General features: G+C 60.7%; 62 protein-coding genes (1 of these 62 running past the window's edge). 43 read left to right on the top strand and 19 right to left on the bottom strand.

The genetic code is table 11. The annotated features are described in order from the left end of the window. The first annotated feature begins 186 nt into the window (after nt 1–186). The 7 genes from tnpA (at nt 187) to AC2TZ7_RS06800 (ending at nt 5887) form a co-directional block, all read left to right on the top strand. Complete coding sequence (gene tnpA, locus AC2TZ7_RS06830; protein WP_489864689.1) at nt 187–612, top strand: IS66-like element accessory protein TnpA; 426 nt, start codon at nt 187–189, stop codon at nt 610–612. Then, the gene (tnpB, locus tag AC2TZ7_RS06825) at nt 609–959 is read left to right on the top strand and encodes an IS66 family insertion sequence element accessory protein TnpB (RefSeq protein ID WP_009803441.1); all 351 of its coding nucleotides are present in this window, start codon (nt 609–611) and stop codon (nt 957–959) included. The genes tnpA and tnpB overlap by 4 nt, the downstream gene beginning before the upstream one ends. A gap of 60 nt (nt 960–1019) precedes the next feature. Then, entirely contained in the window at nt 1020–2645 is a 1626-nt protein-coding gene (gene tnpC, locus AC2TZ7_RS06820) for an IS66 family transposase (RefSeq protein ID WP_489864353.1), read from the top strand. Continuing rightward, entirely contained in the window at nt 2642–3100 is a 459-nt protein-coding gene (locus AC2TZ7_RS06815; protein WP_489866344.1) for a plasmid pRiA4b ORF-3 family protein, read from the top strand. The genes tnpC and AC2TZ7_RS06815 overlap by 4 nt, the downstream gene beginning before the upstream one ends. Before the next feature lie 9 nt (nt 3101–3109). Next, nucleotides 3110–3244 carry a hypothetical protein gene (locus tag AC2TZ7_RS06810; RefSeq protein WP_489866343.1) on the top strand — a complete coding sequence of 45 codons (135 nt, stop codon included), beginning with the start codon at nt 3110–3112 and terminating at the stop codon, nt 3242–3244. Between the two features lie 79 nt (nt 3245–3323). Continuing rightward, nucleotides 3324–4118: an ion transporter gene (locus AC2TZ7_RS06805; RefSeq protein WP_489866342.1), complete on the top strand. Its 795-nt coding sequence runs from the start codon at nt 3324–3326 to the stop codon at nt 4116–4118. Nucleotides 4119–4471: 353 nt separating this feature from the next. Beyond that, on the top strand, nt 4472–5887 hold the full coding sequence (locus AC2TZ7_RS06800; RefSeq protein WP_489866341.1) for a tyrosine-type recombinase/integrase: 1416 nt from the start codon (nt 4472–4474) through the stop codon (nt 5885–5887). Nucleotides 5888–6162: 275 nt separating this feature from the next. Here AC2TZ7_RS06800 and AC2TZ7_RS06795 read toward each other — a convergent pair whose 3' ends face one another. Together AC2TZ7_RS06795 and AC2TZ7_RS06790 are read right to left on the bottom strand one after the other, a co-directional pair. Further along, entirely contained in the window at nt 6163–6675 is a 513-nt protein-coding gene (locus tag AC2TZ7_RS06795; protein ID WP_489866340.1) for a hypothetical protein, read from the bottom strand. Nucleotides 6676–7678: 1003 nt separating this feature from the next. Then, entirely contained in the window at nt 7679–7963 is a 285-nt protein-coding gene (locus AC2TZ7_RS06790; protein ID WP_489866339.1) for a hypothetical protein, read from the bottom strand. Nucleotides 7964–8259: 296 nt separating this feature from the next. On the opposite strand from AC2TZ7_RS06790, the gene AC2TZ7_RS06785 reads away from it, so the two are divergent. Further along, complete coding sequence (locus AC2TZ7_RS06785; RefSeq protein ID WP_489866338.1) at nt 8260–8454, top strand: hypothetical protein; 195 nt, start codon at nt 8260–8262, stop codon at nt 8452–8454. Nucleotides 8455–8591: 137 nt separating this feature from the next. Here AC2TZ7_RS06785 and AC2TZ7_RS06780 read toward each other — a convergent pair whose 3' ends face one another. Further along, nucleotides 8592–8819: a hypothetical protein gene (locus tag AC2TZ7_RS06780; protein WP_098410082.1), complete on the bottom strand. Its 228-nt coding sequence runs from the start codon at nt 8817–8819 to the stop codon at nt 8592–8594. A gap of 301 nt (nt 8820–9120) precedes the next feature. Between AC2TZ7_RS06780 and AC2TZ7_RS06775 the strand changes: the two genes are divergently transcribed. Both AC2TZ7_RS06775 and AC2TZ7_RS06770 read left to right on the top strand, forming a co-directional pair. Then, nucleotides 9121–9315 carry a hypothetical protein gene (locus tag AC2TZ7_RS06775; RefSeq protein ID WP_098410081.1) on the top strand — a complete coding sequence of 65 codons (195 nt, stop codon included), beginning with the start codon at nt 9121–9123 and terminating at the stop codon, nt 9313–9315. 7 nt (nt 9316–9322) lie between these two features. Next, the gene (locus AC2TZ7_RS06770) at nt 9323–9667 is read left to right on the top strand and encodes a hypothetical protein (protein WP_489866337.1); all 345 of its coding nucleotides are present in this window, start codon (nt 9323–9325) and stop codon (nt 9665–9667) included. Nucleotides 9668–9768: 101 nt separating this feature from the next. Here AC2TZ7_RS06770 and AC2TZ7_RS06765 read toward each other — a convergent pair whose 3' ends face one another. Further along, the gene (locus AC2TZ7_RS06765; RefSeq protein ID WP_489866336.1) at nt 9769–10737 is read right to left on the bottom strand and encodes a helix-turn-helix domain-containing protein; all 969 of its coding nucleotides are present in this window, start codon (nt 10735–10737) and stop codon (nt 9769–9771) included. Here AC2TZ7_RS06765 and AC2TZ7_RS06760 point away from each other — a divergent pair. The 4 genes from AC2TZ7_RS06760 (at nt 10673) to AC2TZ7_RS06745 (ending at nt 13089) form a co-directional block, all read left to right on the top strand. Next, nucleotides 10673–11832 (top strand): IS3 family transposase gene (locus tag AC2TZ7_RS06760; protein ID WP_489866335.1). Its coding sequence is split into 2 segments (ribosomal slippage): nt 10673–10922 and nt 10922–11832, totalling 1161 coding nucleotides; the frame shifts between segments, so codons are not numbered across the junction. The genes AC2TZ7_RS06765 and AC2TZ7_RS06760 overlap by 65 nt on opposite strands. Before the next feature lie 296 nt (nt 11833–12128). Beyond that, on the top strand, nt 12129–12425 hold the full coding sequence (locus tag AC2TZ7_RS06755) for a hypothetical protein (RefSeq protein WP_489866334.1): 297 nt from the start codon (nt 12129–12131) through the stop codon (nt 12423–12425). A gap of 390 nt (nt 12426–12815) precedes the next feature. Next, on the top strand, nt 12816–12926 hold the full coding sequence (locus AC2TZ7_RS06750) for an MAPEG family protein (protein WP_489866792.1): 111 nt from the start codon (nt 12816–12818) through the stop codon (nt 12924–12926). Nucleotides 12927–12978: 52 nt separating this feature from the next. Continuing rightward, on the top strand, nt 12979–13089 hold the full coding sequence (locus tag AC2TZ7_RS06745; RefSeq protein WP_489866333.1) for a hypothetical protein: 111 nt from the start codon (nt 12979–12981) through the stop codon (nt 13087–13089). A 180-nt stretch (nt 13090–13269) separates the two neighbouring features. Here the strand turns inward: AC2TZ7_RS06745 and AC2TZ7_RS06740 are convergent, their stop codons facing one another. Continuing rightward, the gene (locus AC2TZ7_RS06740; RefSeq protein ID WP_489866332.1) at nt 13270–14076 is read right to left on the bottom strand and encodes a metallophosphoesterase; all 807 of its coding nucleotides are present in this window, start codon (nt 14074–14076) and stop codon (nt 13270–13272) included. Nucleotides 14077–14113: 37 nt separating this feature from the next. Continuing rightward, nucleotides 14114–15220 carry an AAA family ATPase gene (locus AC2TZ7_RS06735; protein WP_489866331.1) on the bottom strand — a complete coding sequence of 369 codons (1107 nt, stop codon included), beginning with the start codon at nt 15218–15220 and terminating at the stop codon, nt 14114–14116. A gap of 491 nt (nt 15221–15711) precedes the next feature. Between AC2TZ7_RS06735 and AC2TZ7_RS06730 the strand changes: the two genes are divergently transcribed. The 4 genes from AC2TZ7_RS06730 (at nt 15712) to AC2TZ7_RS06715 (ending at nt 18776) form a co-directional block, all read left to right on the top strand. After that, a complete protein-coding gene (locus AC2TZ7_RS06730; RefSeq protein WP_489866330.1) occupies nt 15712–16098 on the top strand; it encodes an SLC13 family permease in 387 nt (128 codons plus the stop codon). Between the two features lie 634 nt (nt 16099–16732). Continuing rightward, nucleotides 16733–17272, top strand: a complete 540-nt coding sequence (locus AC2TZ7_RS06725; RefSeq protein ID WP_489866329.1) for a DUF6634 family protein — start codon at nt 16733–16735, stop codon at nt 17270–17272. A gap of 2 nt (nt 17273–17274) precedes the next feature. Then, nucleotides 17275–18012 carry a metallophosphoesterase family protein gene (locus tag AC2TZ7_RS06720; RefSeq protein WP_489866328.1) on the top strand — a complete coding sequence of 246 codons (738 nt, stop codon included), beginning with the start codon at nt 17275–17277 and terminating at the stop codon, nt 18010–18012. Then, nucleotides 18009–18776, top strand: a complete 768-nt coding sequence (locus AC2TZ7_RS06715; RefSeq protein ID WP_489866327.1) for a GIY-YIG nuclease family protein — start codon at nt 18009–18011, stop codon at nt 18774–18776. Before AC2TZ7_RS06720 ends, AC2TZ7_RS06715 begins: the two co-directional genes overlap by 4 nt. 440 nt (nt 18777–19216) lie before the next feature. Here AC2TZ7_RS06715 and hmpA read toward each other — a convergent pair whose 3' ends face one another. After that, nucleotides 19217–20398: an NO-inducible flavohemoprotein gene (gene hmpA / locus AC2TZ7_RS06710; RefSeq protein ID WP_489866326.1), complete on the bottom strand. Its 1182-nt coding sequence runs from the start codon at nt 20396–20398 to the stop codon at nt 19217–19219. A gap of 156 nt (nt 20399–20554) precedes the next feature. Between hmpA and AC2TZ7_RS06705 the strand changes: the two genes are divergently transcribed. Next, nucleotides 20555–20980 carry an RrF2 family transcriptional regulator gene (locus tag AC2TZ7_RS06705; RefSeq protein WP_489866325.1) on the top strand — a complete coding sequence of 142 codons (426 nt, stop codon included), beginning with the start codon at nt 20555–20557 and terminating at the stop codon, nt 20978–20980. 443 nt (nt 20981–21423) lie between these two features. On the opposite strand, the gene AC2TZ7_RS06700 is transcribed toward AC2TZ7_RS06705, so the two are convergent. From AC2TZ7_RS06700 to AC2TZ7_RS06685, 4 genes are read right to left on the bottom strand one after another with little or no spacing between them, the layout of a single operon-like run. After that, on the bottom strand, nt 21424–22626 hold the full coding sequence (locus AC2TZ7_RS06700) for a Wadjet anti-phage system protein JetD domain-containing protein (RefSeq protein ID WP_489866324.1): 1203 nt from the start codon (nt 22624–22626) through the stop codon (nt 21424–21426). Then, nucleotides 22626–26162: an ATP-binding protein gene (locus tag AC2TZ7_RS06695; protein WP_489866323.1), complete on the bottom strand. Its 3537-nt coding sequence runs from the start codon at nt 26160–26162 to the stop codon at nt 22626–22628. The genes AC2TZ7_RS06700 and AC2TZ7_RS06695 overlap by 1 nt, the downstream gene beginning before the upstream one ends. Further along, a complete protein-coding gene (locus AC2TZ7_RS06690) occupies nt 26159–26920 on the bottom strand; it encodes a DUF4194 domain-containing protein (RefSeq protein WP_489866322.1) in 762 nt (253 codons plus the stop codon). Before AC2TZ7_RS06690 ends, AC2TZ7_RS06695 begins: the two co-directional genes overlap by 4 nt. Beyond that, on the bottom strand, nt 26917–28593 hold the full coding sequence (locus tag AC2TZ7_RS06685) for a DUF3375 family protein (RefSeq protein ID WP_489866321.1): 1677 nt from the start codon (nt 28591–28593) through the stop codon (nt 26917–26919). The genes AC2TZ7_RS06690 and AC2TZ7_RS06685 overlap by 4 nt, the downstream gene beginning before the upstream one ends. 571 nt (nt 28594–29164) lie before the next feature. On the opposite strand from AC2TZ7_RS06685, the gene AC2TZ7_RS06680 reads away from it, so the two are divergent. From AC2TZ7_RS06680 to AC2TZ7_RS06660, 5 genes are all read left to right on the top strand, one after another. Beyond that, on the top strand, nt 29165–29593 hold the full coding sequence (locus AC2TZ7_RS06680) for a PACE efflux transporter (protein WP_489866320.1): 429 nt from the start codon (nt 29165–29167) through the stop codon (nt 29591–29593). Between the two features lie 2 nt (nt 29594–29595). After that, nucleotides 29596–30243, top strand: coding sequence for a 5-formyltetrahydrofolate cyclo-ligase (locus AC2TZ7_RS06675; protein WP_489866319.1), 648 nt, complete (start codon nt 29596–29598; stop codon nt 30241–30243). 217 nt (nt 30244–30460) lie between these two features. After that, on the top strand, nt 30461–31228 hold the full coding sequence (locus tag AC2TZ7_RS06670) for an SLC13 family permease (RefSeq protein ID WP_489866318.1): 768 nt from the start codon (nt 30461–30463) through the stop codon (nt 31226–31228). An 84-nt stretch (nt 31229–31312) separates the two neighbouring features. Beyond that, the gene (locus AC2TZ7_RS06665; RefSeq protein WP_489866317.1) at nt 31313–31687 is read left to right on the top strand and encodes an ArsB/NhaD family transporter; all 375 of its coding nucleotides are present in this window, start codon (nt 31313–31315) and stop codon (nt 31685–31687) included. A 212-nt stretch (nt 31688–31899) separates the two neighbouring features. Further along, the gene (locus AC2TZ7_RS06660; RefSeq protein ID WP_098410053.1) at nt 31900–32256 is read left to right on the top strand and encodes a response regulator; all 357 of its coding nucleotides are present in this window, start codon (nt 31900–31902) and stop codon (nt 32254–32256) included. A 260-nt stretch (nt 32257–32516) separates the two neighbouring features. Here the strand turns inward: AC2TZ7_RS06660 and AC2TZ7_RS06655 are convergent, their stop codons facing one another. The 3 genes from AC2TZ7_RS06655 to AC2TZ7_RS06645 all read right to left on the bottom strand — a co-directional run bounded on the left by AC2TZ7_RS06655 (nt 32517) and on the right by AC2TZ7_RS06645 (nt 33227). Further along, nucleotides 32517–32678: a hypothetical protein gene (locus AC2TZ7_RS06655; RefSeq protein ID WP_489866316.1), complete on the bottom strand. Its 162-nt coding sequence runs from the start codon at nt 32676–32678 to the stop codon at nt 32517–32519. Between the two features lie 67 nt (nt 32679–32745). Beyond that, nucleotides 32746–32964: a hypothetical protein gene (locus tag AC2TZ7_RS06650; protein ID WP_489866315.1), complete on the bottom strand. Its 219-nt coding sequence runs from the start codon at nt 32962–32964 to the stop codon at nt 32746–32748. A gap of 56 nt (nt 32965–33020) precedes the next feature. Continuing rightward, a complete protein-coding gene (locus AC2TZ7_RS06645; protein ID WP_489866314.1) occupies nt 33021–33227 on the bottom strand; it encodes a cold-shock protein in 207 nt (68 codons plus the stop codon). 710 nt (nt 33228–33937) lie between these two features. On the opposite strand from AC2TZ7_RS06645, the gene AC2TZ7_RS06640 reads away from it, so the two are divergent. The 7 genes from AC2TZ7_RS06640 (at nt 33938) to AC2TZ7_RS06610 (ending at nt 37544) form a co-directional block, all read left to right on the top strand. Further along, nucleotides 33938–34207: a DUF982 domain-containing protein gene (locus AC2TZ7_RS06640; RefSeq protein WP_098410050.1), complete on the top strand. Its 270-nt coding sequence runs from the start codon at nt 33938–33940 to the stop codon at nt 34205–34207. Between the two features lie 95 nt (nt 34208–34302). Beyond that, the gene (locus AC2TZ7_RS06635; RefSeq protein ID WP_098410049.1) at nt 34303–34491 is read left to right on the top strand and encodes a hypothetical protein; all 189 of its coding nucleotides are present in this window, start codon (nt 34303–34305) and stop codon (nt 34489–34491) included. Between the two features lie 183 nt (nt 34492–34674). Next, entirely contained in the window at nt 34675–34881 is a 207-nt protein-coding gene (locus AC2TZ7_RS06630; RefSeq protein ID WP_098410048.1) for a cold-shock protein, read from the top strand. A gap of 181 nt (nt 34882–35062) precedes the next feature. Then, complete coding sequence (locus tag AC2TZ7_RS06625) at nt 35063–35215, top strand: hypothetical protein (RefSeq protein ID WP_157771556.1); 153 nt, start codon at nt 35063–35065, stop codon at nt 35213–35215. A gap of 708 nt (nt 35216–35923) precedes the next feature. Continuing rightward, nucleotides 35924–36868, top strand: a complete 945-nt coding sequence (locus AC2TZ7_RS06620; protein ID WP_489866313.1) for a DnaJ C-terminal domain-containing protein — start codon at nt 35924–35926, stop codon at nt 36866–36868. Continuing rightward, nucleotides 36865–37194, top strand: coding sequence for a chaperone modulator CbpM (locus tag AC2TZ7_RS06615; protein WP_489866312.1), 330 nt, complete (start codon nt 36865–36867; stop codon nt 37192–37194). The genes AC2TZ7_RS06620 and AC2TZ7_RS06615 overlap by 4 nt, the downstream gene beginning before the upstream one ends. A gap of 143 nt (nt 37195–37337) precedes the next feature. Further along, complete coding sequence (locus tag AC2TZ7_RS06610; protein ID WP_078530865.1) at nt 37338–37544, top strand: hypothetical protein; 207 nt, start codon at nt 37338–37340, stop codon at nt 37542–37544. Nucleotides 37545–37654: 110 nt separating this feature from the next. On the opposite strand, the gene AC2TZ7_RS06605 is transcribed toward AC2TZ7_RS06610, so the two are convergent. From AC2TZ7_RS06605 to AC2TZ7_RS06595, 3 genes are all read right to left on the bottom strand, one after another. Then, nucleotides 37655–38566: a transglutaminase family protein gene (locus AC2TZ7_RS06605; RefSeq protein ID WP_489866311.1), complete on the bottom strand. Its 912-nt coding sequence runs from the start codon at nt 38564–38566 to the stop codon at nt 37655–37657. Between the two features lie 145 nt (nt 38567–38711). Beyond that, complete coding sequence (locus tag AC2TZ7_RS06600; RefSeq protein WP_489866310.1) at nt 38712–39224, bottom strand: hypothetical protein; 513 nt, start codon at nt 39222–39224, stop codon at nt 38712–38714. Between the two features lie 75 nt (nt 39225–39299). Next, complete coding sequence (locus AC2TZ7_RS06595; protein ID WP_168172818.1) at nt 39300–39437, bottom strand: hypothetical protein; 138 nt, start codon at nt 39435–39437, stop codon at nt 39300–39302. Nucleotides 39438–39836: 399 nt separating this feature from the next. Here AC2TZ7_RS06595 and AC2TZ7_RS06590 point away from each other — a divergent pair, with 399 nt between their 5' ends. After that, nucleotides 39837–40586, top strand: coding sequence for an endonuclease/exonuclease/phosphatase family protein (locus tag AC2TZ7_RS06590; protein WP_489866309.1), 750 nt, complete (start codon nt 39837–39839; stop codon nt 40584–40586). Here AC2TZ7_RS06590 and AC2TZ7_RS06585 read toward each other — a convergent pair. Then, nucleotides 40575–41138 carry a cytochrome b gene (locus AC2TZ7_RS06585; protein ID WP_078540097.1) on the bottom strand — a complete coding sequence of 188 codons (564 nt, stop codon included), beginning with the start codon at nt 41136–41138 and terminating at the stop codon, nt 40575–40577. The two genes, AC2TZ7_RS06590 and AC2TZ7_RS06585, sit on opposite strands and share 12 nt — an antisense overlap. A gap of 106 nt (nt 41139–41244) precedes the next feature. On the opposite strand from AC2TZ7_RS06585, the gene AC2TZ7_RS06580 reads away from it, so the two are divergent. The 10 genes from AC2TZ7_RS06580 to AC2TZ7_RS06535 all read left to right on the top strand — a co-directional run bounded on the left by AC2TZ7_RS06580 (nt 41245) and on the right by AC2TZ7_RS06535 (nt 52730). Further along, a complete protein-coding gene (locus tag AC2TZ7_RS06580) occupies nt 41245–42006 on the top strand; it encodes a CDP-alcohol phosphatidyltransferase family protein (protein ID WP_168173789.1) in 762 nt (253 codons plus the stop codon). Further along, nucleotides 42006–43625, top strand: coding sequence for a sulfatase-like hydrolase/transferase (locus tag AC2TZ7_RS06575; RefSeq protein ID WP_489866308.1), 1620 nt, complete (start codon nt 42006–42008; stop codon nt 43623–43625). The genes AC2TZ7_RS06580 and AC2TZ7_RS06575 overlap by 1 nt, the downstream gene beginning before the upstream one ends. Beyond that, complete coding sequence (locus tag AC2TZ7_RS06570; RefSeq protein ID WP_489866307.1) at nt 43622–44497, top strand: lysylphosphatidylglycerol synthase transmembrane domain-containing protein; 876 nt, start codon at nt 43622–43624, stop codon at nt 44495–44497. The genes AC2TZ7_RS06575 and AC2TZ7_RS06570 overlap by 4 nt, the downstream gene beginning before the upstream one ends. Before the next feature lie 52 nt (nt 44498–44549). Next, on the top strand, nt 44550–45542 hold the full coding sequence (locus tag AC2TZ7_RS06565) for an ABC transporter substrate-binding protein (protein WP_489866306.1): 993 nt from the start codon (nt 44550–44552) through the stop codon (nt 45540–45542). Then, nucleotides 45532–46335, top strand: coding sequence for an ABC transporter ATP-binding protein (locus AC2TZ7_RS06560; protein WP_489866305.1), 804 nt, complete (start codon nt 45532–45534; stop codon nt 46333–46335). Before AC2TZ7_RS06565 ends, AC2TZ7_RS06560 begins: the two co-directional genes overlap by 11 nt. Before the next feature lie 10 nt (nt 46336–46345). Next, nucleotides 46346–47929: an ABC transporter permease gene (locus AC2TZ7_RS06555; RefSeq protein WP_489866304.1), complete on the top strand. Its 1584-nt coding sequence runs from the start codon at nt 46346–46348 to the stop codon at nt 47927–47929. A 19-nt stretch (nt 47930–47948) separates the two neighbouring features. Then, nucleotides 47949–48458, top strand: a complete 510-nt coding sequence (locus tag AC2TZ7_RS06550; RefSeq protein WP_489866303.1) for a glycosyltransferase — start codon at nt 47949–47951, stop codon at nt 48456–48458. Between the two features lie 14 nt (nt 48459–48472). Then, on the top strand, nt 48473–48673 hold the full coding sequence (locus AC2TZ7_RS06545) for a hypothetical protein (RefSeq protein WP_489866302.1): 201 nt from the start codon (nt 48473–48475) through the stop codon (nt 48671–48673). A gap of 134 nt (nt 48674–48807) precedes the next feature. Further along, nucleotides 48808–51585, top strand: a complete 2778-nt coding sequence (locus AC2TZ7_RS06540; protein WP_489866301.1) for a cation-transporting P-type ATPase — start codon at nt 48808–48810, stop codon at nt 51583–51585. A 116-nt stretch (nt 51586–51701) separates the two neighbouring features. Next, the gene (locus AC2TZ7_RS06535; RefSeq protein ID WP_489866300.1) at nt 51702–52730 is read left to right on the top strand and encodes an IS110 family RNA-guided transposase; all 1029 of its coding nucleotides are present in this window, start codon (nt 51702–51704) and stop codon (nt 52728–52730) included. Nucleotides 52731–53031: 301 nt separating this feature from the next. Here AC2TZ7_RS06535 and AC2TZ7_RS06530 read toward each other — a convergent pair whose 3' ends face one another. After that, entirely contained in the window at nt 53032–53268 is a 237-nt protein-coding gene (locus tag AC2TZ7_RS06530) for a hypothetical protein (RefSeq protein WP_489866299.1), read from the bottom strand. Nucleotides 53269–53428: 160 nt separating this feature from the next. On the opposite strand from AC2TZ7_RS06530, the gene AC2TZ7_RS06525 reads away from it, so the two are divergent. After that, a protein-coding gene (locus tag AC2TZ7_RS06525; RefSeq protein ID WP_489866298.1) for a Crp/Fnr family transcriptional regulator crosses the window boundary here: on the top strand, nt 53429–53855 show its 5' portion. 299 nt of this gene lie beyond the right edge of the window; 427 of the gene's 726 nt are visible here — the first part of the coding sequence; its start codon is at nt 53429–53431; its stop codon lies off the right edge, out of view.

The raw sequence follows: 53855 nt of genomic DNA, 5'->3' as shown, positions 1-53855 counted from the left end.
AGCGCTTTGATATACTGAAGTCTGTCGTCATACGCGCCTGGTGCCCTCTTGAAGCCGACATCGTGCGCGGCGACTGCGTCGAAGTGCTCAATCCTGAAAGGTGAGGTTGCGCAACCCCCGTCCAAGAGTAAGGCTCCGGGGAGGACCGTCTTTCGGACTTGAGGCAGGCGGCGTAGGTCCGGAGCTATGTCCGACCATAGATACAGACCCGAAATTGAGATCCTTTCTGTCACCGATACCGGGCGCCGTCGGCGTTGGACGGATGAAGAGAAGGTGCGCATCGTTGAAGAAAGCTTTGGCGGTAGAGGGCGTGTCGCCGAGACAGCCCGACGTCATGATATTGGCCGCACCCTGCTGGTGCGCTGGCGTCGCCAATACCGCGAAGGCAGGCTGACGAGCGGCGATGCACGACCGCAGTTCACACCGTTGGCCATCGCCGCTCCTGAGGGAGCTGAGGATCAAGGCGGACCGTTTGCACCGGTTCCGACGCCAGAGACAGCCGAGGTCCTGATGGCAGATATTACCCTCGCGAATGGCCGTCGCCTGTCTGTGGCGGCCACGATTGACCCGATGGTGCTGGCGCGCCTCGTGCAAGCCCTGGATCCGTCATGATCGCGTTCCCGGCGGGGGTGCGCGTCTGGATCGCGGGCGGAGTGACTGACATGCGGCGCGGTATGAACACCTTGGCGTTGACGGTGCAGCAGGGTCTGGGGCGCGATCCGCATGCCGGCGAGATCTTCTGCTTTCGCGGGCGCAAGGGCGACCTGGTCAAGCTTCTCTGGCACGACGGGGTGGGCATGTCGCTCTATACCAAGCGGCTGGAGGCGGGGAAGTTCATCTGGCCGACCAGTGGAAGCGGCGAGGCGGTGCAGATCTCCGCGGCCCAGCTCGGTTATCTTCTGGAGGGGATCGACTGGCGCAATCCACGCTGGACCCAACGCCCTGCAAAGGCGGGATAAATTGGCCTCATCGACCCTATTTGCATGGGCTTTCCGATGCCGGCATGGTAGGTCTTGGCCATGTCGAACAACGCTTCCGAGATTGCCAGATTGCGCGCCGCGCTCGCGGCCTCCGAGGCCCGTGCCGAGGCCGCCGAGAGCGAGCTAGCGCAGACCCGGGCGGTGGTCTCGACCTCCGAGGCGATGATCAAGCATCTCCGGCTCGAGATCGCCAAGCTCCGACGCGAGCAATACGGCCACAGCTCGGAACGCCGCGCCCGACTGATCGACCAGATGGAATTGCAGCTCGAGGAACTCGAAGCCGCGGCCACCGAAGACGAGATTGCCGCCGAGAAGCTGGCGAAGACCACGATCGTCGCGGGGCTCAAACGTCGCCGCCCGGCGCGCAAGCCTTTCCCGGAGCATCTGCCGCGCGAGCGCGTGGTGATCGCGGCGCCCACGGCCTGTTCCTGCTGCGGCTCGGATCGCATCGTGAAGATGGGGGAAGACGTCACCGAGACGTTGGAGGTGATCCCGCGGCAGTGGAAGGTGATCCAGACCGTCCGCGAGAAGTTCACCTGCCGGACCTGCGAGAAGATCAGCCAACCGCCGGCGCCCTTCCACGCCACGCCGCGCGGATGGGCTGGCCCGAACCTGCTGGCGACGATCCTCTTTGAGAAGTTCGGACAGCATCAGCCGCTCAATCGCCAGGCCGAACGCTATGCCCGGGAAGGCGTCGATCTCAGCCTGTCGACGCTCGCCGACCAGGTTGGCGCCTGCGCCGCCGCGCTGGAGCCGATCCATGCGTTGATCGGTGCCCATGTTCTGGATGGCGACCGCTTGCATGGCGACGATACGACAGTGCCGCTGTTGGCGAAGGGCGGGACAAAAACCGCCCGGCTCTGGACCTATGTCAGGGATGACCGACCCTTCGGCGGCGGGGCTCCACCTGCCGCGCTGTTCCAGTTCTCCCGCGACCGAGGAATGACCAACCCGAACCGGCATCTCGCCGGATGGCAGGGTATCCTGCAAGCCGATGCCTATGGGGGCTACAACGACCTCTACCGCGCCGACCGTGACCCGGGGCCGGTCGAGTCTGCGCTATGCTGGAGCCACGCCCGGCGCAAGTTCTTCGAGCTCGCCGATATCAAGGGGAACGCCCGGAAGGGCAAGCCGGCCCATGACATCTCCCCCGTCGCGCTGGAGGCCGTGGCCCGTATCGACGCGATCTTCGGCATCGAGCGCGGAATCAACGGGCTGACGGCTGCAAAACGGCAGGCGGCCAGGCACCAGCTGTCCCGGCCTCTGGTCGAGGAGCTTCATGACTGGCTGCGTGCCGAGCGCGACCGGCTGTCGAAGCACAACCCGGTCGCCAAGGCGATCGACTACATGTTCAAGGCGGAGCGCTGGCCAGCCTTTACCGGGTTCCTCGAGGACGGCAGGATCTGCCTGACGAACAATGCCGCGGAGCGGGCGCTGCGCGGCATCGCCCTTGGCCGCAAGTCCTGGCTCTTCGCCGGCTCCGAGCGCGGCGGGGACCGCGCCGCCTTCATGTATTCCCTGATCGTCACCGCCAAGATGAACGATGTCGACCCTCAGGCCTGGCTCGCCGATGTCCTCGTCCGGTTGCCTGGCACGACCGCCTCCCGGGTGCCGGATCTATTGCCCTGGAACTGGGCCCGGGCTGAGCAAAGGATAGCCGCATGACCCTGATCGCCCGCCTCCGGATCATCCTGAACGACGTCGACCCGCAGCCGATGCGCCATATCGAGGTGCCGCTGAAGATCAGGCTCGACCGGCTGCATGCGGTCATACAGGCTGCCATGGGCTGGACAGATACCCACCTCTACGAGTTCCGCGCCGGTGATGCCGGTTGGGGCGTGCCCGACCCGGACGGGTTCTACGACGGCCCCATGGACGCGAAGAAGACGACGTTGGAAAAGGTGCTCGAGGACACCGGTGCCAGGACGATCCAGTATATCTATGACTTCGGCGATGACTGGGACCACAGCATCCGTATCGAGCGGGTCTACGAGGCCATCCCCGGCATGATCTACCCACGGCTTCTCAAGGCGACCGGTGCCTGTCCACCCGAGGACGTCGGCGGTGCCTGGGGCTACGAGGAGTTCCTCGAAGCCCTCGCCGATCCCGATCACGAGTAACACGAGGACATGCTCCCCTGGTCCGGTGGGGACTTCGACGCCGAAGATGCCGGGATCGACAGCATCCTTGAACGCTTCAACCGGCTTGCCAAGAAATGGGCCCCGCGGGCCCGCAAACCCAAAGCCCCCAAGGGCACGACCTGAGAATTGCTCCCATGTGCGGTCCACGCCGGATGGTTACGTCCAAGAACCATATCCCTCCCGCCAATAAGAGGGGGACCGTATGACTTTGCGCGACCGGATCGCGATGGCGCTCGACACATCGACTTTTAGAAACACGATCACGGGCGTGATCCTGTTCAACGCATTGCTTCTAGGACTGGAGACGTCGGAGCGCGCGATGGCCTTGGCTGGCGATCTGATCCGGCTCCTCGATATGCTATGCCTGTCGGTTTTCGTGATCGAGATTGGACTTAAGCTCATGGTGCAGAGATTGGGCTTCTTCCGGTCTGGCTGGAACCTCTTCGATTTCACCATTGTCGGCGTGTCGCTTCTGCCCGGCGCGCAGGTCTTCAGTGTGCTCCGGGCGCTTCGCGTGCTGAGGCTCTTGCGCATCATTTCGGTCGCGCCACGCCTGCGCCGCGTGGTCGAGGGGCTGATCAGCGCCTTGCCGGGCATGGGCAGCGTGTTCCTATTGATGGGCATCATCTTCTACATCGCGAGCGTGATGGCGACGAAGTTGTTCGGCGCGAGTTTCCCGCAATGGTTCGGATCGCTCGGACAATCAGCCTATTCGCTGTTTCAGATCATGACGCTCGAGAGCTGGTCGATGGGCATTGTGCGCCCGGTGATGGAAACCCACCCTCTGGCCTGGGCCTTCTTCGTGCCCTTCATCATGGTCACGACCTTCGCAGTGGTGAACCTTCTGGTGGGCCTGATCGTGAATTCGATGCAGGACGCCCATTCCGAAGAGGAGACCACGCGCACCGATGCGTATCGCGACGAGGTTCTCCTGCGGCTCGATGCGATCGAGCGGCGGATCGGCGATCTTCGGAGAGGCAGCCAAACGGGCGACTGACGCGAGGGGCAGAAGCATCCCTGACCGTCCGCGTCTGGCAGATGACATGAGCGGATATCAGGCTCACTAGCTACATGACTGGGAGCCAGCCGACACACTCAGGCTCATTGCGCCCGGCGGACTCACTCCTGGCTTTTACACGGGTGGCCGCAACAGTGTCTTCGTTGTGTTAACGCGCCATTTACTCTCAATTTGTTAGCCTGCCCGCTCGTGTAGACGATAGGAGAATGCGATGAAAGACCCGACCCAACCTGACACGGCAGAAGCCGTTCTGCTCGACTACGTCGAGAGATATGGCTTAACGGAGAGAGCGCGAAGATACTTCCTCAACCTTGGCCAAGAGGAAGCATCCGATGGATCACGCGCCGAAGCTCGATACCCAAAAGACGATCAACACACTTCCTGAAAGACGGGAGCCTTATTGGAACATTCTCGAGTATTGTCGCCACATTGGCCTCGAGAAAAAACCAGCCAAGCCCCTTCATTGGGTCGCTCGGATCCGTAAGAAGGATGGCCGCTATAAGCAGCAGCGGCTCGGACCCGCAGTTTCGGAAAACTCACAGGGCCTTTCCTACGAAGCGGCGATCACGCTCGCACGCGCCTGGTTCGCCGAGCAGGAACTCCGGGGCATCGCCTCTGCGAGCTTCCCAGTGGGGACCACACAGCATCTGCGATATTCGAAGAGTGACGCTGGCTTCACTGTGGGCGACGCCCTGATCGACTATGTGGAATGGAAGCGCATTGCTGCCACGAAGACGACCTTTGAGACGCTTGTCGTACTGATCAACTTTCATATCCTACCGCGCCTCGGATCAGTTCAGCTCGATGACCTCACCGGCAACACAATCACCAAGTTCTGTCGTGCCATCCTTGAGACGCCACCCAAGCGGGGAAACCAGGCGCTCGGGACAAAGGTGAAGATTGAAAGCCTCGACCCGGATGCTTTGCGGCGCAGGAAGGGGACGTTGAACACGCTGCTGGGGATATTGCGAATTGCTATGCAGATGGCATGGGAGAACGGCCACACCGCCTCAGAGCGGTCTTGGCGCTGCATCCACCGCGTCCCGAATTTGGAAGTTCCTCTTCAGATCTTCCTCACACGCGCACAGTGTCGTGAGCTTATAGCCGCATGCCGCCCAGATCTCGCGGACTTGGTGCGGGCAGCGCTTTACACGGGCTGTCGCGTGTCCGAGCTTTCAGCGCTTCGCGTGTGCGATGTCGGAAAAGACATCTTTGGCATTTACGTTTCCTCCCCCAAAGGCTGGCGACCACGCTATGTGTATCTCCCCGAGGAAGGGATGCGATTTTTCTTGGCCAAATGCGCCGGGAAAGCAGACGATGACATCGTCTTTCGCACTGGCGCAGGCCAGATTTGGAAAACACGTCATAAGCATCTCTTCAAAGCAGCCGTCGAGAAGGCCGGGCTGCCGCATGAATTCGTGTTCCACGGATTGCGGCACACTTATGCCAGTCAGCTTGTGCAAGCCGGTGCGCCGCTTGCCATCGTCGCGCGTCAACTCGGCCACGCGAACACGGACACTGTGAGCCGGACTTATGGCCACCTTTCCTGCGAAAGTATCGAGCGTGAGCTCGCTCTACGATTTGCGACACTGGAAGATCAGCCTCGTGAGCATGATGAGCGGATGCGGTCTTTACGGCAATCGCTTCAAGCTGCGCCTCCCCCGGTCCCCCCCGCTTCCTGGCCGCGAAGTAACTTCGCCCTCTGCCGGGGAGAGGAGCTTCAGTTTTTCAACCGAAGAAGAACCTGAGGCATTCGTGGCCTTAGTGTAGAGGTCGTGACCTGCCCTCCGCGGAATCCCTCAACATAGTGTAGAGTCTGCGCCAACTCTGAAGGAGCAGACGAATGCGAAAATTTCGCCCGCAAGAGTGGGCAGAACTGCGTTCGATTTCAGCAGTTGGACATCAATCCCACGTTGTCGCTGCGCCGGGAACCGAATGCGCTGCAAACGCCATCCCGCAAACGCGTTGGCGACGCTCAGACATACGACTGCCTGCACCCCGTTGGCACACGCGCAGCTTCTCTCTAACGCTGGGCCTCCCTCGACGCGAAACGAGAGATAACACCTCTTCGAAATTGTCGCACCATCGGCCGAAGCGCACCCTCCGTCGCTTCCAAGTAAACTGCCAACCCAAAGATGAGAAGTGAGGCGATGAGAGCCGTCTCACGCAGTGCCGCGCTCTCCCAAACATAGGAAATATCCTCAACAAACATCATCGTCGACGCAACGACGAGAACACCAGACATCACTAAATATCCGTAAGGCGAGACGACAAGCATGAACAGCGAGAGCCCGAGAAAACCGCCACAGACACCGATCAGATAGAAGACAAATTCCCGCAAAGAAGATCCATCCGGGGCATAAATGAGCCCCCAGGTGAGTGGAGCGCCCAACATCGAAAAACAAAAAATAACGAAACACGCAGCGGCTATGGTCAACTTTCGCCGCAACGCGAGCGCCAAGAGGGAAAGAGTTACGACGAGAAGAACAGCTTCTAAACCGACCAAGGGCGGGCTTGTAAGACCTAAACCATTCAAGTTTTCACCCTCTAAGTTTCGCTAAAGCAGCGCCGTGCTTGAGACCAACTCACCGCGTGATCAGCACAACGCCTGCGAAAATCACAAAGATCAGCAGAAATCCCCACACGCCGGACCGGTTCAGGAGAGGCGCGCTCCGACCGCAAGCGCCACATCGATTTGCTCCGAAACGCATCCGATGCGAGCAAGACTCGCATTTGAAAATACGCAGCGAGCGGCCTTTGGCTTTTTGAAATTCACTCATTGCTATGCCTAAATAAATCAGTAAGAAAATTTTTTAGCAGATCGTCTAAAAGCGATGAAAACTAGAAGCTTTCATCGCCCTGAAAGGCACCGAAGCACGCTGCGATCAACTCCGATAGATTAATGCAGGCTTCCATTCTAGTTGCAAAATAAATTCTTCCTTTTTAAGTTGAGAAACTTGTGATCGCCACCTTGAGTTGAAACTCTCCAAGGCATCCGACCATTACACACCCAGTGCGTGTATAGCCTTATCGAGAGCTGAGCCTGAGTGTGTGCGCGTCGCAAATTGCGAACGGGCTACGCAATTTGATTCGTTTATTACATACTTGCGAAAGTTATGAGCCGCCTCGAAGAGACATTGCAGAGCAGCACGCGATATAGAACCCCGGTCTTCCACCTGTAGAAACCGCCTATCGCGCCGCGCAATTCGCCGCAGAAAGCTTTGCAAGGCATTCGAACATTTTACCTCCGGGTGATCCGGACTCTCTCCGAGGCCGGAGGCCTCCCGTGTCTTGCAGATGATCCGAGCAGGTGTCGGGTTCACCTGCGGTCTCGATGTGGGCGCCCAGCTCCGGGACGACGATGACCATTCAGGCGCGGGCCGGTCGCGAATACTCGCAGGGTGATCGAAGCAGCTCGGCAAAGCATCGAAGCGGCTGTGCGGCACGCTGGATACCCGAGAGAGAATGTCGCTTGCGAAATGCGAGGCACACGGGCCGACAAACATGTTCGTCGGCCTGGCTGGAAAGGCAAAGGCGACCTACACTGGGCGTGGCTTTTTCTTAGTCCGGCGAGGCCCCGTCAGACGCAGACGTCTGTTAGCGCCTGTTGGCCGAGGCGCAAGACGGGTGCGAGGAGCTTTGAGTTGGGCATCAATCTTGATGAATCGAGGTTCGGGAAGGTCACAGGCCTCGAGCGCCTTGAGATCCTCTTCTGTCATCTTCGCTGGCTCCGAAAGGGTGGCTCGCAAGACATAAGCGGCCACCGCCGCTCCGCCGGAGAGCACGGTGAGCACGCCCGCAATGATGTATTCGGCCAGATCCATGACACATCCTTTTCCCGGCACTGTAGCGACGAAACATCAAAAAGATCAAACTCGGAATTGCTCGGGTTGGACCTGCGATATCGGCGAAACGCATCAATGTCATAGCGGATCGATCAGGGTTGGCCCCGCCTCCTTTGCGGAATACTGACGCGCGACGAGCCCTCGAAGCAGCCGTTGTTGCCGGTCAGTCACCAGCGCGCTGTCGCGCATCTCGAATTCGCGAAGTCAGCATCTCCGATCAAGCGAGACAGAGCACGGGCTTTAAGGCTCTAATTAAGTTTCACCGAGGACCACGCATGGAAGATCTCTACAGAAAACGACAAGAAGAAAAGGCGCGAAGCCGCGCTGAGGATGAAGAACGCCTGGCTAGGGGCGAAGTCAGCTCCAGCGAGCTGCAGCGTCAGAATCTCGCGTTCAAGGATGTCCGAGCTGACCGGGTCAGCTTCGTGAAGAGCCGCGAGCCGAAATCCATCAAGTTCCTCAGCCTTTGAGGCTGCTATACCCAGCGATCAGGAACTGGCTCCCAAGCGAGGAATTGGCCCGCAACTGCGCGACGGCTTGCGTGTATGAGAGAAGATCCCTCCTGCGAGATCAATATGCTAAGCGTCCGACGTGATCAGTATCGCTTTCAGGTCGATCCATTCGAAGGATCATCCCCCTCGTCGCCGTCGTCATCCGTCGTTCTTTCGCCAAAATAAGCGTCTCCGGAAAGGGGCTGCGAATTGACCCAACGGATGTCTTCCGCACTCAGGCTTGTCACATCTTTGATATGCCGGCGCTCACGCATCACACTCCAGAAGGCCGCCACAGCGAACACGCCCATGAGGATCATACCGGCTGTCACATTCCAGTCCATACCGCGCTCCTTCCGTCGAACTTAGACCGGATAGGGCTAAATAAGTCAAACTGGCCCGAGATCATTGCTTCACCAGAAGCGCCTCTGAGAAGAAGCGTAGGGATGCCGATGCTTGTCGCAGTTTTCGCCGCAGCGCTGAGGGCAGATCACCTCCCCGTGTCGGCACGTCTGCGACAACCGCGATAGCCGCTCACGAGGAGCGCGCCGTCGCACATCTCCAAAACGCGAAGTCGGCGTCCCCGATCAAACGAGACAAAGCAGGCACTTTCAGGCTATAAGTAGGTTTCACGGAGGACCGCGCATGGAAGATCTTTACAGGAAACGGCAAGAAGAGAAGGCGCGAAGCCGCGCGAAGGATGAAGAGCGCCTGGCGAGAGGCGAGGTCAGTCCCAGCGAGTTGCAGCATCAGAATTTCGCGTTCAAGAAAGTCCGAGCCGACCGGGTCGGCTTCGTGAAGAGCCGCGAGCCAAAATCCATCAAGTTCCTCAGCCTTTGAGGCTACTATGTCTATCGATCAGGAACTGGCTCGAGCGAGAGATCAACGCCCAAGGGCCCTCGGCGAGCTGGAGGCACAGCTGCGAGCAGGCAATCCAGATCTCAACCTCTTCGTCTCGGCCCGCGCCCATTATGGCGAGCCCGGATTGGCGCATCTTCATCTCTATGGCGTCGAGGACGACCACGAACGCAGATCCCGGCTGATGAAATTTGCGACAGCCTGGCTTCTGGAACGCGGCATAGCGATCGAGCTTCAGGAGGGGCGCGACCTTTATGACATTCGTCCATGGCGCGAGGCCCAGGGGGGCAGAACTCAAGATATGGGATCTCTGGACGAGCTGGACGAGATCTGAAAGCGCGTGAACCAGGGTCGGCAGAAGAGAAATTGCGGGGGACACTAAGAGACGTGTGCGCCCCCTCGCCCTCGAAGCTGGGCGACCTTCCAATTCCCGGTTTACCCTTTCTTCAAATGGGCTGCGACGATCTGAAAGCCGCTCTGTGGCCAGCTCTTCGGTGTGTCGACGAAGAGCAATTCCGCAATTCCGAATCCGGCCTCCTGGAGATCCCGCAACCGCGCCTTCGTCGTCAGATTGGTCAGCGGCGCGAGCCAGACGATATTTTCTGAGACTCGCATCGCGTGTCGCGTGAATGTCCGAAGCTCTGACCAGGGCGAATTTGTGACAACCCAATCCACGCGATCGGACCAAGACAGAAAGTCACGCCCCTCGCTGATCTCACACCAGGCACGCTCCACGTGATCCGGGAAATGCTCAAAGAACGCCCCCTCCCCGCGCGACGGATCGAGGACTCGCCCGGCCATCGCATGCGAAAAATGTTCGATGATCGCCTTGGCGAGGTCAGGCGGGGTCATGACCCGGTCCTGTTCCGCCTCATTCTTAGGCGGCGCCAACCCGCGTCCTTTCGCGAGATCGCTCCGTTCCAGTGGGTTGCGGAGGCGGAGCAGTCGCAAGGCCGCGGCAAGCGTCGCAACCCGTCCGGAGAACTCTGCCTCCAAGGCAATTATCCTCACGCGGCTGCAGCCGATCTTGCGGGCGAGAGCCTGCTGCGAAAACCCGTGCGCACGCCGCCGCTCCGCGAGCACACGTCCCATATGTTCCGCGGGCTCAGTGACACGCCAGCGCAAGCCAAGGATCGGCAAGACGGCCTCGAGCGTGAGGATCGTGCCTGCCCCGGTCTCCAGGGCGCGCACCGTCGGGATGCTGATATTGGCGCGGGAGGCGAGTTCGGCCTGCGTAAGCCCGCGCCCCACGCGTTCGGCTCTCAGGATCTCTGACCTGCCCCCCGCGGGATCCCTCAACGTAGTGTAGAGTCTGCGCCAACTCTGAAGGAGCAGACGAATGCGAAAAAGCCGTTTCACCGAGGCGCAGATTATCGGGATGATCAAGGAGCAGGAGGCAGGCATGCCGACAGCTGATGTGTGCCGCAGGCATGGCCTCAGCCCGGCGACCTTTTACAAGTTCAAGGCCAAGTATGGTGGCATGGAGCTCTCCGAGGCGGCCAGGCTGAAGGCGCTCGAAGACGAAAACGCCAAGCTCAAACGTCTGTTGGCCGACACCATGCTCGACAACGTGGTTCTGAAGGATCTGCTGGGAAAGAACTGACGACATTGACCAGGCGGCGAGAGGCGGCGCTCAGGGCGATGCGGGATCATGACATCTCGCAGCGTCGGGCCTGCCAGCTTGTCGGTGTCGACCCCAAGACGGTCCGGCGCACACGCCCGCCGGACTGCCCCGAGATCCGCGAGGAGATGAAGGAGATCGCCGGGAAGCGGCGCCGGTTTGGCTATCGCCGGATCGGCATCCTGCTTGAGCGCAAGGGCATGACCATGAACCACAAGAAGCTGTATCGGCTCTATCGCGAGGAAGGGCTATCGGTGAAGCGACGGCGTGGACGCAAGCGGGCTCGCGGGTCACGCACGCCGATGCCTGCGGCGGCGCATCCCAATGCGCGCTGGTCGCTCGACTTCCTGGCGGACAGCTTCGGCGCCTCGCGCAAGTTCCGTATTTTGGCCGTGATCGACGATTGTTGCAGAGAGAACCTGTGCCTGGTCGCCGATACCAGCATATCGGGCACGCGTGTTGCCCGTGAACTCGATGCGCTGGTGCGGATCTACGGAAAGCCTGCTTGCATTGTCAGCGACAACGGGACGGAGTTCACCAGCCGGGCCATCCTGAGATGGGCCGACCAGAACGCCATTCCCTGGCACTACATCGACCCCGGCAAGCCGCAGCAGAACGCGTTCATCGAGTCCTTCAACGGCAGCCTGCGCGACGAATTATTAAACGAGGAGTTCTTCGACACACTGGACGATGCCCGGCGCAAGTTGGCGCTCTGGCGCTACGACTACAACGCCGTCAGACCGCACTCGTCTCTGGGAAACCAGACGCCGCTCGAAGCGCGCCGGACGCTTGAGCAATTTGAGGGCTCCGCGCCCGGCGCGCTTGCCCACAACGACCGATCCGACTACCAATCTCAAACCTGCAGACTCTTGTTATGAACGAGGGACCCAAGGGGGGCAGGTCATCTCGAAAAAGGCCATGTGCGAAAATCTTTCCATCGAAAGCTCACAGATAGAAAGAAAAAGCGACACAGTGCAACCGCTAGCGCTAGCGCTAGGCGCTCCCGAAAACGAGCGGCAATGAGCTCCGGCGAAATTTTCTCTACTTCCTAAAAAATCGAGAATCCGTTTTTTTCAGCCTCGGCACTTAGACTGAACGCATCACCAGATCCGCCCCGGATCACCTTACCCGTCCCCGCCGAGCCTCGCTCGCGCGGTCTCAGGAGATGCATGCCATGGCCCAGCGTCCTTTTGCGCCGAATATGCGAAAATCTCATCGTGCAACTGGGTTCACCAAGGCCGACGAAGAGCTTCTCGAGCGGCTCATGAAAGCCCGGCTGCAGGTCGCCGAACTGATGCTGGAAAAACCAATTTATGCCCCGATTTTCGAGAGACTGGAGCGCGAAATCGCGACCATCGAGGCGCGCCGGATCGAGGACCCTCTGGCGCGCGCAAGGGCGATCCTGCGTGGCCTACCAAGTGACGCGGCCTCCCCGTCCGACGATCAAGACGATATGCCAGAGCCTTGGTAGGTTTGACTGGCTTATCCGTCTTTGAGGCCAAAAGGCTGCAGTGTGGGGCAGCCAAGCCATCATGCAGGAAAGTAAGAAAAAATCCAAAATTCAATCAAAACAAACTTTAACAAAAATCACCTTCATACCTGTCTAGTTCAAAAACAAAGAACCAAGACGCTCAAGAAACAACAAACAGCTCAGAAATCTCAAACAAATTTCGCGAAACCACGCCGCGATGCTGACGACCATGCCCCCACCACCAGCACGCTTCAAATATCCGACCTCGAAAAATCCTGGTCCGCGCTGGCATGCGAGAGCCGCGACCAGCTTCGAGACGACATGTCGAAAGCTTACGCCCCCCTATATTGTCGCTCCCAGTAACGCCGTCGCCCCCCAGCCCAACTTGGGATCAACGGCTATTTTGATCGGTCTCGGCGCATACATCAAAACGACCTCGAGAATATTGCGGTCTTCTGGGTAGCGGGCTTCCTGTTCGTCATGGTCGACCCCGCGCCTTAGGGTGGCACAGGCTCTGATGTTTGCGTTTGTTGCCACAAGGATCGCGCACTTCTTGGCTTATGCCACGCGCCAAACCCACGAGGTCCGGGCACCCTTCTACACGATCGGGTCTCTGATCGTGATCTATATGGCCCTTCATGTGCTCTGGATCGCGATCGCATAGGCGCTAGCAAAAGGGAGGGGGCCGGTGCCTTCCAGCACAGCTAGGCGCCGCGACGGCCGACTCGCCGGTCTGGACGCATGCGTTCCGTAGCCACAGAGACCAGCGCTATCGTCGAAACCGCGGTTCTTGCAGCATTTGCACGGCGATGCCCGGCCCGTCCTTCGCACATCAAATCTAAACTCACACGCGACGCGCCCTCGGATACACCCTCATCCGAGGCTTTCTACCTCCCGCAGCGCCACCCATGTTCTGCAACGGATATCCGATCGACACGTTCATGATCCGCGTCTTACCGACAAGGAGCTCAGTTCGGTGATGCGTATGCCCGAAGAACCAATCGGCCGGCTGATATTCTAGGATGAGATCCTTCAGATCGCTCGCATAGCACCAGCTGAGTTTCTGGCCAGCCGGCAGCACATCGGCGATCGGCGCGTGATGGGTAACCACCGCGGTTTCCCCATCAAAACGCTCCACCAGCTTTGAGCGCAGCCAAGAGAGATGCTCGCGGTGTCTCGCGATCGTATCAGCCGGCCGAGCTTTCCTGTATCCGGCAGAGGCAACCCGGATGTAGCGGTAATCGTTCATCTTCGCCCGGGCATCAAGATCACGACTCTCGAGAGTTCCTTGCCCCTCCTGGAAGTCCGTCCAGAGCGTGCAGCACAGGTAGCGCTTGTTGCCGAAGATGATCTCCCGCTTCTGAGCGAAGTTTGCCCCAGCGTCGCGCGCGATCTGCTCGAGCCGATCGTCACCGTCCAACGCGTGATGATAGTAGTCGTGGTTGCCAGGAACGATGAATACACGCTCAAGATCGATGCACTGACCGATGATCTCGAGCGCCTGCTTCCATCTCACCTTCGGCTTGTTCGTCAGATCACCTGCGATGATCATCAGCCCAACGTCGCTAAAATCGAGATGCGCAAGGGCATCTCGACCCGCTTCGGCCCACATGTCCAAGTGAAGATCCGCCACGATCAGAGCATTAGACATTCTTTCCACTCCCCGCTTTCCGCTGAAATGGCATCAATCACATCAACAAGTCGCGCCCGGTCGCGCGTAGCGTTTTCGCAAGGCGCCCGATCTGCCGCAGGCTCGGAGGACGCCCGACATCGCACATCTCCTCGATGAAGGCGCCCACGCGTTCCAGCTCTTCCGGCTCGGCATCGTCTCCAGCCGCACGGCTGAAGAACGCCACGAGGTGCTCAGGCTTGCTCACATCGACCCGGAATACCTGGCACCGATCGAGAAGCGGTTCGGGGATCTGGTGCTCGAAGTTCGCCGTTAGGATCCAGTTCACATGGCTCAGGTCGAAACGCGTGCGCAAAAACGGGCAGACGAAGTGCTCTGCACTTGACCGCTCGAGCACCTGCAGCAGTGATGTTGTCAAAGACGTTGCCGACCTATCCGCAGAGTGCATGGCCCCTCCCGCCTTGCAGACCTCGTCCAAAACGATCACCGGGTTTGCAACCGCGGTTTCCGCGATCAGTTCGACTGGGACTCCGGATCGCGCCGTGGCCCAGCCATACTCAACGCCGGAGATCCGGAACCCGGCCCCGCCGGCGCCCACATCGATGATCGCGCGCGGGGTCCCTGCGAGCTCAGCAACAAGCCGCGCGAAATGCGTCTTCCCGCAGCCAACAGGGCCGACCAAGATCATCGGGTCGAAGCGCAACCCGACGCCGCCAGAGGCGACATGTGCGAGCCCCTGGTTCATGATCGAAGTCGACACCTGGGCAAGCCATGGCGCCTCCTCATGCAAGGCGGCCGCTAGCTCATGAACGGAGTCCGGCGTATCTGGCCCCGCAAGTCGCGCCCCACGCGCGTGCAGGGTTCGTAGCTTCCTGATCGTCTCTTCGCTCGCGCCCTTATCGACCTGGAAGCCCGACTGCATCTTCTGATCGACGAGACGCTCGACAGCGCGACCGATCCGCTGATTTTCCAGCTTATTCCGCTCACGTCCCTCCAGAGAAAAATCATCGTAAAAATCATCTGGACCTTCGGACGTCTTGTCCCGCGGAAACAGGCGCTCCCACCGCTTGACGAAAGCGGTATTTGTTTTGCTCGTGACCGTTGACCTAGCCAGGCTTGCTGAGAGGGGCTTTTGAAAGAGAACTTGAACGCGTTTTTGCGGCATGGCTTCACCATCGTTTGAGAATGACCTGATTGAAATCTCGACACCGATCGGCGCCCGAATTCGGGCGCACTCACGATATCGAGCAGGTAATCTCCAACGTGGTGGTTTTCGCGTTCATCATGAGACCGTAGTCCGGGATAGGGGAATGCGTCAAGCGCGCCACATCCGGACAGGTCAAACCTGTCGGGAATGGTCTTTGGATTGCGGACGATAAGGAGGACTTGGCCCTCTTTCGACCACCGGTAATACTCTCCCGCGGCAAGCCCCTCGAGGCTTGTGGCGGAGCAGTGATGATCGTAGCCGCATCTCCACGCCGCGATCAGGGTCGTTGATTGAGGCGCCATTGGTCCGAGCCCAATGGACGACGGCATGGCGCAGGCCGGCGAAGTGATGACGACGAACGAGGTCCAAACAAATTCTCATAGGGCGTCCGACCGAATGCGGTTGCGTCCCGCAGTCCTCAACCGCGCGATAAAACATATCAGAGGCATATGGCTCTTGCCATCATGCCACCGGATCTCGCGACCAAGGATCGCATGATGACAGCGTCACAACTTACTCTGTTTGCAATTCTGGCCGGAACCCTCTCGCTGTTCTTATGGGGGAGGCTTCGCCACGATCTGGTAGGCTTGGCCTCGCTGATGGCCTGCGTCTTGACCGGATTGGTTCCGCCCGATGCGGCGTTTGCGGGATTTGGTTATCCTAACGTAATTACGGTGGCCTGCGTTCTGATACTAAGTCAGGGTTTGCAAAACACCGGGGCGGTGGACTGGCTGACGGGGGCAATTCTACCCTCCGAGTCAAAGGACAAAGTCTACCGAATGAGGCGACCTCCGGTCAGACGAACAAGACGAGACACCTCAACCTTGGCAGGCTGATTTGGTAGTCCGTCCCTCTCGATCTAAGAGGCTGACGATTTGCCTCGCTCCCCGATGCACACTTCACCGGCGGAAACCTTACCGGTTCTGAAGGAGCCCCTCTCCATTTGCCCCGATTCGGATAGCGCATCGCCCCTCTGGACGACTCGCCATTTCAGAGGAGACGCGCTTTTCCATCCAATATGGAGCCAGCCCTTGTCCGTGCGAAAAAACGCGGATTTCCGGCACGTCAGAAAGCAAGATCAAGGCATTAACCTCCATAAAGCCCGTGCGAAAAATCGTTTATTATCAGATAATTGAGGCATGAACTCGAGGGCAAAGCCACCCTAGAATGGCGGCGTTCGATAGCCCCAGAGAGGATAGCCCCACGATAGAAACTTAGCTTCTTTGTTTAAGTGAACCGCCCGCACTTGGACGTACACGGCGGTGACACTTACTCCACAACACACCCACCCATCACCCGGGTCGACATGCTGTCGGCCTGCGCCTTTCGCCATGGCTGATAACCTGGACACTGCACAGTCCAAGGCCGGTCGGCTCATGCCGAAAACCTAAATCCGCACGCGCCCCACCAATAGCAGCATTGCTACTCAGGGCGCCAAACAATGTCAATGAGTGAAGGACGACCCTGCCCATGACAAAGACCAAACTGGCACTTCAGCCTTACCTTGAGATCATCGCTGGACTCCCCGACGTCAACCTTCCCGGGATGCTCGATCTCGGCGGCACCCAACAACGCATTCGAGAACATTCGGCGCTTGCCCCGCTCCTGCAAACCTATCTCGCTGATCGCGCCCTAGGCGGACAGGGAGGATCGATCGGCGATGGAGCCTTCGACGCCACGCTGGTTCTCGCCTGGATCAGAGACCTAAGCCACCAAAGGCCATCAATCGGGGAGCTTTCAGCCGCGCCACTCCTCGACCCATGGTGCCCGATAGTCGAGGACGACGTGCCCCTGCTTGTCGGCCGTGTATCAGGCCACCCGCATCTGCGCGAGGGCGCGCGGGTTCGAACATCTCCCTTGATGAACCTCCAGCCGAATGAAGGTTGGGCTCGAAGCTGCAACCGCTTCTACCGCTTGGGCTCATACGATCCAAGCTTCCTCTCAGCCCTGCAAGAAGATGGGCGCCTTTCGCCAAACGTTCAACTCCTGCGCACCCATCAGAGATCATGATCATGTCCGACGTGCTTATCCTGGCAGACCTGCATCTCGATCTCTGGATGCAACAAAACCGCCATCCACTCGACGGTCTTCAGCTTGAGAACGCTGCACTTTTCATCATCGCTGGCGACCTTGCCAACGAGGCCAAGACCAATTGGAAACCTGCGCTCGAATTTATCGGCCAGAGCATCGAACTCGGCCGGGTTCACGTCATTCCGGGCAATCATGACTATTACGATTTCCGGCTCGATCGCGACGACCGCCTCGCGGATCTCGCGCGTGAAACAGGAGCGCATCTCGCACAGAAACGTGTGATCACCCATGAGCGCACGCGATTCCTCTGCGTGACGCCCTGGACCGACTTCGCGCTCAGGCCGGGAAGCGTAGTAGAGAAGTCTTCCCGCAGCAACTGGGCGATGAATGACTATCGCTATATTTGCGTCGCAGGAAGCGGCTACCGCAAGGCGCGGCCAGCGGACACAATCACGAAGCACCATGAGCATCTCGATTGGTTGCGAGGGCAATTGGCGACGCCATTTGATGGCGAAACCGTCGTCGTCACGCATCATGCCCCGCACCCGGCGGCACTCCCTCCGGGCGCGCCGCTTCCTTGGTGCTACGCCTCAGACCTGACTGCGCTCATCGAAGAATACCAGCCCGAGAGATGGCTTTTCGGCCATACCCACCATGCTGCGGAATTTCAGGTTGGGCGCACGCAGCTGAAGAATGTTTCGAAAGGATATCCAAAATGACAGGAACACACGCATTCGATTGGGGCACTTTCTCCGACTCAGAACCGTTTAGCGGCTTGCTGCCAAAGAGCGACTACCCCTTAATTTTCCCGGGAGGCATCCACTTCAATTCCACGGGAAGGGTCTACGCAGTTGACGCAAAAAATAAGCATCTTATCCCCTCCAAACCCGGAGTTTATGCTATATATGCAATAGAACAACTTGGAAGGGGATCAATTTACTGTGGCAGAGCAAGAAACCTAAATCAAAGAGTACCGCAAAGCATGAGCGAACAAGGCTTTGGACAGGGGATATTTTTTCTCAATGAAGACAACGTCTCCATTCAAGATGAGGGGATCTATTACCCACTTTGCATATTACTAGAAAAGCTGTGCATACGCGCATTAAGCACAATATGCGCCTACAACAACTTACCAATTAAGCTCTCAAATCAGAAACACCGAGATCCTTTACCTTATTTTGCATGGGAAGACCCGAAAAATTCACCCTACAAACTTCCGATTGCCTTTGCCCAACATGTTCTTTCCAGATTCATGCCTCCGCAACCAGAACCTCACAAAACAAGTCCGCTTGAATACTATTACCGTCTGTGGCCAATTACACGGCATGCAGGTGGGGGCACCTTGGCAACAACGGAACACATTTGGGCACCAAGCGTAGTTAGATCTTTAACAGAAAACTATCTGGAACCATTCGATGAACCTTCTGAATATCGCCAATACTACCTAGCTCAGCTTGCCCGGCAACGATCGAGCGCGAGATAAATCAGCTGGAACTGGCACTCGAAAACCCTTCTGGGTTTTCCAGCTCGATTGTCAGCGCACGGCTGCCCTTGAGCCATCAGTGCGATGGCTCGCGGGGCCGCTGGACAAGTTTCATCCGTCGTTCGATCGGATTTTTGCTTCGAGAAGGTTGCCGGAACTGACAAGAACGGCGATTGAAGAAACCCGCGAGAGAGCACGCGCGCAACTCGCCCTCCCTGGTACTCGAAAAACGACACATGCCCCCGGATTGCATTTTATTGAGGAGGTAAAGCTCCGGGCTCGCAGATACTCGTTCAACAGCATAGGGGCGCGCGGATCGAGGCATGGCATGTCGTTTATCGCCCCCTCCCCCTCGCAAGACACCGACATCTCTTCAAAGCAGCTCTGGTCACATAGAGCGGCGCCCCGGCGCTCGACGGATAGAGCGCCGGGGTGGGGTATCAACCGATCTGCGCGGCAGCGGGACCGAAGAACTCATAGTGGATGCGAGCGTCTGGAACGTTTGCAGCCTTCAGGCCGGAAACCATCTCCTGCATGAAGCCCGTCGGGCCGCAGATGAAATAGTCCGCTCTGGCCGGATCGCTGATCTGCACGAGCCAGTTCGGATCGACGCGGCCGGTATGGACACCATTCGCGACATCATTCTCTTCCGGCGCCTCGTAGAAGACGTGACTCTCATGTGCCTTCGCGCGGGAGGTCGCGGCAAGCGCATGGGACCGGCCGTTCCGCGTCGCGTGGACATAGACCATCCGCAGATCGCCGCCGCCGTAGCTCTCCAGCATCGAGATCATCGGGGTGAGGCCAACGCCGCCCGACAAGAGAACCACCTCTCGCTTGTCTGCGGGATCGAGGAAGAACTCGCCAGCGGGCGCGGCCACGTCGAACTCGGCGCCGACCTCGACCGCATCATGCAGCCAGTTGGAGATTCGTCCGCCGGGCTCACGCTTGACGGTGATACGGTAGGACTGACCATCCGGCGCCGAGGAGATCGAGTAGTTGCGCCGATACTCCTCGCCTTCCGCAGGTGCAAAGCGGAAGCTCAGATACTGACCGGGGCGATGCTTGAGAACGGGCAACCCATCCACGGGATAGAGCGTGAAGGACGCGATCTCGGAGGTCTCGCTGTCCTTCGCGCCAACCTTGAAGCGCCGCCACCCGCGCCAGCCGCCGTCCTGTTCTTCCGCACCGGCGTAGATCTCTTCCTCCCGCTCGATAAGCGTATTGGCAAGGAACCAGTAGGCCTCACCCCAGGCATTCAGGATCTCGGGCGTTGCGGCCTCGCCCAACACCTCGGCGACAGCGCCCAGCAGCGCTTCGCCGACATGGGGGTAATGCTCGGGAAGGATCTGCAAACCGACATGTTTCTGTGCGATCCGTTCCAGCGCATCGGCCAAGACCCCGGGATTCCGGATATGCGTCGCATAGGCCACCAGTGCCCCCGCGAGCGCTTTGTGCTGCGGGGAGTTACCATGCTGATGCGACATGTTGAACAGCGCCCGAATTTCGGGAGCAGCGAGCAGCCTGCGATACATGACCGGCACGATCTGATCGACGTGCGCGGCGACGACGGGTGCAGTGGCTTCGATGATCGCGAGTGTGTTTTCCGAGAGCGGCTTGGCCATCATTGTCTCCTGGGTTATAAAACATACCAATGATCCGCATCTATTCCCCCGAGAATTAAGGTGCCAATCACAGGTATGTTTTTCCTGTGCGACATTCCGTCCGGCCTCGTGATACGAGACGGGTCGCTTGGGAGCCCGATCAGGAGAGATGTGCGAATGCGCTTGAACGACACCACGGACCTCGCCTTGCGCGTCATGATCTATGCGGCGTCGATGAATGACCGCCGTTTCACGATCGATCATCTCGTCGAGGCCTATCATGCGCCTCGAAGCACGGTCATGAAGGTTGTCAACGCGTTGACCCGAGGCGAATTTCTGACTGCACAACGCGGTCGGTCCGGCGGCTTGGGGCTTGCACGTGCCGCCCAAGAGATCGGCGTCGGAACAATTGTGCGCCACATGGAGACGGATTTCGATCTCGTCGAATGTATGCGCAGCGGCGGCGATTGCGCGATCACAGCGTCCTGCCGCTTGATCGCTCCGTTGGCGGAAGCCCGCGCTGCATTCTTGGCGACGCTGGACAACTACACGATTGCGGATATCGCGATCTCGCCGCGCGATTTCGGGCTGGCGATCTCGTAAGGTCTATAAACCGGGCTTCCTGTCCGTTTCGGCTGGCGCTTGCTCAGTCAGCTTCGCCAAGTCGATGGGCTGGACTCTTCGTTGACCCGCTTCACCCTAGGCACTGTCAGGCGTACCTGAAATCGAATGGAATGGCGGTTACAGACAACCCGCTCGGGCGTCGGTAACGGCGGAACAGGCCGGTGTGCGCGCTGGCAATGACGCAAAGTGCCTCCTGCCCGAGTGCGGTGGCTTGAGGGTAAAATTTTTTTCAAGCGTTTGAATTTAATACATTTGTTGCGCTCAGAGCAAAGCTTCCGGCCGCTGAAACAATAAAGCGTTCTATTTCGATTACTTAGACCAACGAACGCAACGCGAACGGATTAACGTATGGCCTCCTTACCTCAAAATTGGCAAAAAAGAGGTCCACCATAAACCGGACTATTCAAACTGTTCGGCGCAAATTACTCCGCCGGCGCACGTTCGAGCATCTGCCGAAGCGTTGCACGCGGGAGGCGCTCCTGTTCGAGGAACGCACCGCGCTCAGAAAGACACGAACGCAAGCGAGCCTCTCCTTCCGTCAGATTGGGCATCGGACGCGCAACACGCGCATTCGGGTTCTCGGCCGTGGCAATATGGAGATGGTCTTGAGCGCTCTCCCAATCCATCATGAAGGACCGCACATGAGGCAATTGCTCACGCAGCCGGTCGAGAATGTCGAAGCCGTGCCCGTCGCAATCTCCCCAGTAGAGAATGGCAACCTGGGAGAGCCAAGGCATCAGCTTGGCATAGGCTAGGATCGCCTTGCCCTGTCCGAAAATGATGCAGTCGCCAGGGCCTGGCTCGAATCGATCGAGTGTTGTCTCGTTTTCGACGATAAGAACGCGAGAGATCCGTGGTGGAGCTTCAGCGAAAAGCTGGGGTTGTACGCCCATGTTCGCGACCCATCCGCCTTCGCAACTCGAGGGGTGAATGCGGATTTTGACCATGCTCTTCGAGACCTCGAAAAGGCCGAGCTTGCCTTCGAAGCTCTCGGCAGCCTCGTCGATCCAACCGAACTCCCGAAAGACAGACAGAACGAGTTGTCGATGCCGCTCGATCCACTTGGTGTCCATCCCATGAACGGGAAGCTCGCGCAGAGACATATCGGCGAGATCCTCGTCGCTCACATCTCGGCGCCATCGAGCAAGCGCGAGGACAGTGTCGAGATCTTCAGGCGCCTGGCGGTAAAGGAGAGCCCTGAGAGTGTCGTCGCAGATCTGGCACCCCTTGAGAGCCTCGAGGGAAGCGATATGGGCATCGAACGAGATCATTCTGTCGAAGTGATCCTCTCCGAGGAAGCGTGCGAGCTGAGTGCGATCGGCGAAGGATATCTTGCGCACGAAGGCGAGATCGCGCGCCAAGGCGAAGTTCTTTCGAGCCTCAATCAAATTGGCTCCGCATGCTTTCGCGGCCGCCTGCCATGCGCCCCGCCAATCATGGATCTCCGAGACGGCTTCGGGTGGCGCTCCCCGGGTCATGCCACGGGTCTTGATGGATTTCTCGAGTAGCGGCCTCTCCGGCTCCTGTTGGGTGTCGTAACCCCATAGGAAGCTCATGGCCTTGCGCGAGCGTTTGAGATCTGCGCGCAGGTCGTCTGGGTATTGCAGTTGATGTGACGTCGTCATCAGCCGACTTCCTCGGCATCAGCCGCGAACTTGAAGTTTTCGAGGTCGCTGTCGTCGTCACTGAGATTGCCGAAATCGAGTGTCGCCACTTCCATTCGCGTGGTCGCGGTCTGCAGGTTGCCGGGACGCGAGATCATGAAGATCGTCCGCGCGACCGGCTCAAAGGGCCTAATCTTGGACATCGGCGTCGCCGCGATGATTTGCAGCCCAAAGGCCTCGAGGACCTGGATGGCCGCGCGTGTCGTCTCGCTGTCGGATTTGCTGAACGCTTCGTCGATCAGCATCGTGTGGAGACAGTGATCGCGCACGCTCTCGTCATAGGCCTTGAAGGCGGTGTTGACGGCGACGCCCATCATGAAGGCCGAGAAGCGTTCGCGCTCCCCGCCAGAAAGGCTTTGACCGCTGTCGATCTGGCGCACCAGCCGCTCAGTGCCGTTCTCTTCGGTGCGCAATTCTCGGATCGTCGCGTCCCAGCGGTTTGCCAGATATTGTATGCGCTGACGCCGGTCTCTTTGCTGGGACTTTTCGTCATCGCGAAGGAAGTCTGCGATATCCGCGTAGCGCTGGAATTGATCCGCCTCGCTGCGATCGGTGTGGTGGTCGAGAGCCTGGCTCAACAAGGCATCGAAGGCGACGATGACCTGGTCCTTTGAACGATCGACACGGATTTTTGCGAACGTCCCGGCTTTCGGGTTGAAAATGTTCTGCTCCAGCACCGTGTTCACGCCTGCGATGATACTGCGGACTTCCTGATCGTAAGTGTTCAGCTTGCCTTGCAAGGCCATCACGTTCGTTCGGAGAGTGTTCTGGCGGAACTTGTCAGCCTCTTCCTGAGCGATAGGCAACTCGCGTTCACGGATTGTCACGAGGCGGGCTCGCCATTGCTCTCGCTCATGTTGGCCGTCGAGATCGGCACCGCGCACCTGATTGGTCAGCCCCTTGTTGCGCTCTCCGTCATAGGTGTCGAGATAATCATTGATGGCCTTGACTGCATTGAGGCCCTTTTGGCTTAGAGATTTTCGGCCGTTCGAAATCCGCGCGCGATATGCTCTCCCAAGAGTCTCGAACATCCCGCGAATACGGCTGTCCTCTCCCATAGGGACAACGCGAAGAAGTGCGGAGCCAGGTCCCGGCGGCACATGCGCCCCCGCAAGAAGCTCGCTTCGAATGACCTTGTAATCGGTGCGGGTGAGGCGCGCCTCGGTGGCCGCCCTCCGTGTGCGCATTTCATCTGATTTCTCATCAATTCGCTCTTGAACCGTAGAGAACTGCGTCTCTTTCTGGATGATCTCATGCTCCAGTTTGGTGAGGCGCTCTTGTTTCTCTTTTCGTCTGGTCGAGAGCTCTGCACGACGCTCTCGGCTCTTACGCATATCGTCAGTCTGGATGCGATCCAGTTCGTTGCTGAGGTAATCCACACGGCTCTCGAGATCGGTGGTGTCTACCTCCTCCCAAGGACGCATTCGGTCGGACAGTTTGTTCAGGGCGTCGCGTTTTGCGCCGAGGGACGTAAGCGCGCCGCTTACGTTATCATACATCTGTCTGTCTTTCTGGAGATCGGCATCGATTGCCGAAATCTCAGATCGCAGGGCCGCGATCCGGTCTTCGACGGACCAGCCAAGAACGTAGCTGGACCGCTGGTTGCGCGACCGCGTCCCGTCTTTTTCAGCACTGGTGTCCGAGTGCGAAATCGAGGCGCGCTGGGTGATGGCCTTGCCGCGCGTGCGCGGGAACTCCTCGCCGGAAACGCATAGGTGATCGGCCCGATGAGTGAGTTGGTCTTGCACATAAGTCGAAAAGGGGTGATCGCGCAGTTCGATTTTGCGCGCCATCGCGCGCTTGTCCAATCGGGCCAGCGCTATTCTTGCTCTGGATTGCGCTTCCGTGCCGATCCGAGCCTCGGTCATGGCTTCGAGGCGAATTCGAACCTGTGCCTCGGAGGCTTCCATCGCGGCTTTTGCGGCCTCATAGCGGCTCTCTGGAACGAGCATTTTTGTTGCGATGGCGCCGAGGAGCTGATTGGCCGCGAACTCCCACCCGTCTCTGCTCTCTTCTTCGACCTGCATCAATTCCCCCATGAAGGGCATATCGTCAGGCTCAAGACCGCAGGCTCGAGCGATTTCCTCGCGGGCATTGCGCAAGTCGGATCGGATTGGTGACCCCGCTTTTTTAACCTTCTCGATTTCGCCTTCGAGGGACGCGATTTCGCGTTCAGCTTGTCGGACGCGCCCGCCAATCTCGCCACGGTCGATTTCCATCTCGGCAATCTTTTCCTGTAGATCAGGCAGGGTGTCGAGGTGTTTGACAATTTTCTCCCACCCTGCCCTATCGGCAGACACGGGAGCTTCGATCCCACTTTCCATGGCGGCTTCCACGATCGAGACACGCTGTGCCGTGATGCGGTCTCTCTCGCGGATTTTTGCGTCTAATTCGCGTTCGAGAAATTCGATCCGGTCACCGTCCGCAGCCTTTATAGCCTCGTTGAGGGCGTCGATCTCCTGATCGAGTTGCTCAATTTCCTTTTGGTTGGCCGCGTGCTCTGTCCTCGCGGCACTTGCTTTCATCGCGTGGAAGCGCTGCATCCGGCGCGCGGACAGAAGCTCCATGTAGGATTGCACGAGCGGGAGGCCTTGTTCGATCCGGTGCAGGCGAACTTCTTCTGCAAAGGCTTCGTCGAGGGTATCGAGTTGTCTCGAGATGTCTTCGAGATCTGCAATCTGTTTGCGCGTCAGTGCGATTTTTGCGCGCGCCTTTCCATGGGACTCGATGGCTTGAAGCGTTTCTTCGGCCATGCCGAGAAAATCGACATCCGGAAGCATGTAGCTGCGCACGAATTGGGTGGTCGAGCCCATGACCTGAAGGCTCGAGGCGAGGGAGAGAAGACGAAAGGCGCGTTGCGCCTGGGCCGATGAGCCAAGGCCAAGTTCTGTGCCGACGCGTCCCATGAACAGGTCGAAATTGGGATGGACATCGAACCCGTCCTGTTCCCCGCGGGTGCGCAGGCGCCCAGATGTTTCCCAGCTGCGAAAGTCGTGACGCAGGCTCAGCGCGCGCTCGGAGGTAATGTAGTGCCAATGGCTCTTCCCGCCGTCGTCGATATAGAGCAGTCGACCAGCACTGAAGTTTTCACCAGAGGCAGTAGAAAAAACGACCATGATGCCCATGAATGTTTCCTGGTCACCGAACCGGCGCAGCGTGTGCTTGCTGACCCGACCATCGGTTTCCTTGTCGCCGACGATCCCGCGATAGTAGTTCGGGACGGACCGGTCATTGCCCCCACGGCTCTCACCGGCGGCCGCCCCATTCAGTCGAGGCTTCATGTTGAAGCAGACATTCATTGCATCGAAGGCTGTGGATTTCCCGGCGCCGTTTTCGCCTGCGAAGATGGAGCCGGCGCATTCCATGTCGAAGCTCGTGGGGGCCCCGTGATAGGAGCCGAAGTTTCGCACCTCGATGCGTTTGATGCGATAGCCGGTGAACGTCTCAGGACGGATCGGGCTTGGTTGCTCGAACAGGTTTTCCTGAATCTGATTCATGCTTTTTCTCCTGCTCGGTCGGCATTATCGACGAATTTTCCCATCATGTCTCCGTCTGCAGGGGCAGGCTCGATTGCTTCGTCCTGTGCCGCATTGAAGAGATCATGGACCAGATCGTCTTCGTCGAGTTCAGCTTCCTCTTTCGCGGGCTTCTTTCCGCCTTCGTTTTCGGAGACATAAGTCAGGTCTTCGATGAACTTCAGCAGCACATCGTCTGTCAGTCTCAGGACGACCCATTTTGTGACGGACCAGGAGGTCCCGCGATCGGCTGAGACCCGCTTCATGACGAAGCCCTTGCCTTCGAGGTCGCGCAGGCGCGCCGTCATTCCGTCACGCACCTTACCATGGTTTTCGCGATGCTCGGCATCGTGGTAGCGCAGGAATTCAGCGAAGAGATCGTTCTCGAAGACCCAGGCTGCCTCGGGGGTCGCGATTGCGCTTTCATAGCGAAGGCGCAGGATGACCAGAAGGACCGAGGCCCAGTAGTTTTGAGCGCGCGAGCTGTAGATCGGCCGGAACGGTGTTCCACCGGTGTCGCGAGATACTCGTGCGATCTTCTCGTCATCCATGACCTGCAGGCACATTGCGCCCAGCTGGAGATCGATCAGGAGATCGAGACCTTCGAGGGCAAAATGGGACTTCAGTACATTACGCACTTCATAGGCATACTCGAAAAGTTCGGGATCGGTATCGAGATCAAGGCCGGGCTCGCGGTGGAGATGCGTGATGACGTTGTGCGGGGTGAATTTCGTGCTCATTGAAATGTCTCATCTTGATAAAAGTCGCGCGCCCTCAAGATCCCGGCTGGCGCTTTTTCAGGTCGAAGGGTTTTGATCCGGTTGGTCAGGTCCAGGCGCTCGTTCGGATTTCGGCATGTCTCGATTGTCAGAACGTCCGTATTTGATCCGTCGAAAAGACCTTGTCCGGGGTCTCCCGTGCGGGTGAAAACAGGATCGGCGGCGCGCAGGCGCTGAATGGTTCCGGGTCGGGCAGGATCGTCGAGAAGCATTTCGAATTCCCATCCGGGATGGAAAATGGCGGGGTGCATGCTCATCGCAATCCGCATCCATCCTGCGATCTCATCGAGCCCGTAGCGGGGCGGCAGGTTCTTCAGGATGGTCGAGAGCGAAACGTCTCCGCCGATTTCGATGAGCTTCGACACGCGCCGCTTGAGCCTTTGGGGATCGATATGAGCCTCTTTTTCGGCAGCCTCTCTCACGGCTTTTGCTGCGATTTCCGGATCGAGACCTTCGAGTGGAGGAAGGTCTTCCACGTCTTCTGGTTTGTTCGGCGGGAGCGGGTTGAGGCGGAAGTCGAACCAGTAATTCTTCGCTTCACGCTCGATGTCTATTTTCAGCCCCTCGACCGGCCCCCAGCCGGGACGCGTCGAGACTTTCCCTTCCTTTGCGAGTTCACGCATCGTTTCGCTGATCTGGAGGAGACGGCGCGACTGACCGAGGCGCCGCTCGAAGGTCGCATCCTGAATGAAGGTGGTCACACGGTGGGCGGCTTGCTGATCTTCGCTGACTGTCTGCAGAGACAGGGTCGTGAAGTGATCGAAGAAGTTGCGCGCCTGCAGGGAGGCGGAGGTGCCGATGTAGTTTGAGCATTGCAGAAGGATCGTTTCCACGGCCTGTTCGAGATGGCGGCGCTTGCCTTCATCGAGATGGAGATCTGCCAATTGTCGCATCGCGAGATAGGCCGAGCGGGACCTTCCCTCATTGAGGTGTTCGAGCACCGCACGCATCACCTGACCATGGCTTTCTTCGGTTGCATAAAAGAGGTCTGTGGCCTCTGTCAGGTTTTCGCGAAGATCTGTCGGCAGACGGCCCAGCGCGCTGAACATGTCCCGCACGGTGCGCACCAGTGTGGAGGCGTAGATCTGCCGATCGGAGTCCTGAACAGGTCGCACGCCCTCGGCTTCAAGCGCGTCAATCTTGCGCTGGATGTCTTCTTGCTGAGCTTTGTACTTTTCGACGAGAGCGGCCTTGTCCTGACGTAGGTGCGAGGCAGCATCGACGATATCGTCGAGAAAGCGCCCGAGAGAAACGGTGGAAACGGTTTCGAGGTTGTCTTCGACTTCGAGGGCAATCTGCAGCGCGGCGCGAGCTGCGGGACGCATGACAACCTGACGCCCAAGGGAAGGATCGTCCTGGATTGCAAACCAGGGAACGCCGCCCTCCTGGCTGCACCAGGCCTCGAGCTGCTCGGCGGGAGAGAGCTTGAAAGATCCCGCGATCTGCTTTTCGCGAACTTCCTCGAGCACTCCCTCGCAGATGCGCAGAAAGCGATCGATCGGAGCGTTGAGCGCATATTCATCGCGAAAAACGCGATAAGCTACCTCGAGGGCATAGCCTCGATAGGCCTGCCGTAAAAGCGCGAGAACTGGATTGGCCTCGACGGTTTCAAGAAGGTTTTGATCGTTGGCCATAGACTGGGAACCCCTCTCTCAACGATCACGAAAAACATCGTTTACGTTACCTCAGATTATTTTATCTGGGGTGTCGACCGTTATCTGCAACATTATCCGATTGGCCTAAGGGCGAAGAAATGAGTACAGATTTTGCTCCAATGAGGCCCGTAAGGTGTGCCGCTATGCATCTCCCAGCCCCTCTACAAAGTGGGCGCTGCTCAGGTCGAGAATATAGATGCCCCGACCTCTATGATCCGCATGTGAGGACGCGCGTGGGGCGTCGCTCCTTGTATTTGGTCGATATCCATTTCAATCGCTTTTCGCGGCTCTCTCCCACCTTTAGGAGGCGATCCGTTGCGAGGATCAGTGCGATAGCTGACGATCGGGAGACGCCTGCGTGGCAGAGCAACACCAACCTGGCTTCGGTCGTGGCTGGATGAAAGACCCGTGGCAGGTCATGGACAGCGCAACGTGCGCCCATGCTTGAAAAGCCGACGCACGGGCCCCACCATAAGGAGACTTGGGGAAGACCTCGCCCGACTACAAGGTCTGCACGCTGGACCGCCTGACCTGTAAACGAAGACATTCTATGCGCAGCACCCCAGACCGTATCCGCCAAGCCGTGAGCTTCGAACTCATTGGCATCCTAATCGTCACGCCGCTCTTCGCCTGGGCCTTCGATCACCCCATGGGGGATATGGGCGTGCTGGTCGTTCTCGGGGCGACCGCGGCCACCGTCTGGAACTATCTATTCAACCTGGCCTTCGATCACATCCTGCTCTGGCGTCGTGGCGATGCCCGTAAGACGATGCTGCTTCGGATCTCTCACGCGGTGCTTTTCGAGGTGACGCTGCTTACCCTGCTCCTACCGATTTTCGCATGGTGGCTCGACGCCTCCCTGCTAACCATTCTCGTGATGGAACTGTCCTTTGCAGGCTTCTACCTCGTCTACACCTTCGTTTTCACTTGGGGATACGATACGATCTTTCCGCCTCGGAAACGCGAGCGGATGGCATAACCATGGAAGATGATGCTACCGGAGGAGCCCCCGCCTGCTTTGCCCATCTTCTGATCGATGGGCATCTGGTCGATCCCGAGACAGCACGCGACGTGGCGCGGTTCAGGCGGGCGGCGCGCGCTCGGCTTGTGGCCGCGCGGGCCTTGTCAACAGAAGACCGAGAGCGCGCGACCGCGCACTTGATTGACGGTCTCGAGAGGATCGTGCCCCTCGATCCTACCACCACCGTGGCGGTCTATTGGCCGATCCGGGGCGAGCCGGATCTGCGGCTCTGGATGCGCAAGGCACACGACTCCGGGGCCGAAGTTCTGTTGCCTGTCGTCATCGCGCGAGATGCGCCGCTCGAATTCCATACGTGGTCCCCGGAATGCCGGATGGTGCGCGGCATCTGGAACATTCCCGTGCCAGCCGCAGGCGAGCCTCGCACGCCCGACATCGTGATCGTCCCCCTTGTCGGCGTCGACACGACCCTTCACCGCCTCGGAAACGGGGGTGGCTATTACGACCGCACGCTCGCCCGTTTTGAGAAGACGCCGCGGGTGGTTGGTATCGGCTTTTCGAACTGCGGCTTGCCGACCATCTACCCGATGCCTTGGGATGTGCCGATGGACGAGATCCTTCTGTCGGATGGCACGCATATGACGAGATAGCGCAGAGACGAGCTGAGCCGTGGCGCATCGCCGCCTCTAACGGCAGGGCTCCGCGCCGAACCTCTTTGACTGTAACCGGCGCGTCGGATGCCGCGTTCGATTTCGCGACACAGGCCACCCGCCTTGCGAGTAAGCATCGACAGCTTTCGTCAGATCAGACATTGCATTGATGCCCAACGGGCAATCGGTATGACCGCATGTGTTGAACGAGCTGATGATGGTTGAGGTGATCGGTCTTTCTATTGCGGCTCTTACCACGGCGGGCGTGATCCTGCGTCCCTTCGGCTGGGCCAACTGGATCTTTGCCGTGAGCGGCGCCGCAGCGGTGGTTCTTCTGGGGGCACTACCACTCTCCGACGCCCCGCATGCCATCGGCGAAGGCCGAGAGGTCTATTTCTTTCTGGTCGGCACGATGCTTCTCGCAGAAGTCGCGGGCCGCGAGGGCCTTTTCGAGCATCTTGCCGCCCGCGCGGTGCGGGCGGCGGCGGTCTCTGCGCGGCGCCTGTTTTTCATCCTTTATCTGGTCGGCGCAGGCGTGACGGTTTTCCTGTCGAACGATACTACGGTCGTCGTTCTGACGCCTGCCGTCCTCGGGGTGACGCGCCATGCGCGCGTGCCGCCCCTGCCCTATCTCTTCACCTGCGCCATCGTCGCAAATGCGGCGAGCTTCGTCCTGCCGATCTCGAACCTTGCCAATCTCGTGCTCTACCATGGTGCCCTCCCGCACCTCGGCGATTGGCTCGCGCGGCTCGCTTTGCCTGCTCTCGTTGCGATCGTCGTCAGCCATCTCTCTCTTCGCTGGGCGATGCGCCATGATCTGGGCACAGAGCCCGGGACGCCCGATGTCGCCGCGCTTTCGCGGGGTGGCTGGGTCGCGGCGGCCGGGCTGAGCCTTTCGGCGGTGCCGCTGGTCACGGTCTCATCTCTGGGTGGCGGCTGGGACTTGCGACGCTCAGTGCCGGAGCCGCCGTGGCGCTGGTGGTAGCGTTGACCACCCGGCGGCCTCCCTTGCCCCTCTTGCGGCACCTGACATGGGGCGCTCGTCGCCGGGCTTTTCGAGCTGGTCGCCATGCTGGACCGCGTCGTGTTCCTTTCGACGCTCGGCCAATGGCTCGGGCAGATCTCCGCAACCTCGCCGCGGGCGGCAGCGGGAGCGAGCGGGATAGCGGTCGGCATCGCGAGCAACATGCCTGTCGGACTGGCTGCCGCCGCGGCCGCGACAGCAGGAGACCTCTGGGATCTCATGCGCGACTGCCTCTTGATTGGCGTGGATCTTGGACCGAACCTCTCGGTGACTGGGTCGCTCGCAACACTCCTGTGGCTCGCGACCCTTCACCGGTCCGGCATTCACGTCTCCGCAGCCCAGTTCCTGGGCGTCGGGCTCAGGATCATGCCGCCCGCGCTCATCCTAGCGCTTCTGATCCGCCTGTGTCTGCCGCGATAAGAGGCTTGAAGTGACTAGGCGCCATGTGGCGAGGCCAGCGGGCATGGCCCGCTGAACACGCGCCCAAAATAGATAAATATTAAATCCGCCAGGGAACCGCAGATGTGCGATAGCGTTGATCTAGGTCTTCTGACCACAAGTTGGTCTATCGCAATCGCGTATTGTCCCTGTGTCCTGGCAAAGCGCACCTTCTCCTCAGGCACCAAGGTAATATGATGCGCAACGATGCGACCAAAGTTCTCGTCGTCGAGGACGAGGCCATCATAAGGATGGATCTCGTTCTTGGGCTCGAAGAACTGGGCTATTATGTGCTTGAGGCGAGCTCCGCTGATGCTGCACTCAGCCTACTAGACGCGTGGCAGGAAATTGACCTGCTAATTACCGATATCGACATGCCCGGCAAAATGAACGGAGCGGGGCTCGCGCATGAGGTGCGGCGCAGGTTTCCCGCATGCCAGATCATCATCATGTCGGGGCATTCAGCGCCCGAAACGCTAGACCTCCCCAAGCGCAGTGCTTTTATGCCAAAACCGATCAGCCCTGGCGAACTCGCAGCGACCTTCACCTGACGAAAAGCTCTGAATATCCGCGATTGCGCCTAAGACGGCATCCTCAGCGTGAAGGTCGTGCCGGCTGACGCGGTGTCCGGTTCCCGGATTAGAATTCTGACAGCCGAATGACCTATCCGCTAAGAAAGCGAAGCGGCAGGAGTTTCCTCCCGCCGCTTTGCCTCCCGACGAGTCGTGTGGCGCGCGTCATTAAGTTTTTGCGAAACCTCAGATCGCTCAGCCCTCTTGCCAGGAATTCCGGTTCCGAATTTCAGACAAGACTATTCCTGAATACCGCCCGGCAGGGCGCTGCGCTCGTCCGGTATCTTTTCTTCGGACAAACTCCGGAAGAAGTGATGCCAAGCAAGAGCGGCATGGCCCTTGGAATGCGCGTGGTCCTTCGTCTGGGACGTCTTGCCCGCAGGCATTTTTTCGACAGCCATATTTCGGCCCTCCCTTTAATCCCCGAGAGATACTCGGAAAATTCCTGTGGATGACCGAAATATCCGGTCAGCGTCGCGGCTTTTTCTTGCGCGGGGACGGTGCCGCAGCACTTTCGTCCGAATTCCGCTCCAAACGCGCCGCGCGCAAACTCGCGGTCAGCTCCGCTCTTTTCTCGGCGTCATCGTCACGGATGAGGCGCACTGCGGCATCCGTCTTGTCCTGAGCCGTCGCGGCTTTCCGAGGCAGATCACGGAAAAAGCCGTCCACGTTGTAATTGCGGGGCATATGCCCTCCTTGGTCGCGAAATCCGGCCCACCGGGCCGGATATGGAACCTTTGAGTTCAGCCGAGCGCCAGATTGCAGGCGGACTCACGCCCGTCGCGTCCGGTTTCGATCTCGTAGATGACGGCCTGTCCGTCATCGAGCTGCGAGAGGCCCGCGCGCTCGAGGGCCGAAATGTGGACAAAAATGTCACGTCCACCCGCCTTCGCTTCGATAAAGCCGAAGCCTTTGGTTTGGTTGAACCACTTCACGGTGCCATTGGCCATCGTGATGTCTCCTCAAATATTGCGGTCCGCGGAATGCGACAGCCCGGCTCAGTCAATTCAATAAGGCAGACTGAAGCCAAGTAGGGAGACAGGTTGCAGAAGGGAATAACGTAGCCTGTTTGTTCTACGCCAATTTGGCTCATTTAGCAAAGGAAATGCGCGGCGCTCCATCGCGTTGTCCGGCCTCCCCTGACGACAGCCGATTAATATCGAGCACAATCAATCTGTTGTGCGAAAACGCGGGCGCGCGCTGCAATTTCCTCGCAATAGTGGCGCAGATCGCTTATCTGTGAACTCGCATATCTTAATTCTCGGACCCTGTTCCTTCCGGCTCAGCGACGATCTTGAGCTTTGTCGGGCCGCGCGTTTTCGAAGGCGGCATAAGGAAAAGGAGCCTCACCCGGCCCATAGCGCCGTGACGCCGTTCGAGCAGACGAGTCGCTCACAAAACGTGCCGTGCGGGTTCTGGCCGATTGCACATATTCCACCCCTTGCGCGTTCGCCGCGAGCTTCGCACATCGAAAGTGCCCGATAGTGAGCCGCGCGCGTTGACGCTGACGGGGCACTATCCGAACGCAAAGACATCTCGCGCGCAATACCGCGCGTCGACCCAATTCACCGCATGGCGCAGGCCTCGCCCGCACCGTGCCTCCGTGATCGCGCGACCAGTCAAACTGGTCCCCTCACGAATTCTTGGAAAGATACGAACCTTGATCGAAATTTACTGGGGCAAGCCCATCTCTCTTGTCGTGTCGCCTGAGGGCGACGTCAAAAACTTCAGCACCATCGAGCAGGTGCATCACTGGCTTCGCAAGAAGTGGCCCGTCGCCGACACCGCGCAAGACCATGCGATCGGGCGTGTCGAGGCCGCCATGGACTGCCTCGGTTCCGTGGGCGATGCGCGCAGCGCCTTCCTTGGCGCCGCCTGCACCGCAGGTTTCGTGCCATTTGAACCAGCGGCTCGTGCCCTTGCGGCCTGACCGGTTAGACCCCGCGGCAGCCCGTCCGCAGCGGAGCCCTCCGGGCGAAGCGCGAAGGCTACAGGCTCTGCGATCGAAACTTTTCGACGGCCTGTTTGTCTCACCGCAAGCTGACCCCACCGATCGTGCAAGATGCGGACAATGTCTGGCGCAAGGGCATGGGCGCCTCCTTCTTGATGATCCCGCCCTGGCTTCCGGCCGCCGAAGCGAGCGCGCAGGTCGAGGCCTTTCTCGATATCGAGAAAGGCCGTCCGCCCTCAGCCTCGAACGCGCACCTGAGCTAAGAGACGCATTTCTCATCTCATTCCTCGGTTGCATCTTGTATCGCCGCCCGCCAGCCCCATCTATAAGAGGCTTAGTTATTCCGACCGCACCCTGTCTCCTTCATCGGCCTCAGTTTGCTTTTCGATCTGACCGGCCGACCTGCCGCATCCTGCGGGCAGATTTTCAAACAAGGAGACAACACGATGGCCAATGGCACCGTGAAATGGTTCAACCCCGGCAAAGGCTTCGGCTTCATCCAACCCGAGAACGGTCGTAAGGACGTATTCCTGCACATCAGCGCGCTCGAACGAGCGGGCCTTTCCCAGGTCGACGACGGTCAGAAAGTGACCTTCGAGATCGAGACCGGCCGCGATGGCCGGGAATCCGCCAAGGATCTCGAACTCGCCTGATAAAATCGTTCGCGGTCCGGTGTCTTCCGGTCCGCGAACGCACCCATGTTGCGAGAGTCTTCTCTGCTCGAATACCTTTGCGCAGTCCAGGTTCGAAACATCTGTAGAACCACCCATCCGGCATTGCGGATCAGGATGTGCGGGCGGGTTCAAAATTCACCTGTCTACGCGGAGAACGATCATGGGCTATTCCCCTCAAAAGAAACAACTCGACCTCAAGGATTTCCTGAGCCAGCCCGCCAAGAAAGGCTTTCGGAAAGGCGTCGGTTTTCGTCGTGCGCCAACAAATCCGACCCCAGTCAAAGCCGGCGCAAAACAGGCTGTGACGAAATAAAAAGCTGCGCCGAGTTAATTGATTTCCCCGCTCCCCGAGTGAACCTGCCTGATGGCCGCCCCCCCCGAGAGACGGGGCTGATCAGTCGGCGTTCAGTGCAAGCCGTTTTCCTGAAGGCCTATTGAGACGTCTTGATCCTTGTTTTGGGCCACGAAACCCTCATGGGTGATGGCCTCCTCGCTGGCCAAGTTCGCCAAAGATTCGGTGCACTACGACTCTTCTCCAGCTTTGGTGATGACCGTTACGCGACATCGTTTCTCTCGCACCGCGCTACCGGCCTTCGGATTGCACGGATAAAAGTGAGACAGGTTGACTGACGCATCCGCCATAGCGGATGTTTGGCTTTCTATCGGGCATTCGAAGCGATGGTAAAAACTGGTGGCCGAACAGGCATATAACGCCGCAAGCCGCTCCGAGCGATTGGCCCGCCGCCTGCATCCAGCAAGATGGGGCGCACACTCGCAAAAGAACAACACAGCTTGAAGTGTCTTGCGGTAGTCGTCGAGAACTCGGCCATGCCAGGTCGGCGTGTGGGATGCAGCGAGCCGCCGCTTGGCCCCAAATCAGTCAGCACAGTCAATCGTGACATTTCCACATTGACGTGGATCACGGACTTAAGCTCCCTTCTCATGGCATCCAACGACAAGTGAACCCACTTTCGCACGCGTTTTGCCTTACCAAGCATTGCTCGCCGAACAGGATATCTGGATGCCCAATGATCCATACGAAACCCTTGGCCTGACCAAGACTGCGACGGCTGACGAAATCAAGAAGGCGTATCGCAAACTGGTGCGGACAAGCCATCCGGATCTGCACCCGGATGACGCGGGCGCCGAAGCGCGGTTCAAGGCGATCTCGGCCGCCTATGAGATCTTGAAAGATCCCGAGACCCGTGCGCGCTATGACGCGGGAGAAATCGACAGTCTCGGCGCAGAACGTCCGCGGCGACAGTATTACCGTGATTTCTCGGGGTCCTCCGATAACACCTACCAGCACGGGCGCGGGTTTGGACCAGATGTTGATCCGGCAGATATCTTCGCGGACATATTGCGCAATCGCGGGCGGCCTGGCGCTGGCGACTTCGGCGACCGTGGGTTTTCCGCGCGCGGCGCCGACGCGCGGTATTCGCTCACCGTGCCATTTCTGGATGCAGCGCGGGGGGCGGAAACCCAAATAACGCTACCCGATGGACAAAGCCTGACCGTCAAGATCCCACAGGGCACCGAAGACGGCCAGACACTTCGGTTACGCGGCAAAGGTGCGCCTGGATATGGAGATGCCCCCGCGGGAGACGCGCTGATTACCGTTCTCGTGGGGTCCCACCCGGTGTTCGACCGCGAGGGGGATGACATCCTTGTAACGCTCCCGATCACCATCGAAGAGGCTATTCTCGGTGGCAAGGTCACCACACCGACCATTGACGGCCCAGTTGGACTCACCATCCCAGCGGGCGCAAGTTCGGGCCAGGTCTTACGTTTACGGGGACGTGGCATCGCCAACGCAAAGCGCAAAACCAAGGGCGATCAGCGGGTTGAGCTGAAGATCGTTACACCGCCCGACATTGACGAGGGCCTGCGTGATTTCCTCACCGAGTGGCGCAAGACACATAGCTTCGATCCGCGTGTCGACTTGATGAAAAGGGCCAGCGCATGACGGACAGTTTTTCCGAAGAGGACGTGATCTCCAACGTCACCCGGCTCACACGAAGTCAGCTTTTGAGCTATGTCGAAGGCGAGCTCGTCCGACCGGAAAAGAGTGACACCGGCTATGTTTTCCGCCGCGTCGACATCGCGCGATTGGAGTTATTGTGCGATCTTTCCCATGATCTTGACCTCGACGAAACGGCGCTGGCTATCGTGGTCTCGCTCCTTGACCAGCTGCATGCTGCGCGACAGGATCTCGTTACGATTGCCCGCGCGCTAGACAGCCTGCCACCGGAACTTCAGACGCGTGTCCTGGCAGCAATGAAACGGCCATGAACACAATGCGCCTCTCCCCCTTTGGAGAAAAGACTAACCTCAAAACGAGGACATTTCAGGGGAACAGGTCACCTGTCTTGCAGTAGTATGGCGGCTCGTTTCATTAACTGCCTCGAAGTGCGGACACTACAGGGAGATTAAAAATGGAAGACCCAATTCAGCTCGGCCAAGGCGTATTCGTGACTGGCGCAGAAAAAACGATCTTCCGATTTGAAGGACGCGCACGGGATGGCTTCGTCACTATTAGCGGATCAGGCGGATTCACGTGCGATGTGCCGGAAGATTGTATTCAAGCTGTCAAAAAGCGCAGCCGTAAGGAATTCGGAAATATCGACTTCCATCGCGACTGACCGCCTGGAATTGAGCCACTGGAACACTCTGAGAATGTCGGCTCCAACACGCTTTGCGCAGCCGCACGAGCGATTGAACCCACAAAACGCGCATCATCTGATTAACGCCTTCACAGGTCGTCGAAACCTACCTCCTCCGCCACGGACACGGCGGCCCGCCCGCTTTGAACGGAGACCTCAACAGAGAGATCGTAGAGCGCGTTGCCAAATCCTGAAAAGCTGCCCGAAATCGGTGAGACCTGATGGATGCCTCGACCGACCGCGACCGGTATCAGGTTCTGCGACCCGACGCTGCGATTTGTCGGATCGAATGCGATCCATCCGGCACCGGGGACGAATATCTCGACCCATGCGTGGGTCGCCCCTGAGCCAGCCGACCCCACAAGGTTCATTTCGGGATTGAAGAGATATCCCGAGACGATGCGGGCTCCGAAGCCGAGATGGCGGACGGCCTCGGCAAGCAGGACCGCAAAGTCGCGGCACGATCCCCAGCCTCGGTCGAGGGTTTCGGTCGGCGACTGGGTGCCCTCGTCGTCCCGGCTCTGGTAGGCAATCTGCGTGAACACACCGGTGCTGATGTCCTTCAACAGAGACAATGTGTCGGTCGGGCGCGCCATGACGAAGCCCTCGACCCAGCGGGAAAGGCGGCCTTTGGGGTCTTGGTATTGCGGGGTGGTCAGCGCCCCCAAGTCCGTCCAGTCGTCCGCGGCGTAGAGAAAAGGATACTGGGCTGCCGAGGAAGCGATAGCAAAGACCGGCCAGGCCGACGCGGTCAGCTCCACGGACGCGCGGCTTTCGATTGCCAGATGATCAGTCTGACAGTCGAACACGGCGGTGGCGATCGCGTTGCCGGCCACATCATGCGCCCACGTTATGTGCGCCGTCGGCGTAATGGAAAGTGCGTGCGAGAGTAGCCGCAATTCGCGCGTCTCACGCGGGCGCAGCATCAACCTGTGCGGCCCGAGAGAGACGTCTCCCCGGTATCGGTAGGTCGTGGTGTGAACGATGTCGAGACAGGCCAAATGGCGCTCCAATAAGGTCCGAAAAAAGTGGCGCCCGCGCCTATGCCCTTGCCGGTCAGCGGTGTCGCGATGGAGCCGGCCTGACCGCCAGGCGCTTCGCTAAGCCTTTCATTTCTCGCGGTCCTGACGGATACCGCGCTATGTTTCAAGCTTGCGAGGGCTGGCGTGTTTCCGGCCTCGTCGGCATCCCTTCGTTTTCTGCCGCCCGAATGGACGCTTCGTAGCGCCGTCTTTCGGGGGCCTTCAGGGGCCCCAGTCCGGGTAGATCGGGATCAGGCGACCGGAATACCGAGTAGAGATGGCGCAGATGCGCCTCCGAGACGCCATCAGCCTTCATGACGAGGCGCACCATCGGATCCGAAAGCATCTCTTCCACGAAAAAGTCCGACAGGGCGCGGCCCGTAAGCCTGTCCTTGGCACGCGCGTGATCGAGATCGGCCAGAGAAACCGTCAGCGTCCTCGCAAGCCCTGGATGCGAGGCCTTGGGATGCAGCTTCACCAGAACGGACGCTTTCCAGGTTTCGGGGTCCTTCCGATCCGGAGGAGAGACCAGCTCCGTCTCGATCTCATACTCTCCCGCCGGGAGTGTCTCGGTAAATCCCGGAAGGCTGAACGGGCGGGAAAAAACCGCAATGGTCTTGCGTGTAAACTCTTCCACCGGCGCAATCCTCTCACATGATGAGCGAATGGCTCGCGCCCCTTGTCAGGAGCGGGGCGCGGGCCTGTTCAGGTCTCACGAAGTCTTGGATTTCGCGGGCGCGTCCTCACTGGCGGCTTTGGGCTCGCTCTTCTCTGCAGGGGGCTTGGCGGTCTTCTCGGGCGTTGGCTTCAGCGCCGCAGCGGCCCGAGTGGTCAGGTCCTTGAAGGACATGTCATCGATCCTTTTATCGCCCGACGTCAACTCTTGGTCCATGTCGGACCGGGATGCTTGTCGTCGGTCTGATCTATATGGGGACGAGGGACCTACTTTACGACGGTCAGGCGCCGATGAAACTGAGATCAGGTGCAATTTCCGGTCCAGCCCCCGAACTCCTTAAGCGCATCCCGATCCGATGTCCGGGACATTCGCACGGGCCAGTCAATGGCGAAAGACCCGTGGCAGGTCATCGCGAGAACAACCGGCAGATAGCTATGTCGGGAACACCGGTGCAAATCACGTGACACCCCGTGGAGCGCAAATGAGCTTCATGCAACTTCTCTGCAATGGCCTGGCTTGCGCAGGGCGGAGCGCCTGGCGATAGTTCGAAAGGAAAATTCAGGACAAGTAGGGATGCGCATGCAAACACTCCGACCTCATGGCCTCGAGTGTGTCACATGGAATGTCCATCGGGGACGCGGGCAGGACAACCGCGTCGATCCGGAACGCATCGTCGACGTGCTTGCATCGGAAGTCTGCGCGCACGGCCCGGAGGTTCTCGCCTTGCAGGAGGCTGATGAGGAAACACCTCCACACGCAGGACTTCTCGATCTCAAAAGGATCGAAGCCGAGACCGGGCTTCGATCCATCCATAGCAACGCGGCGCTGCGCTGGGGGCCGCAGAGCGATGGGTTTCTGGGCGCCATCCTATTTCTCCATCCCGATTTCGAGATCACCGCCACCCATGTCCTCGACCTGCCCGGCCATTGCCATCGCGGCGCGGTGGTGGTGGACACACGAAAGAATGGCAAGGCGCTGAGAATCCTGACCACCCATCTTTCGCTGGGGCAGATGCTGCGCGCCGCGCAAATGCGCACGATCGGGCAGTTCCTGTTTCGGCGCCCGGAGATGCCGACGATCGTGCTGGGAGATCTGAACGAGTGGCGGCCCTGGGGTGGTCTGGCATTCTCGAAAAAGCTCGTCGGGCTGCGCCTGTCGGGCCCGGTGCGCAGAACCTTCCCCGCCACCCGCCCCCTATTGCCGCTCGATCGGATCCTGAGCGACCAGCCCGCTGCCGTGCGCGAAGCGCGGGTTCTCGACGGGCCGGGTATTCGCGTGGCCTCGGATCACCGGCCGCTGGCGGCGCGGGTGCTACTGGCCTGAACGGCGCGGCCACATCCGGCGTAGAAGCCCGTCGCGCAGCCAGAGCGTATGATAGAAGGCTGCGCCGATATGCAGCGCGATCAGGGCAATCAGGCCAAGCCGCGCATAGGCATGAATCGCCTTCGCGGCCGTTTCGAGCCCTTTCTCCTTTGCCACGAGGCGCGGCAGGCCCAGAGCGTCGAGCCCTTCGATCGGATAACCGCCCGCGCGCACGCGCGTGTAGCCCGAAACCACCATCACGAAGACCAGAAGATAGAGAAGCGCATGTGTCACATGGGCGACGCGTGCCTGCCAGTGCGGCGTGGTCGCGGGCAGCGGCGGCGGAGGATGAGCGATCCGATACCCAAGCCGGATCAGCATCAGCGCACCGATGATTACGCCCGCGTTTTTGTGAAAGAGGTAAAGCAGATCCCGGACCGAAGGCGCCAGCCCTTCGGCGATCATCACCTGCCCCGCAGCGATCAACCCGAGGACAAGCACCGCCACGCTCCAGTGCAGCCAGCGGGCCGGGGCCGAATATGCCGCATTCTCCTCATGTCGAGTCTTGCGCATGCTTGCCCCCCAGATTCTCCGAATTATTCGGCTATTCGCTTGCCATAATGAACCATATCATGCGCCATTGCGTTTCTTTAACTATTGTCACGCCGGGGTTGTCTTCATGATCCAGTCGCCTCTCGCGCCACAACAGTTTCAGCGCCTTCTGGCTGCGGCACGCGCGGACCGTCCGTCGGGGGCGGCGTTGCGTATGGCATCGCTGGGGCTGCCGCTGGGACTGGTGGCGGCGTCGATCATCGCGCCCTGGGGATTCGCCCTTGCCTTCCTGAGCTTCAGCGCCGTCGCCTTCGGAACGATCGCAATTTCACTCGCCTTCTGGCGCTCCTACCCACATGGCCGGCTGGGCCTGTGCAACGTGGTTACGCTTTCGCGCGCCGCCCTGATCGTAACCTTGCTCGCCCCGCTTCTCGCGCGCGATCCGACCACGGAAATCCTTGCCTGGTCGATCACGGCGATCGCGACACTGGCCTTCGCGATGGACGGGCTCGATGGCTGGCTGGCGCGCCGCACTGCGCTGGTGTCGCGCATTGGCGCACGCTTCGACATGGAAACCGATGCGGCGCTTGGCTTCGTGCTGTCGGTCCTTGTCTTTGCCTCGGGCACGGTCGGGGCCTGGGTCCTGCTGCTAGGTTCGATGCGCTATATCTACATTGCGCTGGCGCAGGCCCTTCCCTGGCTGAATGCCCCGCTGCCCGAGAGCTTCCGGCGCAAGACGATCTGCGTGGTCCAGATCGCAGCGCTCATCGTGCTGACAATCCCCGGCGTTGATGGCCTGCCCGCGCAGATCATCGCCGCCGCCGCCACGCTCGCGCTCGCCTGGTCTTTCGCGACCGATATCCTCTGGCTCTCCCGGGCCCGCGATTGATGAGCGCAGGGCATAAAATCGCGGGGCTGCTGCTCGCGGCTTGGGTATTTCAGATCGCTCTGGTGCTGCCGGACTACCCGGATGGCCTCGTGCTCAAGACATTTCTGCGCGTCCCACTCGAGCTGCCAGCGATCTTGCTGAGCCTCGCCGTTCTGTCCAGGGGATGGCGCGCGACCAACGCCATCCGAGCCCTGCTTGCGGTCGCGCTGGTGGTGATGGTGCTTCTGAAAATCGCCGATATCGGCAGCTTCATCGCCTTTTCCCGACCGTTCAATCTCGCGGTCGACAGTTTCGTTTTCGATGCTGGACCGAGGCTTGCCGCACGCACGATCGGCCTGCCGCTGACCCTGCTGGCCGGGATCGGCTTGATTGTCGGACTTGGCGCCCTGATCACCGCGCTCTGGTGGGCAAGCGGACAATGGACGGGGCTCGTGCGCGGGGTCGGATGGCGTGCGGGCGCAAGCCTTGGCGCGGCGCTTTGCATTGCTGCCGTAGCACTTCAGGTTTCCGGAACAGCACTCAAGCGTTGGCCCGGGCGCGCCGATACGACCCGGATCGCGGGGTATCACCTCACCCGCTATGTCGAGACCACGCGGAGCCTGCGGCTGTTTTATGCGGCAGCCCAAACCGACCCTTACGCGGGCGCAACCGATCTCTTCACGCGGCTTCAGGGCCGTGATGTACTGATCGTCTTCATCGAGAGCTACGGGCGCGCGAGCTTCGACAACCCGCTCTATGCACCGACGCATCTGGGCACGCTCAAGGCCGCCGAGCCGCGCCTGAGACAGGCCGGCTTGGCGATGCGGTCGGGTTGGCTGACCTCGCCCACGGCGGGCGGGCAGAGCTGGCTTGCGCATTCCACGCTGGAATCAGGGCTGACGATTTCCGATCAGACGCGTTATCGGGCCTTGCTCGCGAGCCCCCGCAAGACCCTGTTCGATCTTGCCGCGGCCTCGGGACTGCGGACGATTGCGGTAATGCCAGGCATTACGATGGACTGGCCCGAGGGGCCAAAACAGGGGTTCCAGACCATCCTCGCCGCAGCCGATCTCGGCTATCGCGGCGATCCGTTCAACTTCGTGACGATGCCCGATCAGTTCACCCTTGCCGCTTTTGACCGGCTCGTGCCGCGCAGTCGGCCCGACGATCCGCTGCTTGCACAGATCGTGCTGCTGTCCTCGCATGCACCCTGGGTCCCGGTGCCGCATCTCGTGCCTTGGAACACGGTCGGCAACGGCACGATTTTCAATGAGATGGCCAATTCCGGCGATCCGCCCAAAATCGTCTGGCGTGATCGCGACCGGGTGCGCGACCAGTATCGCAAAGCCATCGACTATTCGCTGCAATCCATTCTGGCCTTTGCCGAACGGCAAACACGCCACCCCCCGCTGATGATCGTTCTCGGCGACCACCAACCCGCCTCTTTCGTAGCCCAGAGCGAGAGCCGGGACGTGCCGGTTCACCTGATCGGCCCGCCCGATCTGGTCGCCCTGTTTGACGGTTGGAACTGGACCGAAGGGCTCGTGCCCGATGCGCAGACCCCGGTCTGGCCGATGCGCGATTTCCGCGATCGCTTCATCAAGACGCTCAGCGCGGAACCGTCGGAGGCACGCGGATGACGCATCTGGCTCTCAAGTTGATCACGGTCGCGACCGTTCTGGCGGTCACGCTCTATTTCGTCGATCCGACCATCGTATTTTCGCATCTTCGTATGGCGGATTGGCGCTGGCTCGCCCTTGCGGGGATCGCGGTCAATCTGCAGACGGTGCTCTCGGCGCTGCGCTGGCAGGTCACCGCGCGCGCGCTTGGGCAGCGGATTGAGACGGGCGAGGCGATCGGGGAGTATTACCTCGCGCAGCTGGTGAACCAGACCCTGCCCGGCGGGGTGCTTGGGGATGCGGGCCGGGCGATGCGGGCGCGCCGCTCGGCCAATCTCTTGCGTTCCAGCCAGGCCGTCGTGATCGAACGGCTGGCGGGGCAGATCGCACTGGCCGCGGTGGTTCTGGTTGCACTGCTGCTGACGGGACGATTGGTGTGGGCGCTCGAGCTTTTGGGGGCCGCGCTGACGCTGTGGCTTCTCGCGCGCAGCTGGGACCGTTTGGCGCGGCTTCTCGCGCCGCTGCGTCGTGCGCTTCTGGGGCGCGAGGTGCGGGCACGCCAGATCGCGCTCGGGCTGTCGATCGTGACCTGCAATCTTCTGGCCTTCGCCTTCGCCGCGCGTGCGATCGGCACGCAGCTTTCGCCGAGCGCGATCGTGACGCTCGTGCCGCTTATCCTGAGCGCGATGGTGATCCCGCTCAGCATCGCCGGATGGGGCTGGCGCGAGGGGGCAGCTGCGGCGCTGTTCCCGCTGGCGGGCGCAACGCCCGAGGCGGGGCTTGCAGCCGCGACCGCCTTCGGCGCGACCCTGATCGCCTCGGCGCTGCCCGGTCTCGGCTGGGTGCTGCTGCGTCGCGACGCGGCCGCCGCAACTACGTCAAAAGCAAAATGACGCCCGCGCAGGACGCGCTAAGTTGAACAGCAAGGATAGCGAGGAATTTTTCATGAAACGAAACGCTCTTACCCGCCGCGGATTTCTGGCGACCGGCGCCGGCGGCGTTCTCGCCACGAGTTTAGGGCTGCACCCGGTGCTCGCCGCAGGCACCGTTAACCTGCAGCTGTCCTGGCTGCATTCGGTGCAGTTCGGCGGCAGCTATATCGCGAAGTCGAAGGGCTACTGGTCCGATCAGGGCCTCGACGTGAGCCTCACGCCGGGCGGGCCGAACGCCCCGGTCGAGCCGCCGGTCGTCTCGGGGACCGCGCTGGTCGGCATTTCTGCGGCCGATTATACCGCCGCCGCCGTGGCCCAGGGCGCGCCCTTCAAGATCATCGCGGTCGCGATGCAGAAGAACCCCTTCGCCATCGCCTCGCTGCCGGCAAACCCGGTGAAGGAGCCGAAGGATCTCGAGGGCAAGAAGATCGGCATGGCGCTAGCCAATACCCCGGTGCTCAAGGCGCTGTGCAAGCTCAACGACGTGAGTTTCGACGCGATCGAAGTGGTGCCCACGCAATATGACGCGGCCCCTCTGGTCGCTGGTCAGGTCGATTGCCTGCTGTGCTGGGCCACCGATCTGCCCGTCGCGATGACGATGAAGGGGCTCGATCCGGTGACAATGCTGATGGCCGATTTCGGCTATGCGGTGCAATCGCAGACCTATATCGCAACCGAGGACAGCCTCGCCAATCGTCGCAAGGAGCTGGTCGAATTGCTACGCGGCGAGATCAAGGGCTGGACCGATTACCACAAAGATACCGATACCGCGGCCGAGCTGACGGTCAAGATGTTCCCCGATGCGGGGCTCGATCTGGAGACGCAGAAACTGCAAGCGAAACGTCAGGTGCCGCTGATGTTCTCGGACGTCACCGATGAACACGGTTTCGGCTGGTTCACCGATGAGAGCATCGCGGAAAACATCAAGACGCTCGCGCTGCTGGACAAGCCGGTGACGGCGGATCTGTGGGATCGTTCGATCCTCGAAGAGATCCATGCAGGTTGAGCGCGCGTCGGACATAGCGCCGGGCATCACCTGCGAGGGGCTCAGCCGTATCTTCGAAACGGGTGCGGCCCGGATCGACGCGCTGGCCCCGACAGATCTGCAGCTCGACGGCGGGCGCACGACCGCCTTTGTCGGCCCGTCGGGCTGCGGGAAATCGACCCTGCTGCGCCTGATCGCGGGGCTGGACCGGCCAAGCGCTGGCACTGTGCGCATCGGTGGCGAAACCCCGGCCGAGATGCGCCGCCGCGCAGCGCTCGCGGTGGCTTTCCAGGATGCGGCCCTGCTGCCGTGGCGATCGGTGCGCGGCAATATCGCGCTTGCACGCAAGCTCGCGCGGATGGCGCCGGACCCTGCGAAGGTCGATGATCTGATCGCGACCGTGGGGCTTGCAGGCTTCGAGGATCGCCGCCCCGCGGATCTCTCGGGCGGGATGCGCCAGCGCGCGGCGATCGCACGTTGCCTCGCGACCGATCCGCAGCTGCTGCTCCTCGACGAGCCCTTCGGCGCGGTGGACGAGCTGACGCGCGCACGGCTCAATCAAGAATTGCCGGCGCTGTGGCAGGCGCGCGGGGTGACGGCGGTGATGATCACGCATTCGATCTCGGAGGCGGTGCGCATCGCCGATCGGGTCATTGTGCTGTCGCCCCGCCCGGCGCGGGTGGTGGCCGATATCACCGTGCTGCTACCGCATCCGCGCGAGAAGGGTCCCGCGCTGGATGCGCTGATCGAGGAGGTCGGCGCTGCGCTCGCCCGCCACGCGCCCGCGCCTCCCCCGGCCTGGATAGCCTCGTGAGCGCGCCCGCATGATCCTCTCCCCCGCCCGATGGCGCAGGCCCCGGACTGACTGGCTGCGCAGCATCGCGACCGCGCTGGTGGCGCTGATCGCGTGGGAGGCTCTGGCCCGCGCGCTCGCGGGCACCTATCTGATTGCGGGACCGCTGGAGATCGCCTCATACCTTTCCGATCACGCCGGACTGATCCTGCGCGCGACCGGCTGGACCGCGCTCGCGGCGGCGGGCGGTTACGTGATCGGCAACCTAACCGCGATCGCGCTGGCGGCAGTGGCAATCCTGATCCCCGGGGCGGCGCGGCTGATTTCCTCGCTCGCGCTGATTGTCTTTTGCCTACCGCTGGTCGCGACCGGACCCATCCTGCGTGTTCTCTGGGGGCCGGGACTGGGGCCACAGGTGACGCTGGCCGCGTTGGCGGTCTATTACACGACCTTCCTGCCGCTGCTGGTGGGGCTGCGGGCGGCCCCGCCGAACTGGTTCGATCTGGTGCGCAGCTATGGGCGCGGCGGCTGGACCGCGCTTGTCGAGGTGCGCGCGATGGCCGCCATGCCCTATCTGTTCGCGGGCCTTCAGATCGCCGCCCCCGCCGCGTTCCTGGGCGCGCTGGTCGGCGAGTTCACCGGGGCAGAGCGTGGCATGGGCGTGCTGACGATCCGCGCGATGCGCAGCCTCGATGTGGCGGGCACCTGGTCGCTTGCCACCATCGCCGCGGCCGTCTCGATGCTGGCCCATGCCGGAATCGGATGGCTCTGGCGCAGGCTCGACGACGCGCCGCCGCCGCTGATCCTCGCGAGCCTGCCCGATGCCCGCACCGACCGCAGCTGGGCCACGCGGCTGAACCCGATCCTCGTCGCGCTCGTGGTGATCGCGCTATGGTGGCTGTCGATGGATCTCGCCGGGCTGAACCGGTTCTTCGCCAAGCGGCCCGACGACATCTGGGCCTTTCTCGTCACCGCCAGCGGAGCCGCCGATCACCGCACGACCCTCTTCGCAGCCCTCGGACAGACGATGAGCCTAGCTCTGCCCGGCTACGCTCTGGGCCTCGCGCTCGGGCTGGGCCTCGCCATCGCGCTTCTAATGTTGCCCGCGCTGTCGCGCGCGATCATGCCGCTCGCGGTGGCCCTGCGCGCGATCCCCATCGTCATCACCGCCCCGCTCGTCGTGGTCGCGATGGGGCGCGGGGCTGCGGGCACGATCACCATCACCGCCGTGATGATCTTCTTTCCGACCTTCATCGCCTGCTACCAGGGGCTCAAACGCACACCCGCCGCGCTCCTCGACCTCTTCGAGAGCTATGCCGCGACCCGGTGGGAACGGCTGACGCTGGTGCAGTTTCCCGCGATGCTGCCCGCATTCTTCGCCGCTGCACGGATGGCGGTGCCAGCGGCAATTCTGGCGGCGACTACAGCAGAATGGTTAGCCACGGGACGCGGGATCGGTGGACTAATGGCACTGACCGCCTCCACCTCGGATTACGGAATGCTGTGGAGTTCTGTCGTTCTGCTGGCTCTCGTCGCAGTCGCGGCCTATGCCGCCATTGAACGGATCGAACGCGCTGTTCTGCGCCGCTACGGAGCCGAGCAACTGGTCCGCTGATATTGTCGAGGGAGTTCACATGACACGAGCCGCCTTCGCCATCCCGGGCGACATCACGCAACTGACCGGGGGGCATCTACGAGCGCAAACTGCTCGAGGCGCTGCGCGCGGCAGGCCGCGACGTCGCCCATATCGAACTGCCCCCAGCTTCCCCGGCGCTTCGGCGCAAGAGACGGCAACCGCGCGCGCCCAGCTGACCGCCATTCCCGCCGACCGGCCGGTGATCCTCGACGGGCTGGTCTTCGGCTCGATCGAGACGGAGGTGCTCGATGCGATGGTGGCGCCCGTGGTCGCGATGCTGCATCACCCGCTGGGGCTCGAGACCGGCTTGCCCGCGCCGCGCGCGCGACATCTGCTGGCCCGTGAGGCCGAGAACCTCAAGCGCGCCGCGCATGTCGTCGTGCCCAGCCCTCATACCAGCGCGATCCTGCAGGCTGAGTTCGGCGTCGCGCCCGAGCGGATCTCGATCGCCCTGCCCGGCTTCGACCGGCCCGCCCATTGCGACATCGCTAAATCCGCCCCCCCCTGATCCTCTCGGTCGGATTGCTGGCCGCGCGAAAGGGGCATGACGTTCTGATCGACGCGCTGGCGCGGATCACCGATCTCGACGCGCTGGCGCGGATCACCGATCTCGACTCGCAGGCGCAGATCGTGGGAAGCGCGCATGCTCCTGAGGGCGCGCGCGCATCGAGTTCGCCAAGCATCGGATGGAAGCGGCGATGCACGGGCCCAATCCTCGCCTGAGGCACGGGCAATGTAGTGAAGCCCCCTCGTCTCAACGGAGTTGCCCGATAAAGTAATATCCCACATGATGACTGCTGAGTTTCCTGCAGATCAGATTGAACCTGACGCCGCTCCCCGACGCGAGAAGGAACCACATGCCGTCCCCACCCTATCCGCCCCCGACAAGCGCGGCGAATCTTCACCCAGTCGACACCCGGCTTCTGGCGGAAAAGCAGCATATCATCTCGAGGCTCCACGCACTGCCCCCGAGTGAGGCCCTTCACGCGGTCTCAGCCAGGGCGGAAGGACTTAGCAGCGAGGAAGCCGCGCGGCGCCGAGTCGCGCACGGCCCCAACCGGCTTCCCGAACCGCCCCGACGAAGCCCGCTGCTGCGCTTCCTGGCGCACTTCCACAACGTGCTGATCTATGTGCTGCTCGCCTCCGCTGCGGTGACAGGGGCTCTTCAGCATTGGCTGGACATGGGTGTGATTCTTGCCGTGGTAATCGTCAACACGGTGATCGGCTATGTCCAAGAAGGTCGCGCCGAGCAAGCGATGGCCGCGATCCGGGATATGCTGGCGCCGCGCGCGGCGGTGCTGCGCGACGGACGACGACAGACCCTCGAGGCGGCCGATCTGGTGCCCGGCGACATCGTGCTGATCGAGGCGGGTGATCGGGTGACAGCCGATCTTCGGTTGATCGCGGCCCGGGGGCTGAAGGCAGAGGAGGCAATCCTGACCGGCGAATCCGTGCCGGTCGACAAGGGCACCGCATCGGTCGCGGAGGAAGCGCCGCTGGGCGACCGGAGTTCGATGCTCTTCTCGGGCACGCTGGTCGCCGCCGGGGCGGGACGCGGCGTCGTCGTGGCGACGGGCGCACAGACCCAGATTGGCCGGATTAGCGGCATGCTGAGCCGAGTTGAGACGCTGACGACGCCGCTCGTCGCGCAGATGGACCGCTTCGCCCGCTGGCTGACGGCCTTCATCCTTATGGTGGCGGCGACACTCCTGACCTACGGCTACTTCGTCGGACACCTGCCCTTTGCCGATCTGTTCATGGCCATTGTCGGCCTCTCGGTAGCTGCGATTCCCGAGGGATTGCCAGCGGTGTTGACGATCACCCTCGCTGTCGGGGTGCAGGCAATGGCCCGACGGAACGCCATCGTTCGCCGCCTGCCGGCGATCGAGACGTTGGGCGCAGTCTCGGTGATCTGCTCGGACAAGACCGGAACGCTGACGCGCAACGAAATGACGGTGGCCTCACTCGCCGCGACCGAGCACGTTTATTCCGTGATGGGCAACGGTTACGCCCCCGAAGGCGCAGTGCGCTGGCGCGATGCCGATATCGACCCGGACGACCACGCGGTGCTGATGGAATTCGCCCGCGCCGCGGCGCTTTGCAACGATGCGCTGCTGCACAGCCATGCCGAAGGCTGGCGTGTCGAGGGCGACCCGATGGAGGGTGCGCTCATGGCGCTCGCCGGCAAGGTCACTCGAGACGGGCCCGAGCCCTTCCGCGAATGGTCCCGTGCCGATGCAATCCCCTTCGATGCCGCGCATCGCTACATGGCCACGCTGCACCGCGACCGCGAAGGCCGCGCCTGCATCCACGTCAAGGGCGCTCCCGAGGCGGTGCTTGCACTCTGCGCCGACCAGCGCAGCGCCGACGGCAGCACGGAACCGCTGGACGTCGATCACTGGCACGCAGCGATCGAGGAGCTCGCTGCCGAGGGCCAGCGGGTGATCGCGATCGCCACACGCGCGGTGTCTGCGGGCCACGCCGAGTTGGTGTCGGCTGACCTCGAGGGTCAGCTGACCCTCGTCGGGCTGATCGGCCTGATCGATCCCCCGCGGGCCGAAGCCATCGACGCCGTCGCCGACTGTCATGCCGCGGGTATCCAAGTGAAGATGATCACCGGTGACCATGCCGCCACGGCGCGCGCCATCGCCGGAAGAATCGGGCTGAAGAACGCCGAGCGCGTTCTCACCGGCGCGGATATCGAGGCGATGGACGACGCCGAACTGGCCGACGCGGCCGTGAAGACGGACATCTTCGCGCGCACCTCTCCGGCCCACAAATTGCGGCTCGTAACGGCCCTTCAATCGCAGGGGCTGACCGTCGCCATGACCGGAGACGGGGTCAACGATGCACCCGCGCTCAAGCGCGCCGATGCCGGGATCGCCATGGGTCGGAAGGGCAGCGAGGCAGCCAAGGAGGCCGCCGAATTCGTACTCGCCGACGACAATTTCGCATCTATCGCCGCCGCAGTGCGCGAGGGCCGGACGGTCTATGACAATATCAAAAAGGTCATCAGCTGGACGCTACCCACCAATGCGGGTGAGGCAATGACGATCGTCGCAGCGCTCTTTGCCGGCATGACACTGCCGATTTCGGCGGTGCAGATCCTCTGGGTAAACCTGATCACCGCCGTGACGCTGGGCGTCGCGCTCGCCTTCGAGCCGTCCGAGCCCGGCACCATGCGCCGGCCCCCTCGCCCGCGCGCCGCGCCGCTGTTGACGGGTCAGCTGATCTGGCACATCGTGCTCGTCTCGTCGCTATTCCTGATGGCGGTCTTCGGGGCTTATTTCTACGCCATCGACCGGGGCTATCCGCCCGTCCTGGCGCAGACGATGGCGATGAACACATTGGTCGTGCTCGAGATTTTCCATCTCTTCTTCATCCGTAACATCCACGGCACCTCACTCACCTGGGCGGCTGCGCGGGGAACGCCGATCATCTGGGTCTGCGTACTCACCGTCATAGCCGCTCAGCTCGCGATCACCTACGTCCCCCCTTTGCAGAAGGTGTTCGGAACACAAGCGGTGCCATTCCCCGAAGGCGTATTGATCATCCTGATCGGCGTCGTTTTCTTCGTTTTGATAGAGATCGAGAAGCAGATGCGGCTCGCACTTCGAAGCCTCACGCCCCGATAAGAACCGATTTCAGGAAGATCAAAAGGGCGGACCTCTTCGCATTGATGATGTAACCGCCCTCCGACGGCATCGATGTGCCAAGGTGGGTCTGCGATGATCCACAAAGGAGGACGGTCATGTCGGAGATTATCACGGTCGGGCTCGATCTGGCGAAGAATGTGTTTCAGGTCCACGGGGCAGATGGAGCGGGGCAACCTGTTCTGCGCAAGAAGTTGCGGCGAGCGCAGGTTCTGGAGTTTTTCAGTCAGCTGCCGTCCTGCGTTGTCGCGATGGAAGCATGTGGCGGCGCGCATTACTGGGGCCGCGAGATCTGCAAGCTGGGCCACGATGTGCGACTGATCCCACCAGCCTATGTTAAACCCTTTGTGAAGCGTCAGAAAAACGATGCGGCCGATGCCGAGGCGATCTGCGAAGCGGCGCTGCGCCCAACGATGCGCTTCGTGCCAGTGAAGAGCGGCGAGACCCAGGGCGCGGCGATGGTGTTCCGGGTTCGCGAGCTTCTGATCCGTCAGCGCACCCAGGCGATCAATGCGCTGCGCGGTCATCTGGCCGAGTTCGGGCAGGTCGCGCCACAAGGAGCGTCCAACGCCTCGAAGCTGATTGTTTTCGTCGAAGATCCGGAGAGCGGCTTGCCCGCTGAGGCGACGGCCACCCTGCAAGTTCTGGTAGGAACCCTGGCACAGCTCGAGGAGCAAATCAGGAAGCTCGATGCCGAGATCGCCCGCTGCGCCAAGGACAACGAAGTGGCGCGGCGCCTGATGTCAGTCCCGGGCATCGGCCCGCTGATCGCTACGGCCATCGCGACCCTCGCGCCTCCGCCCGAAACATTCCGCAAGGGTCGGGATTTTGCGGCCTGGCTCGGTCTTGTCCCGCGGCAGCATTCGACCGGCGGCAAGCAACGGCTCGGAGCGACGACGAAGATGGGGGAGCGGTCGCTTCGCCGTCTGCTGATCATTGGCGCCAACAGCGTTATCATCAAGCGGCACGTCCATCGCGAGGCACAACCCGGCACATGGCTGGGTGATCTGCTGACACGCAAGCCACCGATGCTGGTGCGCGTCGCCCTTGCGAACAAGATGGCGCGCATCGTCTGGGCCTTGATGGCCCGGGGCGGTGTCTATCGATCTCCGGTCGGCGCGGTGTAGAACCAACGTCGGCCGCGAGGACGTCGGAGCGTAAGAGGGCAAGGAGCAGTTTGGCGCAACAGTCGTGAGACGGGATCGGGAGAACCAGTGCGCAACAGAGTGCCTTTGAGCACGCGGCGTTGATTTGGACCCGATCTTCGAACACCATACGGGCCCGCGACATCTGTGAGGTCGCATCATGAGGCCGGACATATGTCAGCACCCGACGACGTGTCAGAAAAGCTCTGAAAATACCTCTTGCGTTTGGGGCGGTTACATATGTTGCGCTAACTCCGGCTCTCGAAAGAACCCTAAATCCCGGTCACAGCCTGCGCACGGAATTTCCGCCTGCGACGATTGCGCGGATCAGCTCTGCCGTGGCCAGATGCGCCTCCCCTGCGAGAGATGCGGCAGCCGCGTTTTCATGACTTGTGGCCGCATCTTCGAGCACGCCGACGACATCGGCCTCCGACAGCAAACCACGATCGTTCATCGCCAAGAGCAACGCCTCGCAGATCGACAGCGCAGCGATCCCTGCATATTCCGATTTCGAGGACATTGGTTTCGGCCTTTCCTTGTGGAATTTGGGTCGCCACCGGCTGGTAATGGTGCCAACATGCAATATGACAGAAATTCCTTTCGGCTGGACTGATCAAAAGCAGCTTAGGCTTGCGACACCAAGTCTGTGCTGACCGGGACCAATGGAAAGCAAGCCACGGATGGAAGACACCCCACTCGCGCGCAAGCTTTCGGCATTCGTCACCCTAACGGATCAGGAACGCACGGCTCTGAAGCTCTTATTTCGCCGCCGCCGCTCGTTCGCGGCGGGACGCGATCTGGTTCATCAGGGCCAATCAGAACACGCCACCTATATTCTCTCGAAAGGATGGGTCTCCTCCTACAAGATCCAGCCCGATGGCGGGCGCCAGATCGTCGACTTTCAGGTCCCCGGTGATTTCCTGGGCCTGCGCAGCATACTCTTGCGCACCTCCGATCACAGCTTCGAGCCGGTGGTCAAGATCGAGGCGGCAGAAGTGCGGCTGGATGAGTTGCTCGATGTTTTTGAGACCACACCGCGGCTTGCGACCGCCATCCTTTGGGCGGCCTCTCGCGACGAGGCGATGGTCGTCGAGCATCTTGTGGGGA

Source organism: Thioclava sp. ISO4 (genome assembly GCF_058105145.1).
This window is presented reverse-complemented; position numbering and strand designations above follow the sequence as displayed.

Coding starts and splice junctions, on each gene's coding strand:
- tnpA (WP_489864689.1), top strand. CDS start 187: ATGTCCGACCATAGATACAGACCCGAAATTGAGATCCTTTCTGTCACC.
- tnpB (WP_009803441.1), top strand. CDS start 609: ATGATCGCGTTCCCGGCGGGGGTGCGCGTCTGGATCGCGGGCGGAGTG.
- tnpC (WP_489864353.1), top strand. CDS start 1,020: ATGTCGAACAACGCTTCCGAGATTGCCAGATTGCGCGCCGCGCTCGCG.
- AC2TZ7_RS06815 (WP_489866344.1), top strand. CDS start 2,642: ATGACCCTGATCGCCCGCCTCCGGATCATCCTGAACGACGTCGACCCG.
- AC2TZ7_RS06810 (WP_489866343.1), top strand. CDS start 3,110: ATGCTCCCCTGGTCCGGTGGGGACTTCGACGCCGAAGATGCCGGGATC.
- AC2TZ7_RS06805 (WP_489866342.1), top strand. CDS start 3,324: ATGACTTTGCGCGACCGGATCGCGATGGCGCTCGACACATCGACTTTT.
- AC2TZ7_RS06800 (WP_489866341.1), top strand. CDS start 4,472: ATGGATCACGCGCCGAAGCTCGATACCCAAAAGACGATCAACACACTT.
- AC2TZ7_RS06790 (WP_489866339.1), bottom strand. CDS start 7,963: ATGGATCTGGCCGAATACATCATTGCGGGCGTGCTCACCGTGCTCTCC.
- AC2TZ7_RS06785 (WP_489866338.1), top strand. CDS start 8,260: ATGGAAGATCTCTACAGAAAACGACAAGAAGAAAAGGCGCGAAGCCGC.
- AC2TZ7_RS06780 (WP_098410082.1), bottom strand. CDS start 8,819: ATGGACTGGAATGTGACAGCCGGTATGATCCTCATGGGCGTGTTCGCT.
- AC2TZ7_RS06775 (WP_098410081.1), top strand. CDS start 9,121: ATGGAAGATCTTTACAGGAAACGGCAAGAAGAGAAGGCGCGAAGCCGC.
- AC2TZ7_RS06770 (WP_489866337.1), top strand. CDS start 9,323: ATGTCTATCGATCAGGAACTGGCTCGAGCGAGAGATCAACGCCCAAGG.
- AC2TZ7_RS06765 (WP_489866336.1), bottom strand. CDS start 10,737: ATGCCTGCCTCCTGCTCCTTGATCATCCCGATAATCTGCGCCTCGGTG.
- AC2TZ7_RS06755 (WP_489866334.1), top strand. CDS start 12,129: ATGGCCCAGCGTCCTTTTGCGCCGAATATGCGAAAATCTCATCGTGCA.
- AC2TZ7_RS06740 (WP_489866332.1), bottom strand. CDS start 14,076: ATGTCTAATGCTCTGATCGTGGCGGATCTTCACTTGGACATGTGGGCC.
- AC2TZ7_RS06735 (WP_489866331.1), bottom strand. CDS start 15,220: ATGCCGCAAAAACGCGTTCAAGTTCTCTTTCAAAAGCCCCTCTCAGCA.
- AC2TZ7_RS06730 (WP_489866330.1), top strand. CDS start 15,712: ATGGCTCTTGCCATCATGCCACCGGATCTCGCGACCAAGGATCGCATG.
- AC2TZ7_RS06725 (WP_489866329.1), top strand. CDS start 16,733: ATGACAAAGACCAAACTGGCACTTCAGCCTTACCTTGAGATCATCGCT.
- AC2TZ7_RS06720 (WP_489866328.1), top strand. CDS start 17,275: ATGTCCGACGTGCTTATCCTGGCAGACCTGCATCTCGATCTCTGGATG.
- AC2TZ7_RS06715 (WP_489866327.1), top strand. CDS start 18,009: ATGACAGGAACACACGCATTCGATTGGGGCACTTTCTCCGACTCAGAA.
- hmpA (WP_489866326.1), bottom strand. CDS start 20,398: ATGGCCAAGCCGCTCTCGGAAAACACACTCGCGATCATCGAAGCCACT.
- AC2TZ7_RS06705 (WP_489866325.1), top strand. CDS start 20,555: ATGCGCTTGAACGACACCACGGACCTCGCCTTGCGCGTCATGATCTAT.
- AC2TZ7_RS06700 (WP_489866324.1), bottom strand. CDS start 22,626: ATGACGACGTCACATCAACTGCAATACCCAGACGACCTGCGCGCAGAT.
- AC2TZ7_RS06695 (WP_489866323.1), bottom strand. CDS start 26,162: ATGAATCAGATTCAGGAAAACCTGTTCGAGCAACCAAGCCCGATCCGT.
- AC2TZ7_RS06690 (WP_489866322.1), bottom strand. CDS start 26,920: ATGAGCACGAAATTCACCCCGCACAACGTCATCACGCATCTCCACCGC.
- AC2TZ7_RS06685 (WP_489866321.1), bottom strand. CDS start 28,593: ATGGCCAACGATCAAAACCTTCTTGAAACCGTCGAGGCCAATCCAGTT.
- AC2TZ7_RS06680 (WP_489866320.1), top strand. CDS start 29,165: ATGCGCAGCACCCCAGACCGTATCCGCCAAGCCGTGAGCTTCGAACTC.
- AC2TZ7_RS06675 (WP_489866319.1), top strand. CDS start 29,596: ATGGAAGATGATGCTACCGGAGGAGCCCCCGCCTGCTTTGCCCATCTT.
- AC2TZ7_RS06670 (WP_489866318.1), top strand. CDS start 30,461: ATGGTTGAGGTGATCGGTCTTTCTATTGCGGCTCTTACCACGGCGGGC.
- AC2TZ7_RS06665 (WP_489866317.1), top strand. CDS start 31,313: ATGCTGGACCGCGTCGTGTTCCTTTCGACGCTCGGCCAATGGCTCGGG.
- AC2TZ7_RS06660 (WP_098410053.1), top strand. CDS start 31,900: ATGATGCGCAACGATGCGACCAAAGTTCTCGTCGTCGAGGACGAGGCC.
- AC2TZ7_RS06655 (WP_489866316.1), bottom strand. CDS start 32,678: ATGGCTGTCGAAAAAATGCCTGCGGGCAAGACGTCCCAGACGAAGGAC.
- AC2TZ7_RS06650 (WP_489866315.1), bottom strand. CDS start 32,964: ATGCCCCGCAATTACAACGTGGACGGCTTTTTCCGTGATCTGCCTCGG.
- AC2TZ7_RS06645 (WP_489866314.1), bottom strand. CDS start 33,227: ATGGCCAATGGCACCGTGAAGTGGTTCAACCAAACCAAAGGCTTCGGC.
- AC2TZ7_RS06630 (WP_098410048.1), top strand. CDS start 34,675: ATGGCCAATGGCACCGTGAAATGGTTCAACCCCGGCAAAGGCTTCGGC.
- AC2TZ7_RS06625 (WP_157771556.1), top strand. CDS start 35,063: ATGGGCTATTCCCCTCAAAAGAAACAACTCGACCTCAAGGATTTCCTG.
- AC2TZ7_RS06620 (WP_489866313.1), top strand. CDS start 35,924: ATGCCCAATGATCCATACGAAACCCTTGGCCTGACCAAGACTGCGACG.
- AC2TZ7_RS06615 (WP_489866312.1), top strand. CDS start 36,865: ATGACGGACAGTTTTTCCGAAGAGGACGTGATCTCCAACGTCACCCGG.
- AC2TZ7_RS06610 (WP_078530865.1), top strand. CDS start 37,338: ATGGAAGACCCAATTCAGCTCGGCCAAGGCGTATTCGTGACTGGCGCA.
- AC2TZ7_RS06595 (WP_168172818.1), bottom strand. CDS start 39,437: ATGTCCTTCAAGGACCTGACCACTCGGGCCGCTGCGGCGCTGAAGCCA.
- AC2TZ7_RS06590 (WP_489866309.1), top strand. CDS start 39,837: ATGCGCATGCAAACACTCCGACCTCATGGCCTCGAGTGTGTCACATGG.
- AC2TZ7_RS06585 (WP_078540097.1), bottom strand. CDS start 41,138: ATGCGCAAGACTCGACATGAGGAGAATGCGGCATATTCGGCCCCGGCC.
- AC2TZ7_RS06580 (WP_168173789.1), top strand. CDS start 41,245: ATGATCCAGTCGCCTCTCGCGCCACAACAGTTTCAGCGCCTTCTGGCT.
- AC2TZ7_RS06575 (WP_489866308.1), top strand. CDS start 42,006: ATGAGCGCAGGGCATAAAATCGCGGGGCTGCTGCTCGCGGCTTGGGTA.
- AC2TZ7_RS06570 (WP_489866307.1), top strand. CDS start 43,622: ATGACGCATCTGGCTCTCAAGTTGATCACGGTCGCGACCGTTCTGGCG.
- AC2TZ7_RS06565 (WP_489866306.1), top strand. CDS start 44,550: ATGAAACGAAACGCTCTTACCCGCCGCGGATTTCTGGCGACCGGCGCC.
- AC2TZ7_RS06560 (WP_489866305.1), top strand. CDS start 45,532: ATGCAGGTTGAGCGCGCGTCGGACATAGCGCCGGGCATCACCTGCGAG.
- AC2TZ7_RS06555 (WP_489866304.1), top strand. CDS start 46,346: ATGATCCTCTCCCCCGCCCGATGGCGCAGGCCCCGGACTGACTGGCTG.
- AC2TZ7_RS06550 (WP_489866303.1), top strand. CDS start 47,949: ATGACACGAGCCGCCTTCGCCATCCCGGGCGACATCACGCAACTGACC.
- AC2TZ7_RS06540 (WP_489866301.1), top strand. CDS start 48,808: ATGCCGTCCCCACCCTATCCGCCCCCGACAAGCGCGGCGAATCTTCAC.
- AC2TZ7_RS06535 (WP_489866300.1), top strand. CDS start 51,702: ATGTCGGAGATTATCACGGTCGGGCTCGATCTGGCGAAGAATGTGTTT.
- AC2TZ7_RS06530 (WP_489866299.1), bottom strand. CDS start 53,268: ATGTCCTCGAAATCGGAATATGCAGGGATCGCTGCGCTGTCGATCTGC.